58 protein-coding genes and 1 pseudogene (1 of these 59 running past the window's edge) are annotated in these 55,508 nt (G+C 65.5%); 23 read left to right on the top strand and 36 right to left on the bottom strand.

The features are described 5' to 3' along the window. Positions 1-400 carry the 5' portion of a redox-sensitive transcriptional activator SoxR gene (gene soxR / locus GQO94_RS15010; protein ID WP_156842247.1) on the bottom strand. Its footprint begins 44 nt before the window's first position, so only the first 400 of its 444 coding nucleotides appear in the window; it begins with the start codon at positions 398-400; its stop codon lies off the left edge, out of view. A gap of 114 nt (positions 401-514) precedes the next feature. Between soxR and GQO94_RS15005 the strand changes: the two genes are divergently transcribed. Next, entirely contained in the window at positions 515-886 is a 372-nt protein-coding gene (locus GQO94_RS15005; protein ID WP_156842246.1) for a VOC family protein, read from the top strand. Between the two features lie 177 nt (positions 887-1,063). Here the strand turns inward: GQO94_RS15005 and GQO94_RS15000 are convergent, their stop codons facing one another. Continuing rightward, positions 1,064-1,717 carry an SOS response-associated peptidase gene (locus tag GQO94_RS15000; RefSeq protein WP_156842280.1) on the bottom strand — a complete coding sequence of 218 codons (654 nt, stop codon included), beginning with the start codon at positions 1,715-1,717 and terminating at the stop codon, positions 1,064-1,066. Between the two features lie 165 nt (positions 1,718-1,882). Beyond that, a complete protein-coding gene (gene ubiA, locus GQO94_RS14995) occupies positions 1,883-2,800 on the bottom strand; it encodes a 4-hydroxybenzoate octaprenyltransferase (RefSeq protein ID WP_156842245.1) in 918 nt (305 codons plus the stop codon). A 147-nt stretch (positions 2,801-2,947) separates the two neighbouring features. Here ubiA and GQO94_RS14990 point away from each other — a divergent pair, with 147 nt between their 5' ends. From GQO94_RS14990 to GQO94_RS14980, 3 genes are read left to right on the top strand one after another with little or no spacing between them, the layout of a single operon-like run. Beyond that, entirely contained in the window at positions 2,948-4,345 is a 1,398-nt protein-coding gene (locus GQO94_RS14990) for a M20/M25/M40 family metallo-hydrolase (RefSeq protein ID WP_156842244.1), read from the top strand. 16 nt (positions 4,346-4,361) lie between these two features. Continuing rightward, positions 4,362-5,132 carry a 16S rRNA (uracil(1498)-N(3))-methyltransferase gene (locus tag GQO94_RS14985; RefSeq protein WP_156842243.1) on the top strand — a complete coding sequence of 257 codons (771 nt, stop codon included), beginning with the start codon at positions 4,362-4,364 and terminating at the stop codon, positions 5,130-5,132. A 41-nt stretch (positions 5,133-5,173) separates the two neighbouring features. Next, entirely contained in the window at positions 5,174-6,559 is a 1,386-nt protein-coding gene (locus GQO94_RS14980) for a glutamate--cysteine ligase (RefSeq protein ID WP_156842242.1), read from the top strand. A 216-nt stretch (positions 6,560-6,775) separates the two neighbouring features. Here GQO94_RS14980 and GQO94_RS14975 read toward each other — a convergent pair whose 3' ends face one another. The 5 genes from GQO94_RS14975 to GQO94_RS14955 all read right to left on the bottom strand — a co-directional run bounded on the left by GQO94_RS14975 (position 6,776) and on the right by GQO94_RS14955 (position 12,594). Then, complete coding sequence (locus GQO94_RS14975) at positions 6,776-8,131, bottom strand: methyltransferase family protein (RefSeq protein WP_156842279.1); 1,356 nt, start codon at positions 8,129-8,131, stop codon at positions 6,776-6,778. Between the two features lie 113 nt (positions 8,132-8,244). Beyond that, on the bottom strand, positions 8,245-9,606 hold the full coding sequence (locus tag GQO94_RS14970) for an outer membrane protein assembly factor BamB family protein (RefSeq protein WP_198045982.1): 1,362 nt from the start codon (positions 9,604-9,606) through the stop codon (positions 8,245-8,247). A 28-nt stretch (positions 9,607-9,634) separates the two neighbouring features. Then, positions 9,635-10,456 (bottom strand): tetratricopeptide repeat protein, encoded by an 822-nt coding sequence (locus GQO94_RS14965; RefSeq protein ID WP_156842240.1) that lies wholly within the window; start codon positions 10,454-10,456, stop codon positions 9,635-9,637. A 122-nt stretch (positions 10,457-10,578) separates the two neighbouring features. Further along, the gene (locus tag GQO94_RS14960) at positions 10,579-11,706 is read right to left on the bottom strand and encodes a glycosyltransferase (RefSeq protein WP_232332953.1); all 1,128 of its coding nucleotides are present in this window, start codon (positions 11,704-11,706) and stop codon (positions 10,579-10,581) included. A gap of 21 nt (positions 11,707-11,727) precedes the next feature. After that, on the bottom strand, positions 11,728-12,594 hold the full coding sequence (locus GQO94_RS14955) for an alpha/beta fold hydrolase (RefSeq protein ID WP_156842239.1): 867 nt from the start codon (positions 12,592-12,594) through the stop codon (positions 11,728-11,730). Positions 12,595-12,673: 79 nt separating this feature from the next. Here GQO94_RS14955 and GQO94_RS14950 point away from each other — a divergent pair, with 79 nt between their 5' ends. After that, a complete protein-coding gene (locus tag GQO94_RS14950) occupies positions 12,674-14,074 on the top strand; it encodes a protein adenylyltransferase SelO family protein (protein WP_156842238.1) in 1,401 nt (466 codons plus the stop codon). Positions 14,075-14,160: 86 nt separating this feature from the next. After that, the gene (locus GQO94_RS14945; RefSeq protein WP_156842237.1) at positions 14,161-15,633 is read left to right on the top strand and encodes a succinylglutamate-semialdehyde dehydrogenase; all 1,473 of its coding nucleotides are present in this window, start codon (positions 14,161-14,163) and stop codon (positions 15,631-15,633) included. A 216-nt stretch (positions 15,634-15,849) separates the two neighbouring features. Here the strand turns inward: GQO94_RS14945 and GQO94_RS14940 are convergent, their stop codons facing one another. Next, positions 15,850-16,563, bottom strand: a complete 714-nt coding sequence (locus GQO94_RS14940) for a hypothetical protein (RefSeq protein ID WP_156842236.1) — start codon at positions 16,561-16,563, stop codon at positions 15,850-15,852. 335 nt (positions 16,564-16,898) lie between these two features. Continuing rightward, positions 16,899-17,351 carry a glycine zipper 2TM domain-containing protein gene (locus tag GQO94_RS14935; protein ID WP_156842235.1) on the bottom strand — a complete coding sequence of 151 codons (453 nt, stop codon included), beginning with the start codon at positions 17,349-17,351 and terminating at the stop codon, positions 16,899-16,901. 190 nt (positions 17,352-17,541) lie between these two features. On the opposite strand from GQO94_RS14935, the gene rarD reads away from it, so the two are divergent. Next, positions 17,542-18,465, top strand: coding sequence for an EamA family transporter RarD (gene rarD / locus GQO94_RS14930; protein WP_156842234.1), 924 nt, complete (start codon positions 17,542-17,544; stop codon positions 18,463-18,465). 12 nt (positions 18,466-18,477) lie between these two features. Here rarD and GQO94_RS14925 read toward each other — a convergent pair whose 3' ends face one another. Then, positions 18,478-19,797 carry a dihydroorotase gene (locus tag GQO94_RS14925; protein WP_156842233.1) on the bottom strand — a complete coding sequence of 440 codons (1,320 nt, stop codon included), beginning with the start codon at positions 19,795-19,797 and terminating at the stop codon, positions 18,478-18,480. 169 nt (positions 19,798-19,966) lie between these two features. Between GQO94_RS14925 and GQO94_RS14920 the strand changes: the two genes are divergently transcribed. After that, entirely contained in the window at positions 19,967-20,356 is a 390-nt protein-coding gene (locus tag GQO94_RS14920) for a hypothetical protein (protein WP_156842232.1), read from the top strand. 70 nt (positions 20,357-20,426) lie between these two features. Beyond that, on the top strand, positions 20,427-20,753 hold the full coding sequence (locus GQO94_RS14915; protein ID WP_156842231.1) for a hypothetical protein: 327 nt from the start codon (positions 20,427-20,429) through the stop codon (positions 20,751-20,753). A gap of 82 nt (positions 20,754-20,835) precedes the next feature. Here the strand turns inward: GQO94_RS14915 and GQO94_RS14910 are convergent, their stop codons facing one another. Further along, positions 20,836-21,417, bottom strand: coding sequence for a nitroreductase family protein (locus tag GQO94_RS14910; protein WP_156842230.1), 582 nt, complete (start codon positions 21,415-21,417; stop codon positions 20,836-20,838). A gap of 29 nt (positions 21,418-21,446) precedes the next feature. Further along, positions 21,447-22,142, bottom strand: coding sequence for a pirin family protein (locus GQO94_RS14905; RefSeq protein ID WP_156842229.1), 696 nt, complete (start codon positions 22,140-22,142; stop codon positions 21,447-21,449). 112 nt (positions 22,143-22,254) lie between these two features. Between GQO94_RS14905 and GQO94_RS14900 the strand changes: the two genes are divergently transcribed. Next, positions 22,255-23,178 carry a LysR family transcriptional regulator gene (locus GQO94_RS14900; RefSeq protein WP_156842228.1) on the top strand — a complete coding sequence of 308 codons (924 nt, stop codon included), beginning with the start codon at positions 22,255-22,257 and terminating at the stop codon, positions 23,176-23,178. 32 nt (positions 23,179-23,210) lie between these two features. Beyond that, entirely contained in the window at positions 23,211-23,960 is a 750-nt protein-coding gene (ygfZ, locus tag GQO94_RS14895; protein WP_156842227.1) for a CAF17-like 4Fe-4S cluster assembly/insertion protein YgfZ, read from the top strand. A gap of 36 nt (positions 23,961-23,996) precedes the next feature. Here the strand turns inward: ygfZ and GQO94_RS14890 are convergent, their stop codons facing one another. The 4 genes and pseudogenes from GQO94_RS14890 to rplU form a co-directional block, all read right to left on the bottom strand. Continuing rightward, positions 23,997-24,533, bottom strand: coding sequence for a GNAT family N-acetyltransferase (locus GQO94_RS14890; protein WP_156842226.1), 537 nt, complete (start codon positions 24,531-24,533; stop codon positions 23,997-23,999). A 152-nt stretch (positions 24,534-24,685) separates the two neighbouring features. Next, on the bottom strand, positions 24,686-25,120 hold the full coding sequence (locus GQO94_RS14885; protein ID WP_198045981.1) for a GNAT family N-acetyltransferase: 435 nt from the start codon (positions 25,118-25,120) through the stop codon (positions 24,686-24,688). 223 nt (positions 25,121-25,343) lie between these two features. Beyond that, the gene (gene rpmA / locus GQO94_RS14880) at positions 25,344-25,613 is read right to left on the bottom strand and encodes a 50S ribosomal protein L27 (protein WP_156842224.1); all 270 of its coding nucleotides are present in this window, start codon (positions 25,611-25,613) and stop codon (positions 25,344-25,346) included. Between the two features lie 28 nt (positions 25,614-25,641). Continuing rightward, a pseudogene (gene rplU, locus GQO94_RS14875) lies at positions 25,642-25,995 on the bottom strand (50S ribosomal protein L21); the annotation flags it as partial. 312 nt (positions 25,996-26,307) lie between these two features. Between rplU and GQO94_RS14870 the strand changes: the two are divergent. After that, positions 26,308-26,838 (top strand): hypothetical protein, encoded by a 531-nt coding sequence (locus GQO94_RS14870; protein WP_156842222.1) that lies wholly within the window; start codon positions 26,308-26,310, stop codon positions 26,836-26,838. A gap of 36 nt (positions 26,839-26,874) precedes the next feature. Here GQO94_RS14870 and GQO94_RS14865 read toward each other — a convergent pair whose 3' ends face one another. The 7 genes from GQO94_RS14865 to thrC all read right to left on the bottom strand — a co-directional run bounded on the left by GQO94_RS14865 (position 26,875) and on the right by thrC (position 31,738). Next, positions 26,875-27,345 carry a molybdenum cofactor biosynthesis protein MoaE gene (locus GQO94_RS14865; protein WP_156842221.1) on the bottom strand — a complete coding sequence of 157 codons (471 nt, stop codon included), beginning with the start codon at positions 27,343-27,345 and terminating at the stop codon, positions 26,875-26,877. Next, complete coding sequence (locus tag GQO94_RS14860) at positions 27,342-27,590, bottom strand: MoaD/ThiS family protein (protein ID WP_156842220.1); 249 nt, start codon at positions 27,588-27,590, stop codon at positions 27,342-27,344. Before GQO94_RS14860 ends, GQO94_RS14865 begins: the two co-directional genes overlap by 4 nt. A 1-nt stretch (position 27,591) precedes the next feature. Continuing rightward, on the bottom strand, positions 27,592-28,596 hold the full coding sequence (gene moaA, locus GQO94_RS14855) for a GTP 3',8-cyclase MoaA (RefSeq protein ID WP_156842219.1): 1,005 nt from the start codon (positions 28,594-28,596) through the stop codon (positions 27,592-27,594). Further along, positions 28,593-28,937, bottom strand: coding sequence for a Rossmann fold domain-containing protein (locus GQO94_RS14850; RefSeq protein ID WP_156842218.1), 345 nt, complete (start codon positions 28,935-28,937; stop codon positions 28,593-28,595). The genes moaA and GQO94_RS14850 overlap by 4 nt, the downstream gene beginning before the upstream one ends. Next, a complete protein-coding gene (locus GQO94_RS14845) occupies positions 28,937-29,308 on the bottom strand; it encodes a dihydroneopterin aldolase (protein ID WP_156842217.1) in 372 nt (123 codons plus the stop codon). The genes GQO94_RS14850 and GQO94_RS14845 overlap by 1 nt, the downstream gene beginning before the upstream one ends. Positions 29,309-29,454: 146 nt before the next feature. Beyond that, positions 29,455-30,357: a class I SAM-dependent methyltransferase gene (locus GQO94_RS14840; protein WP_408636635.1), complete on the bottom strand. Its 903-nt coding sequence runs from the start codon at positions 30,355-30,357 to the stop codon at positions 29,455-29,457. After that, complete coding sequence (thrC, locus tag GQO94_RS14835) at positions 30,335-31,738, bottom strand: threonine synthase (protein WP_156842216.1); 1,404 nt, start codon at positions 31,736-31,738, stop codon at positions 30,335-30,337. The genes GQO94_RS14840 and thrC overlap by 23 nt, the downstream gene beginning before the upstream one ends. Positions 31,739-32,096: 358 nt before the next feature. On the opposite strand from thrC, the gene GQO94_RS14830 reads away from it, so the two are divergent. Further along, positions 32,097-32,780: a hypothetical protein gene (locus GQO94_RS14830; RefSeq protein ID WP_156842215.1), complete on the top strand. Its 684-nt coding sequence runs from the start codon at positions 32,097-32,099 to the stop codon at positions 32,778-32,780. A gap of 18 nt (positions 32,781-32,798) precedes the next feature. Here the strand turns inward: GQO94_RS14830 and GQO94_RS14825 are convergent, their stop codons facing one another. The 7 genes from GQO94_RS14825 to coxB all read right to left on the bottom strand — a co-directional run bounded on the left by GQO94_RS14825 (position 32,799) and on the right by coxB (position 39,357). Beyond that, a complete protein-coding gene (locus GQO94_RS14825) occupies positions 32,799-33,380 on the bottom strand; it encodes an SURF1 family protein (RefSeq protein WP_232332951.1) in 582 nt (193 codons plus the stop codon). Beyond that, positions 33,377-33,763: a DUF983 domain-containing protein gene (locus tag GQO94_RS14820; RefSeq protein WP_232332950.1), complete on the bottom strand. Its 387-nt coding sequence runs from the start codon at positions 33,761-33,763 to the stop codon at positions 33,377-33,379. Before GQO94_RS14820 ends, GQO94_RS14825 begins: the two co-directional genes overlap by 4 nt. 13 nt (positions 33,764-33,776) lie before the next feature. Further along, the gene (locus tag GQO94_RS14815) at positions 33,777-34,598 is read right to left on the bottom strand and encodes a cytochrome c oxidase subunit 3 (RefSeq protein WP_156842213.1); all 822 of its coding nucleotides are present in this window, start codon (positions 34,596-34,598) and stop codon (positions 33,777-33,779) included. Positions 34,599-34,664: 66 nt separating this feature from the next. Next, complete coding sequence (locus GQO94_RS14810) at positions 34,665-35,249, bottom strand: cytochrome c oxidase assembly protein (RefSeq protein WP_156842212.1); 585 nt, start codon at positions 35,247-35,249, stop codon at positions 34,665-34,667. 130 nt (positions 35,250-35,379) lie between these two features. Continuing rightward, a complete protein-coding gene (locus GQO94_RS14805; protein WP_269748771.1) occupies positions 35,380-36,315 on the bottom strand; it encodes a heme o synthase in 936 nt (311 codons plus the stop codon). A 143-nt stretch (positions 36,316-36,458) separates the two neighbouring features. Beyond that, on the bottom strand, positions 36,459-38,141 hold the full coding sequence (gene ctaD / locus GQO94_RS14800) for a cytochrome c oxidase subunit I (RefSeq protein WP_156842211.1): 1,683 nt from the start codon (positions 38,139-38,141) through the stop codon (positions 36,459-36,461). 34 nt (positions 38,142-38,175) lie between these two features. Further along, positions 38,176-39,357 carry a cytochrome c oxidase subunit II gene (coxB, locus tag GQO94_RS14795; protein ID WP_156842210.1) on the bottom strand — a complete coding sequence of 394 codons (1,182 nt, stop codon included), beginning with the start codon at positions 39,355-39,357 and terminating at the stop codon, positions 38,176-38,178. A 209-nt stretch (positions 39,358-39,566) separates the two neighbouring features. On the opposite strand from coxB, the gene pyrE reads away from it, so the two are divergent. From pyrE to ruvX, 8 genes are all read left to right on the top strand, one after another. Next, positions 39,567-40,151, top strand: coding sequence for an orotate phosphoribosyltransferase (gene pyrE, locus GQO94_RS14790; RefSeq protein WP_156842209.1), 585 nt, complete (start codon positions 39,567-39,569; stop codon positions 40,149-40,151). Beyond that, on the top strand, positions 40,151-41,251 hold the full coding sequence (locus tag GQO94_RS14785; RefSeq protein WP_156842208.1) for a serine hydrolase domain-containing protein: 1,101 nt from the start codon (positions 40,151-40,153) through the stop codon (positions 41,249-41,251). The genes pyrE and GQO94_RS14785 overlap by 1 nt, the downstream gene beginning before the upstream one ends. After that, positions 41,248-41,991: a pyridoxine 5'-phosphate synthase gene (locus tag GQO94_RS14780; RefSeq protein ID WP_156842207.1), complete on the top strand. Its 744-nt coding sequence runs from the start codon at positions 41,248-41,250 to the stop codon at positions 41,989-41,991. The genes GQO94_RS14785 and GQO94_RS14780 overlap by 4 nt, the downstream gene beginning before the upstream one ends. 148 nt (positions 41,992-42,139) lie before the next feature. Further along, the gene (gene acpS / locus GQO94_RS14775; RefSeq protein WP_156842206.1) at positions 42,140-42,559 is read left to right on the top strand and encodes a holo-ACP synthase; all 420 of its coding nucleotides are present in this window, start codon (positions 42,140-42,142) and stop codon (positions 42,557-42,559) included. 17 nt (positions 42,560-42,576) lie between these two features. Continuing rightward, on the top strand, positions 42,577-43,428 hold the full coding sequence (lepB, locus tag GQO94_RS14770) for a signal peptidase I (RefSeq protein ID WP_156842205.1): 852 nt from the start codon (positions 42,577-42,579) through the stop codon (positions 43,426-43,428). After that, positions 43,425-44,522 (top strand): AI-2E family transporter, encoded by a 1,098-nt coding sequence (locus GQO94_RS14765; RefSeq protein ID WP_156842204.1) that lies wholly within the window; start codon positions 43,425-43,427, stop codon positions 44,520-44,522. The genes lepB and GQO94_RS14765 overlap by 4 nt, the downstream gene beginning before the upstream one ends. Positions 44,523-44,525: 3 nt before the next feature. Beyond that, positions 44,526-45,674, top strand: coding sequence for a DUF3089 domain-containing protein (locus tag GQO94_RS14760; RefSeq protein ID WP_156842203.1), 1,149 nt, complete (start codon positions 44,526-44,528; stop codon positions 45,672-45,674). Then, positions 45,647-46,138 (top strand): Holliday junction resolvase RuvX, encoded by a 492-nt coding sequence (gene ruvX, locus GQO94_RS14755; protein ID WP_156842202.1) that lies wholly within the window; start codon positions 45,647-45,649, stop codon positions 46,136-46,138. The genes GQO94_RS14760 and ruvX overlap by 28 nt, the downstream gene beginning before the upstream one ends. Here ruvX and GQO94_RS14750 read toward each other — a convergent pair whose 3' ends face one another. From GQO94_RS14750 to argH, 4 genes are read right to left on the bottom strand one after another with little or no spacing between them, the layout of a single operon-like run. After that, on the bottom strand, positions 46,139-46,933 hold the full coding sequence (locus tag GQO94_RS14750) for a precorrin-2 dehydrogenase/sirohydrochlorin ferrochelatase family protein (protein ID WP_156842201.1): 795 nt from the start codon (positions 46,931-46,933) through the stop codon (positions 46,139-46,141). Positions 46,934-46,945: 12 nt separating this feature from the next. Further along, on the bottom strand, positions 46,946-48,205 hold the full coding sequence (gene lysA, locus GQO94_RS14745; RefSeq protein ID WP_156842200.1) for a diaminopimelate decarboxylase: 1,260 nt from the start codon (positions 48,203-48,205) through the stop codon (positions 46,946-46,948). 9 nt (positions 48,206-48,214) lie between these two features. Next, on the bottom strand, positions 48,215-48,457 hold the full coding sequence (locus GQO94_RS14740; RefSeq protein ID WP_156842199.1) for a hypothetical protein: 243 nt from the start codon (positions 48,455-48,457) through the stop codon (positions 48,215-48,217). A 5-nt stretch (positions 48,458-48,462) separates the two neighbouring features. Further along, on the bottom strand, positions 48,463-49,836 hold the full coding sequence (argH, locus tag GQO94_RS14735; RefSeq protein ID WP_156842198.1) for an argininosuccinate lyase: 1,374 nt from the start codon (positions 49,834-49,836) through the stop codon (positions 48,463-48,465). A gap of 16 nt (positions 49,837-49,852) precedes the next feature. Between argH and GQO94_RS14730 the strand changes: the two genes are divergently transcribed. After that, positions 49,853-50,419 carry a TlpA family protein disulfide reductase gene (locus tag GQO94_RS14730; protein ID WP_232332949.1) on the top strand — a complete coding sequence of 189 codons (567 nt, stop codon included), beginning with the start codon at positions 49,853-49,855 and terminating at the stop codon, positions 50,417-50,419. Between the two features lie 757 nt (positions 50,420-51,176). Here the strand turns inward: GQO94_RS14730 and GQO94_RS14725 are convergent. After that, positions 51,177-54,347: a bifunctional cytochrome P450/NADPH--P450 reductase gene (locus GQO94_RS14725; RefSeq protein WP_156842196.1), complete on the bottom strand. Its 3,171-nt coding sequence runs from the start codon at positions 54,345-54,347 to the stop codon at positions 51,177-51,179. Positions 54,348-54,531: 184 nt separating this feature from the next. Between GQO94_RS14725 and GQO94_RS14720 the strand changes: the two genes are divergently transcribed. Then, entirely contained in the window at positions 54,532-55,137 is a 606-nt protein-coding gene (locus tag GQO94_RS14720; RefSeq protein ID WP_156842195.1) for a TetR/AcrR family transcriptional regulator, read from the top strand. The last annotated feature ends 371 nt before the right edge of the window (positions 55,138-55,508 follow it).

The raw sequence follows: 55,508 nt of genomic DNA, 5'->3' as shown, positions 1-55,508 counted from the left end.
CGCGGTCTTCGCGGTTGTAGAGCTCGCACTTGGTTAGGCTGAGGCAGCCGCAGCCGATGCATTCGTCGAGCTTGCGGCGCGTCAGCGTGAGCAGGTTGATCTTCTCGTCGAGCTGGCGACGCATCGAGCGGCTGATCTTCTGCCAGTCGGCCACGGTGGGCGTCCGGCCTTGCGGCAGTTGCGCGAGCTCCTTCTCGATTTCGACGAGGCCGAGACCCAGCTTCTGCGCGATCAGGATGAAGCTGACGCGGCGGATGTCGGAGCGCAGGAACCGGCGCTGGTTGCCCGACGTCCGCAACGCGGTGAGCAGCCCCTTGTCCTCGTAGAACCGGATCGCGGAGACCGCGACCCCAGTGCGCTTCGAAAGCGCCCCAATCGAAATGAACCGGTCTTCCGGCAAGTTCGCACCTCAATTTTGCTTGACCTCAAGTTAGCTTGAGGTTGCACGATGGGCAAGTCGGCGATTCGGATGGGTGTCCGGAGCGCCATGCAAACCTGAAGGAAAGGACTTGTCATGCCCAAGGGGACGATCGAACACGCCAACCTCACTGTCAGCAATCCGGAGCGCGCATCCCGGCTGCTGCAGGACCTGCTGAGCTGGCACGAGCGCTGGCGCGGCCCGGCAATGAACGGCGGCGAAACCATCCACGTCGGCGACGAGAACCGCTACATCGCGCTCTACACCGATCACCAGCCCCGCGACCGCTTCGCCAAGGGCGCACCGCTCAATCACGTCGGTCTGCTGGTCGACGATCTCGACGGAGCCGAGAAAGTCGTTGTCGATGCCGGTCTCGAACCGTTCAACCACGACGATTACGAACCGGGCCGGCGCTTCTATTTCTTCGACTGGGACGGGATCGAATTCGAGGTCGTGAGCTATGAATGAGGCTTTGCCATAGGCTGCAAGTTCCGCGTGTACTGACCGTCATGCTGAACTTGTTTCAGCATCCATCTCGCCCCGTGAACGGGAGGCGCGAGGGAGAGATGGACCCTGAAACGAGTTCAGGGTGACGAACGTACAATGTTGCGAACGTGGCTTCGTGTATTCCGAGTGAGTCTGGATCTACAAAAGCCGGGGACTGGCCTCTTCGGGCTCCGGCTTCGAAATGGCGGGCTTGGGATCGCCCGCCCAGCGCTCGCTCGTCCGCTCTACGTCCAGCGACAAATCGCATGTTTCGCATAGCGACAGCGCTTCGGTTGCGGTTCCGTCGGTCCATTGGGCCCAGTGCTCGCGCGCCAGGATGACGGGCATGCGATCGTGGACGTCGACCATCTGGGCGCAGGCCTCGGTCATCACCATCGTATAGGCATCGCCCCATTCCTCGGTGGGGCGCCACAGCCCCGCGACGGCGAACGTCTCCTCACCGGCTAGCTGGTACCAAGTGCGGGTCATCTGCCCGCGCTTGCCTTCGGCCTCGGCCCAGGCGGTGACGGGGATCAGGCAGCGGCGCGCCTTGAAGCTCGGCAGCCAGAAGCCGGTGAGCAGCTTGTCTTCGCGCGCGTTGTTGACGGGTTTGGGCTTGAGCGGCTGCCCCTGCTTGCCCTTGAGCACCAGCGGGAAGCCCCAGGTCATCGCCCGCGCCTTGCCTTCGGCGACGACGAGTCCGGGATAGCCGGGGTAAACCTCGTCGCCGAAATTCGCGCCGCGCTCCGGCAGGGCCTCGAAGAGATGGGCGATCTCGTCGACGCCCTTGGTCATACGATAGAGATTACAGATGGTTAGGCCCTCCGGGTGCGGTTTCGACATCCGTCGAAACCTTTGCGGCACCGGCCCACGCCCCCACCCGACCTCCCATCGGCAGTATACTTGAGTGGGAGGTCGGGTGGGGGCGTGAGCCGGTGCCGCAAGCTCGTCACGGATGTGACGAGCGCACCCAACAAACTAAGCATTCCCGACCACCCAGCACCCAAGCGCCATCAGCAGCCCCGCAAAGCGGTTGGAGCGGAAGCGCGCGAGCGGGTTGGCGCCGTCGTCGGGATCGAGCGTGAGGACTTGGCCGGCGAGATGCAGCGCCATCGGAGCCAGCGCCAAGAGCCCCAGCGTGTCCCCGCGCGCCCACCAAAACGCCAGCGCCCAGCAGGCCACTGCCAGCGCGTAGCAAAGCCCCACGCCGGCGCGTACGTGCCGCCCCATGCGCAGCGCGGAGGAGCGGATGCCGACCAGCGCGTCGTCCTCACGGTCCTGCAGCGCGTAAATCGTGTCGTAGCCCACCACCCAGGCGATCGAACCGGCGTAGAGTGCGGCCATCGTGCCCAGGTGATCGCCCCGGATCTCGACCCAGCCGACCAGCGCGCCCCAGCTGAACACGAGGCCCAGCCAGACTTGCGGCCACCAGGTGATCCGCTTCATGAAGGGATAGGCCGCAACCGGCAGGATCGCGCCGAGCGCCACCAGTTGCGCCGGCCAGCGCAATTGCAGCAGCACGACCAGACCCACGGCGCACAAAGCCAGGAGCCAGGCCCACGCGGCCTTCTTGCTCACCGCGCCGCTCGCGACGGGCCGGGCGGCGGTGCGCGCGACTTGCCGGTCGAGATCGGCATCGACGATGTCGTTGTAGACGCAGCCCGCGCCGCGCATCGCGATCGCGCCGGCCAGCATCCATGCGATCAGGCCCCAGCGGTCCTCGCCGCCCGCGAGCAGCACGCTCCAGGCACAAGGCCAGAACAGCAGCCACCAGCCGATCGGCCGATCGAAACGCGCAAGTAGCGCGTAATTGCGCAAGGTGCGCGGCAACCGGCCGACGAGGCCGCGATGCTCGCTGTCGGGAACGATGCCGGGGTCGGAAGCGGAAGCAGTCACGGCTTCCGACTAGCCCAAGGCGCCGCCGCTGTCATGCCTGAGGAAGCACGCGGGGGAGCATGGAGCGGGGAAGCATCATCGAAGCATTGCGCTTCTTGCCGCATCGCGCAACATACGCGCATCGAGACGTTATCCGAGGATCCCTGCATGACCCGCGCTGCCGCCCTGTCGCTTGCCTCCGCCCTTCTCGCGCTGACTGCCGCGCCCGCGCACGCCGAGGGCGAGCCGCAGACGCGCTGCGGCAAGGAAGCGCTGGATATCCTCAAGGAAGCGATCGAAGTGCCGACGGTGGCCGGGCGCGGCAACGTGCCCAAGCTCGCCGAGAAGCTGAAGGCGCGCTTCCTCGCGGGCGGATTTTCCGAAAAGGACATCGCGTTCACGCCGGTGGGAGAGACCGGCTACATGACCGTCCGCTATCCCGGCCGCGACCGCAAGGCCAAGCCGCTGGTGGTGATCGCGCATATGGACGTGGTCGAAGCCAAGCCCGAAGACTGGGAGCGCGATCCGTTCACCGCCGTGATCGAGGACGGCTATATCTTCGGACGCGGCTCGGACGACGACAAGAGCGGCGTGGCGATCGGATCGGCCGCCTTGCTCGAGCTCAAGCGGCAAGGCTGGGTGCCCTCGCACGATATCGTGTTCGGCATTTCGGGCGACGAGGAAACCGCGATGGCGAGCACCAAGGCGATGGCGCAGACGCTGTCGAACGCCGATCTCGTGCTCAACATCGATGCCGGCGGCGGCCTGCTTTCGACCGACAACAAGCCGTTGTTCTTCGGCGTGCAGGCGGGCGAGAAGACCTATGCCGACTATACCCTGACGATGTCGGACGCGGGCGGCCACTCGAGCCGGCCGGGTAGCGTCGACGTCATTGCCGAAATGGGCGCCGCGCTCGACGCGATCTGGAAGCACAAGTTCACCCCCAGGCTCAGCCCGCTGACCAAGGCCTATCTCGAAGGCAGCGCCGCACAAGTCGCCGATCCCAAGATCGCCAAGGCCATGCGCGATTTCATCGCCGATCAGACCGACGCCGAGGCCATCGCCGCGCTTTCGGCCGAGCCCGAATGGATCGGCGTGATCCGCACGACGTGCGTGCCGACGATGATCGAGGGCGGCCATGCCCCCAACGCGCTGCCGCAATCGGTCACCGCCAACGTCAACTGCCGGATCTTCCCCGGCACCTCGCGCGACGAGATCAAGGCCGAGCTCGCCAAGATCGTCGCCAATCCCAAGATCGCCATCGCGTTCAAGGACAACGGCACGCTCGAATCGATCGAATCGCCGCTCGACGACAAAGTCATGGCAGCCGTGACCAAGGCGGTGCACGAGAACGTGCCCGGCCTCGCGGTGATCCCCAACATGAGCGCAGGCGCGACCGATTCGATGCACTTCCGCTCGCAAGGCATCCGCGCTTACGGAGTGACGCCCACATACATGCGCAGCGAAGACAGCTTCGCGCACGGTCTCAACGAGCGACTGCCGCTGGCGACGCTCGATCCGGGCGTGAAGCAGATGGTGTCGATGCTGAAGTCGCTCGCGCAATAGGCACCGGACCGGATTCCTGCCTGCCACGCCCGCCTGGCCGCCGCGCAGCGCGCCGCGTCTGTTCGTGCCCGGGCCGCTGGCCGAGGGCGCGGGCGTATCGTTGCGCGAAAGCCAGGCACACTACCTCGCGCGCGTCATGCGCGTCGCGCCGGGCGATGCGGTGATCGTGTGCGACGACGAGACCGGCGAATGGGCCGCCGAAGTCGTCGCGGCGGGCAAGCGCGCGGTGGAGCTGTCCGTGCGCCAACGCCTGCGCCCGCGCGAACACGTGCCCGACTTGTGGCTGTGCGCGGCGCTGCTCAAGAAGCCGAACTTCGATCTGGTGCTGGAAAAGGCGACCGAGCTCGGCGCGGCACGGATCCAGCCGCTCGTCACGCGCCGCTGCGTCGCCGACAAGCTCAACCCCGATCGCGCGCGCACGATCGTTACCGAAGCCGCCGAGCAATGCGCGCGCACCGCGCTGCCTGCCCTCGCCGAACCGATCTCGCTCGACGCCTTGCTACGCGAATGGCCCGATGACCGCGCGCTGTTCTTCGCCGATGAAACCGGTGGCGCCCCCGCCGCCCCCGCCTTCGCTGCGCACTCCGGCCCTGCCGCGCTGCTGATCGGCCCCGAAGGCGGCTTCGACGACGCAGAGCGCGCCGCCATCCGCGCCTTGCCGCAAGCACGCGCGATCACGCTGGGTCCCCGAATCCTGCGCGCCGAGACGGCCGCGATAGCCGTTCTTTCGGTCTGGATGGCCACGGCAGGGGACTGGAATCAGGACGCGAATTCCGACGCTCAATAAATGACTGGCGGATTAACCGCCCGGCTCCTAATTGGGCGCCCATGAGCACGCGCGAGACGTCGGATCAGCTCGATCCCGAGATCGAATCGGTATCCCAACTGGCAGAGCCGATGGCCCTCGGCGAAAAGCCGCGTGCCGATTGGCGAATCGGCACCGAGCACGAAAAGCTGGTCTACGATCGCGCCGATTTCCATGCTCCGTCCTACGACGAGCCCGGCGGCATCCACGATCTGCTGATGGCGCTCACCGAGTTCGGGTGGGAGCCGATCGAGGAAGGCGGCAAAGTCATCGCGATGCGCGGCGAGGACGGCACCGTCAGCCTCGAGCCTGCCGGACAGCTCGAACTGTCGGGCGCGCCGCTCGAAAACCTGCACCAGACCTGCAACGAGACCGGCCGCCACCTCGAACAAGTCAAGGCGATCGGCGCGCGTACCTGCAAGGGGTTTCTCGGCCTCGGCATGTGGCCCGACAAGACGCGCGAGGCGCTACCGATCATGCCCAAGGGGCGCTACGCGATCATGCTGCGGCACATGCCGCGCGTCGGTTCGATGGGCCTCGACATGATGCTGCGCACTTGCACCATCCAGGTCAATCTCGACTACGGGTCGGAAGCGGACATGGTGCAGAAGTTCCGCGTGTCGCTCGCCCTACAACCGCTCGCGACCGCGCTGTTCGCCAATTCGCCCTTCACCGAAGGCAAGCCCAACGGCTTCCTTTCCTATCGCAGCCACATCTGGTCGGACACCGATCCGCACCGCACCGGCATGCTGCCCTTCGTGTTCGAAGAAGGCTTCGGCTACGAACGCTACGTCGACTACATGCTCGACGTGCCAATGTATTTCGTCTTCCGCGACGGCAAGTACATCGACGCCGCCGGGCTTTCGTTCCGCGACTTCATGGCGGGCAAGCTTTCGGTCCTGCCCGGCGAGCGCCCGCGCATGAGCGACTGGATCGACCACCTCTCCACCGCCTTTCCCGAAGTGCGGCTCAAGACCTTCCTCGAAATGCGCGGCGCCGATGGCGGGCCATGGAACCGGATTTGCGCCCTGCCCGCGCTGTGGGTCGGCCTGCTTTACGACCAGACCGCGCTCGATGCCGCCTGGGATCTGGTCAAGGATTGGGACATGGAAGGCCGCGAGGCGCTGCGCAACGCGGTGCCGAAACTGGGCCTCGATGCGCCCATTCCCCAATCCGTCAACGGGCGCGGCGGCACCTTGCGCGACATCGCCGGCGAAGTGCTCGCAATCGCCCGCTCGGGCCTCGCCGCGCGCGGACGCCTCAACACCATGGGCGATAACGAGACCGGCTTCCTCGAACCGCTCACCGAGATCGTCAAGAGCGGCAAGGTCCCGGCCCAGCGCCTGCTCGACCTCTATCACGGCGAATGGGCCGGCGACGTGACGCGGGCCTACGAGCACAGTTTCTGAGCGCTCGCGGACGCAAGCTCGGCGAGGCTTTCCTACTCTCACTCTGCGCGTCATGATGCCTGCGCCCTCTTTCGGGTCGGCTCTTTGACATCGGGAACGAGAAAAACGGGTGCGTGGAGTGTCACCCTATGAGAACAAGGCTTTTCCTTGCGTGATCAGGGACTTGGCGTTCCTACATCAGACATCGCCTGTGTCACCTTTGTCACCTTCGCCCGCTCATTCCGCCGGATGCATGTCCGGATGCGGACGCGGGCGAAAGCGTTCGGCGAGACGCGTGACGCTGCGCGTGATGAACGCGTTCTCGGCCATCCAGGCGTGGTACGCGCGGTACTTGGGATCCTCGCCCAGCAAGTGCGCTTCCTCGGTCTTGGCGCGCCAGAAGTAGATGCCGCTGACCACGCAAAGCATCACCGAATTGCGCACCGTGTCGGTCAGCGAGTGCGTGGTGACCAGGAACGGCATCGACGAAAGCCACCAGAACAAGTTCTTCGACAGATACGCCGGGTGGCGGGTGAAGCGGTAGGGGCCGTTGGTCAGCACGCCGCGATACGTGAGGTTGGAAAAGCGCAGGCCGAACGCGAACGTCGCCCAGGCATAGATCCCGGTGAGTGCGATCAGCATCCCGGCCCAGAGCCACAGCAGCAGATCGTGGCCTTGCAGCCAGAAGCCCCAGGTCGCGGTGTTGACCTCGTAGGCGAGCACGTCGGCGCGGCCCATCAGGCCCCAGACGAACGGCGGGTAGCACATCAGCGCCGCGACCCAGCCCGCGAGGAACGGGTTGCCGCTGCGGATATGCGCGTCGAGCGGGCGCATCGTCACCAGATAGCCGACGGTGCCGATCTGCACGTCGATGGTGAACAGCAGCGCGATCGTGATCTCGGCGATCGCCACGGGATTTCCGGCCAGGCTCGGCAAGTCGGCTTCGACCACTTGCGCGAAACCGAAGGGCAGGATCGAGACCATGAACGCGCCGAAGAAGCCCTTGATCGCCCAGCCGCGCCAGTGCTTCTTGATCTGCTCGGGCTCCCAGGCCTCGCGGCCGATGAGCATCGCACCGAAATGCCAGGCGCTGTCGCGCGGCTCGATCAGGTAGCGGTCGATCCACAGCACGTAGGGCACCGAGAGCAGGAACAGCAGCGGGGCCGCGCCGACGATCACGTCCATCGCGAACAGGAACTGGCCGTCCCAGTAGAAGCGGCATAGGCAGTAGACGAAGCCGATCATCGCCCAGGTCGCCCACAGCCCGGCGAGCTTGGTGATCGAGACGTCGAGCGTCGAGCGGAGCGAACGACGCAGCGACCAGTCGATCCCGGTCGAGGGCCTGAGGTGCACCTTGTCGACCAGCAACGACCACAGCACCATCGGCACGCCGGTAAACAGGATCGTCGCGACGGCGGCATTCGGTCCGGACATCGGGGCGCGCGGCCCCGGCAGCACAAAGGCATCGGCGATGCCGGCCCAGTTGCGGCAGATCACGATCCAGACGAGCAATCCCGCGAGGCCGACTAGGCCGACCGCGGGGGAAACATCGCTGGCCGGCGGCGAATTCGGGAGTGCAGCAGCACCGCTCATCCCGGGGCGACTGGTCTCGGCGTGACTGGTCTTGGCGTGATTCATGGCGCTACGCCTAGCGCCGAAAGGTTAAATCCAGTGAAACGAAGCCGGCGTCTGCCCGGCGCGCAAGATCAGCGCCAGGCGCTGATCTTGCCGCTGTCGTCGAGGATGTAGAGCGTCTGCCCGGCGACGATGGGCGCCAGCGAGACCGACTCCTTCAGATCGGCGAAGCGCGTGACGCTGCCATCCGAGGGATCCGCCCAGGAGACTTCGCCTTGCGAATTGGCCATCCACAGCTTGCCACCGGCCAGCACCGGGCCGACCCAGAAGATCTTGTCCTTCTTCTTCTTGGGCACGCGGAATTCGTCTAGCTGCGTGAGCCAGCGCACTTTTCCGCTGGTGCGTTGAATCGCGAGCAGCTGGGCATGGTCCGTAAGTGTGAAAACCCATTCGCCGGCGACCGCCGGGGTCGAAATCCCCGCCAGATTTAGCTCCCAGACGCGCTGCCCGGTGACCAGTTCGTAAGCGGCCATGCGCCCGCCCTGGCCCAGCGCATAGACGCGGCCGCGATCGATGATCGGATCGGCATCGACGTCGGTTAGGCTGCCGACTTCGGTCGAGATCGAAGTGCGCGCCAGCGCGTCGGACCACAGCTGGCGGCCGTTCTCGTAGCGGTAGGCCACCAGTTCACCCGAGGCATAACCGGCGATGACGGTGCCCTGCCCCGCCGCGGGCGCCGCGACGCCGAACACGCCCGACTGCGACATCGAGGCCGACTCGGTCCACAACGGCGCACCATCCGCCGCATTGAGCGCGATGATCTGGTTGTCCTGCGTCATCACGTAGACCGAATTGAACGCCACCGTCGGCGATCCGCGCAGCGGCCCCGAAAGCTTGACCTTCCAGATCTCCTTGCCGTCGTCGGCCTGCAGCGCCGCGACTTCGCCCACGCCGTTGGTCACGTAGACGCGGCCGCTATCGTAGCTGGCGCCGCCGCCGAAGACCGAGCTGGCGCCGTCGCCCGAGACGCCGAAGTTCACGGTCCACAACTTGCCGCCGCTGCCGGCATCCAGCGCCGTCACCAGGCCATCGGTGTCCATGACGAACAGCTTGCCGTCGCCCACTACCGGCGAGGCGGCGAGGCGGCGCTTGTTCGAGGACCCAGCGATCGACGCGGTCCAGATGCGGCTCGGCGTGGCCGAGAGCTCCAGCTGGCCGTAGCTCTTGGCGGCATTGCCGCCCGCTTGGGGCCATTGCGGATTGGCCTCGGCCGGCGGCAGGATCACCGACACGCCTTCGAGCGTGGGATCGACGGTGGCGCCCGATTCGATCCGCGACAGGATCGGCACGCGTTCGCCCACGGTAGGGGTCTTGGGACCTTCCTTGCCGCCGAAGATCTTGCAGCCCGGCAAGGCCAGCGCGAGCGCCAGCACGAGGATTGCGGTTGACCGGCGTCGGTGCGACGTCTGTTGGATCGGGTTTGCGGAATGCATGCGCCTGTTGGTCCTCACCACGTCGTTTCTAGTCCGCTGCCGCTTCGGGCACGGGCGCAGGCACCATTTCGGCGCTGGGCGCCGCATCGTCGCGCTGCGACTTGTCTTCGATCACGTCCTCGATCGCATCGACCCCCAGCACGCCCGCGATCTGGCGTGTGCGGCTGCGCAGCGAATCGGGTTGGCTCTCATCGCGCGCAATCTTGGCGAAAAGCGGGCCGGCGAGATTTTCCTTACCCTGCTTGAGATAGGCGAACCCGGTCATCTCGCCGGCAATACCGAAGAATGGATTGCCCGGCTGCGTATAGGGCTTCAGCCGGTCGATCACGTCCTGAGGCTTCATCGTCTCGTACGTGGCCGCGACGGAGCGGACGGTCGCCAGATCACGCAGCGGCTGCGGCACCGAATCGTCGCCCGCCACCTCGCCGTAAAGCGACGCGGCTGCCTTCTGGTCGCCGTTCTGCAGGGCGATGCCCGCGCGCATCAGCTTGGCAGAAGCTGCGCTGCCGTCGTTCGCTTCGGAGGCCAGCACCGCGAGCTTGTCATCCGCGGCCTTGAGGTTCGAAGCCTCCACGTCGTCGAGCGCCTTGATAAACGTTTCGGCGTGCGCCTCGCGCTTGGCTTTTTGATCGCTGTGCCACCACAGCCAGCCGCCGAACGCCGCCAGGCCCAGCACGATCAGCGCGATGACGGGAATGCCATAGCGCTTGAAGAACCCTTCGAACTGGTCCTGGCGCAGCGCGTCGTCGACCTCGCGCAGGAACACCTCGTCCTGCGCGGCTTTGCGCTGCGCGGCCTTTTCGCTGAGGGCGCCTTTGGTTTTGGGCGTTTCGCTGGGAGGGAGGGCCAAGGATAGGGCTTTCAAGTCGGCGGGAAGGCAAATGTGTCGCGCTTCTTAGCGGATGGGGACTGCAATTCAACGGGCAAACCGCTGCCCGGTCCGCGCTGAAGCAGCGATGAACGCCGCCAGTTTCAGGGCAGATCGGCAAGGCCCATGGCGGATGCGTAGAGCTGCCGATAGGTGGCGATCATCCGCGCCTCGTCATAGCGATCGAGCGCGACCTGGCGGTTCGCCGCGCCGATCGCGGTCCGCAGATCGGCGTCGGCAGCCAGCGTCGCCAGCGCTTCGCCGAGCGCGGCTTCATCGTCGGCAGGCGTGATAAAGCGGCGGTTCGGCTCGGCCACCATGTCGGCGACATCGCCCACGTCGGGCGACGCCACCGCCAGCCCGGCGGCCATTGCCTCGACCACCGAGATAGGGAACTGCTCGGATCGCGAAGACAACGCGAACAAATCGAACAGGCCCACCGCGTCCGCCGGTTTCGCGACGAAGCCGGGCAAATGCACCCGATCGGCCACGCCGCAGCGGGTCGCTTCCTCGCGGATCGCGCCGCGCTCAGGTCCCTCGCCGAGGATGACGAGCTGCCATTGCGGCGGCAGACCGGCGAACGCGCGCACCAGCCGCGGCAAGTCCTTGACTGCGCGCAGGCCCGCCAGCGTTCCCAGCCAGAGCTCGCCCTTGTGCTTGACGATCCGGGGCAGCGCATCGGGCGCCGGGCGATCGGCGTATCCGGCGACAGCGATGCCGTTGGGGATCAGGATGACGCGACCGCGCGGTTGCATCCAGGGGCCGAGCGCAATCTCCTCGAGCCGTTTCGACGGCACCACCAGGCCCGAACTTCGGGCCAGAGCAATCAGGCGAAACCAGGAGCGCGACCGCTTGAGCCCGCCGGCCTCGTCTTCGTTGAAGCCGTCCTCGTGGTGGATCAGCGGCGGCAGCGAAAAGGCATCGCGGAACACGGTATGCGCCATGACCGCATCCATTGCGCCCCAGTTGTACGTCAGGACGAGGTCGTAGCCGCGCATCGCCTGCGCCAGCGTACGCAAGCGTCCCGGCGTCGGCCGGCCCTGCAGGCTCGGGAAATCCTCGGGGTAGGTGGTGTCGGTGCCGGGATCGATGGCGGCAGCGGCCCCGTATGCGTCGGGTTTGGCGCTCACCACCGCGTGGCTCACACCTGTGCCGAAAGCGTTCATCAGCCGCGCCGAGCGCAATTCCTTGCCGCCGGCATCGAAGCTGGAATGGAGGTGGAGGAAACGCAAAGGAACTGCCGGTCCGCTTGCCTAGTCGACCGCGGCCAGCAGCCGGTCGATCGCGTCGATGCATTCGGGCTCGGTCAGCAGCGGCGCATGGCCGACATTCGGCAGCGTCAGCCCCTCGGCGCCCCGGATCCGCTCGATCATCTCACGCATCGTCGAGGGCGAGAACAGATCGGACCGGGCGCCTCGCACAACCAGCACCGGCTTTCCCGAGAGCGCCTCGGCGGCAGGCCAGAGGTCGGGCATGGTCTCGGCTTCGAAAGCCATGAACGGCTCGGCGATCTTCATATCGTAGTCGTAGACGATGCGGCCGTTGCCCGACACGGTCATCAATCGCTTGGCCATGCCGATCCAGAAATTGAGATCGCGGCCCGGGTAGGCCTCGCTCTGCACTTCCTCCAGCCCGCGCGCGGCATGGACCCAGGTCGGGCAGTTGCGCCCCTGGCCGACATAGTCCTTGATCCGCTGCAGCCCGGATGTCTCGATCCGCGGGCCGATGTCGTTGATCACGGCCCCGGCAATCCGTTCGGGTGTGGTCGCCGCCAGCGAGAGCGTCATCAGGCCGCCCAACGAGGTGCCGATCGCGACGAAGCGGTCGATGCCTTCCTGATCGAGCAGCACCATCAGATCCTCGACATATTGCTGAGGATTATACGTGGCGATGTCCTTGGTGTATTCGCTGTCGCCCCGCCCGCGCATTTCCGGACACAGCACGCGGCGCTGCGGAGCGATGTGTTCGGCCAGCTCCTCGAAATCGCGGGCATTGCGCGTGAGGCCATGCAGGCACACCACCGGAACGCGGGTCTCCCCCGCCCCTTCGGCCCGATAATCGCGGTAATGCAGCGCGAGCCCGTCGGTGCTCGTCCAGGCCCGGTCTTCGTACGCACTCATTCGGTAATGCTTCCCCGCGACCCTTCGCTGCAAGGCCGCCCGGGTTGATCGCCGGGGGCGCGCACCCCACTATTGCCTGATGCGACCTGAACCGCAAGCGAGCGCCTACCGCCCCGATCCGCAAATCGAGGCGATTGCCGATTGGCTCGCCGATCCGGTCGGCCCCGCGCGGTTTCCGCAGCACGTGCTGCGCTTCCGCAATGACCGCTGGGCGCGCGCGGTCGGGCTCGACCATCTCGACGATCCGCACTGGTGCGAACATTTCGCCGGATTCGCGCCGCTCGAGGGCAATCTGCCGCAGCCTCTGGCTCTGCGCTATCACGGGCACCAGTTCCGCGCCTACAACCCTGACATCGGCGACGGGCGCGGCTTTCTGTTCGCGCAGCTGCGCGACGGCGCGGATCGGCTGCTCGATCTTGGGACCAAGGGCTCGGGCCAGACCCCGTACAGTCGCAACGGCGATGGACGGCTGACCTTGAAGGGCGCGGTGCGCGAGATTCTCGCCACCGAAATGCTCGAGGCGCTCGGCGTCGATACCAGCAAGACCTTCTCGGTGATCGAGACCGGCGAGGAGCTGTGGCGCGGCGACGAACCCTCCCCGACGCGCTCTGCCGTGCTGGTCCGGCTGTCGCACGGTCATATCCGCATCGGCTCGTTCCAGCGGCTCATGGCGCTTCAGGAACGCGACCACATGGCCACGCTCGTCGACTATTGTCTTGCGACGTATCCCGGTGGCGCACCGCCCGAGGATGCGCCGGCACGCGACGAACCCGCCGTGATCCTGATGCACCAGGTGGTCGAACGGCTTGCCGATCTGGCCGCGTCGTACATGGTCGCGGGCTTCGTGCACGGCGTGCTCAACACCGACAACATGAACATCTCGGGCGAGAGCTTCGATTACGGGCCGTGGCGCTGGGCCCCCGCGTGGGATCCCGCCTTCACCGCCGCCTATTTCGACCACAGCGGGCTTTACGCCTTTGGCCGCCAGCCCGAGGCGATCCACTGGAATTGCGCGCAGCTCGCGATTTCGCTGCGCTTGCTGGCCGATAGCGAGCCGCTGATCGCCGCGCTCGATCGGTTCGGCGATCTGTACTCACGCGCCATGACGCGCCGCTTCACCTGGCGACTGGGGGTCGCCTCGCTTGGGCAGGAAGCCGACACCGCGCTGATTTCGGCGAGCGAACGGTTCATGCGCGAAGCCAGCCTGGCGCCCGAAACCTTCTTCTTCCGTCATCGCGGCGGCCGGGCCGTGCCCGATGGAGAGCTGGCGGAGGCGCTGCGCGAGCGCGAACCGATGGGCGACCAGAACGATCCGGTCTGGAACGAAATGGCCGCGCCGGGCATTCTCATAGACGAGGTCGAGCGCCTCTGGACGGCGATCGACCGCAACGACGATTGGGCTCCCCTGGCTTTGAAAGTAGAGGATATTCGTCGGCTCGGGGCCGCTCTGGGATATGCTCCGACCCGGATGGTTAATTAGCTTCGTGTTAGCATCCCGGTAGTATTGGGTATGCGATGACGAGCCGGCTTGACCGGTTGGCACAATGGAATCGGACCAAGGCGTAGATGGACGCGGCAGCAAATCCTTCGACAGCGATCGACTCAGGACCCTTGAGCGACCGACTGGCGTCTTCCCCGCCGGGCCTCGTGTCTTACGAACCCGCGACCGGCGTCGAAGTGTGGCGCGGGCGGATCGGCGACGTCGAGGAAACCGTCAAGCGGGCGCGGCGCGCCTGGGGCGGATGGGCCGCGCAGCCGCTCTCTACCCGCATGGAGCTGGTCCGCCGCTTTGCCAACGAAGTGCGCAAGGATGCCGAGAAGCTCGCGACGACGATCGCCCGCGAAACCGGCAAGCCGATGTGGGAGGCCAACGCCGAAGTCGAGGCGGTGATCGCCAAGGTCGAAACCTCGATTCGCGCCTATGCCGAGCGCACCGCCCAGCGCAAACTCGATTCGGCGATCCAGGGAAGCCTCGCCGTGCGCCACAAGCCGCACGGCGTGATGGCCGTGATCAGCCCCTATAACATGCCCGCGCACTTGCCGAACGCTCACATCGTGCCGGCGCTGATCGCGGGCAACGCGGTGATCTTCAAACCCAGCGAACGCGCACCCGCGACGGGCGAACTGCTGGCGCGCTGCTTCAACCGCGCTGGGATTTCCTCTGCGGTTATGCAACTGCTGGTGGGCGGCCCAGATATCGGACAAGCGCTGGTCGCGCATGACGGCGTCGATGGTGTGCTGTTCACCGGCTCGGCCAACACCGGCATCGCGATCAACCGCAAGCTGGCGACCAGGCCCGACAAAGTCTGCGCGCTCGAAATGGGGGGCAACAATCCGCTGGTGGTCTGGGACACGCCCAAGATCACCGACGCGGCGGCGCTCATCGTCCAGTCGGCCTTCGCCTCGGCGGGGCAGCGTTGCACCGCCGCGCGCCGGCTGATCGTGAAGGATTCGATGTACGACGCGATCGTCGGCGAGACCAAGGCGCTCGCCGACCGCATCATCTTCGGCGCGCCGTTCGACGAGCCCGCACCCTTCATGGGCCCCGTGATCGACAATGCCGCCGCCGACGGGCTGGCCGAGAGCTTCGTTTATCTCATGAGCCACGGCGGCAAGGCGGTGAAGCACCTCGTTCGTCCCCACGATACCCTGCCCTTCGTCTCGCCCGCGATCATCGACACCACGGCGATGAAAGACCGTCCCGACGTCGAACTGTTCGGCCCGATCCTGCAGGTGATTCGCGTGAGCGATCTCGACGAGGCGATCGCCGAGGCGAACAATACGCGGTTCGGCCTGGTCTCCTCGCTGATCGGCGGGAGCCCACAGGAGTACAACCGCTTCTGGGCCAATGTGCGCGCCGGGATCGTCAACTGGAACCGACCGACGATCAGCCCCTCGCACGCCGCACCGATGGGCGGCATCGGCCTGTCGGGCAATCATCGTCCGACCGGCTACTACGCTGCGGATTACTGTGCCTATCCGGTCGCTTCAGGCGAAGTCGAGCAGCCCCGCGCGGTGATCGGTGTCGGACTGAAGTAAGCCGGCTCGGGCGAAGGCAAGCGGCGCGGGTAAACTTCCGACGCCGCGCATTTCCCCGTCATCCTGAACTCGTTTCAGGATCCATCGTGCCACACAGAACCAAAATGGCGCGCTGCGAAATGGATGCTGAAACAAGTTCAGCATGACGGAAAGAGATGGCGGCCAGGTCGGCGCGCTGGCGGACTTTGCAGTCGATGCCGACGTCCGCCGCCAGGGTTACCCGCCGCTGGCGATCAGATCGACTTCGGTCAGGCCGTTCTCGAGCTTGCGCGTGTAGAGAAGATAGTTCGAAGTGCCCTTCTTGCCGCCAAGCACGTGATCGGATCCGTCCATCCGGTATTCAGTGCCGTACCCGCCGTTCGCGGCGCGGGTGTAGTAGAAGTCGATCACATCACCGGGCGTGACCGGAGTGACGAAGTTCACCACTCTGAGCTTGCAGCCGTCGCTGTCGGTGCCGGCCGCTTCCTGCACGGCGCCGCGCGGGTAGACCGGGAAGGCCGACGGCAGCTTGGCCGCCCACGACGTCGAGTACTTGACCTTCTCGGCGCAATCGGTGCTGGAAGCCTTGGCTTCCTGCGCAACTTGCGCAGCGGTCGCGGCGCCTTCGACCAGCGACGAAGTTCCGCCGGAAGCCGGCTGCGGCGCCGATTTCATCGTTCCGCCAACCATCTTCTTGGCCTCGCCGATCGCGGCCTGGATGGCTTCGGGCGAGCGCTGCTCGGGCGGCAGTTCGACTTGTCCATCGTCGGCGCGCACGGCCCCGCCGTCTTGCCCGGCGAGATCGGGGTCGACCATGATCTGATCCCCCAGGGCACCGGTCAGCGCCGGATCCTGATCCGCCGCCTCCTCGCTCTTCTGGGAGTTCTGACAACCGGCCAGCAATAGTACCCCGGCCAGGCTCGCCACTACGAAACGGGCAGGTGACTTCATCGGCTTTTCCCCTAGCGATTGCGGCCGGCGAAGCGATGCACCGCGCCGGAATTGTTCTTAACCTGGCATTAGCCTTGTCCGGCAAAGGTTAACACAATCTTGAAAGAACTGGTTAATCCGATTCGTTGTCGGGAGCGTGCCAAATCGGGAAACCATCGCCGGAAAATCGTTAACGCCGTGCAGCGGACGAGCCAACAAAAGGAGGGCGCCCCCGCGCAGGATGCGGGGACGCCCTCCCGACCGTCCCGCTGGCGCGGTCGGGTCGTATCCCCCGCGTGTCGCCGTACACGCGGGGGACCTCGTGCTCCGGTTGCCCGGAGTATCCAATCCGATGATTAGCGGCAGCGCGATCCGCCGCGGTCGACCTGGCGGCCAAGCAGCGCGCCACCTACCGCACCCAGCACCGTGCCGAGCGTCCGGTCGCGCCCGCCGTCGATCGAACGGCCGAGCAAAGCACCGACGGCACCGCCGATGATCAGGCCCGTGGTTCCGTTCTTCTTGCGGCAGTAATAGCGGCCGTCCCGACCCCGCCAAACGCTGGTCGAACGGTAAACCGGTTCGTCGTACGAGCGGCGATTGCCGCGGCGGTAGTCGTCGCGATAGCCGCGACGATAATTGTCGCGATAATCCCCGCGATAGTCGCGATACTGGTTATAAGCGATCTCTGTTCCCGGCGCGGCGCGCACCGAGGAGGCATCGCCGTACTGGACGGCGGCCGACGCGGGCACTGCGGAAGCGAGGCTGACGGACGCGGCGGCAAGCGCGGATAATTTGAAGATCGTATTCATCGCCATTCTCCTTCGAGCGCGGTCGGGATAATTGATCCGCCTCCTTGAACACGTTCATGTTTAGAGGTTCTATTATGAACAGAGCGCAACTTGTCTGTCAGCATCGAATTTCATCGACGAAACGAGTGCCTGAGTACGACGAGCTGAGTGTTGTTCGCCGGAGGGCCCTCGCGTAAGGGGAGATCCGCAGATGTCTCCCGAACCGCCAGCCTCCGAAAACCGCGCCAGCGGGCTCCCCTATGCGCTCGCCGCCTATGGGATCTGGGGGCTCATCCCGCTCTATTTCCTGTTCGTCAGACAGGTTCCGGCGCTGGAGATGGTGGGATGGCGGATCATCTTTACCATTCCGGTGTGCGTGTTTCTGGTGATCACGCGCAAGCAGGCCGATCAGGTCCTCACCGCCTTGCGCAATCCGCGATTGATCGGCGCGCTCGCGGCCAGTTCGGTGCTGATCGGGGCCAACTGGTTGATCTACGTGATCGCGATTCAGACCGGGCACGTGCTCGCGGCGAGCCTGGGCTATTATATCAACCCGCTGGTCAACGTCTTGCTCGGCACGGTGCTCCTGAAGGAGCGCCTGACCCGCATTCAGTGGCTTGCGGTGGCGCTTGCCGCCATCGGCGTCGGCATCCTCGCCTGGGGCGCGAAGGAGATGCTGTGGATCAGCCTCGTCCTCGCGTTCAGCTTCTCGGGGTACGGTGTCATTCGCAAGCTGGTCCCGGTCGAATCGCTGCCGGGCCTGACGGTCGAATCGTCTATCCTGTTGCTGCCGGCCATCGGGGTCGTGGCTTGGTTCGCGGCGTCACCGGCAGGTTCGAGCCTGGGTCAGTCCCTGTTCCTCGATGGCATGCTCGCGGCAGCCGGCCTCGTCACCGCGATTCCGCTGCTGCTCTTCGCAGTGGCCGCGCGACGGATGAGCTATTCCGCGCTCGGCTTCGTGCAGTTCCTCGCGCCGTCGCTGGTCTTCGTGCTGGGCCTCACGGTCTTCGGAGAGCCGCTGCGCCCGGTTCAGCTGGTGTGCTTCGGCTTCATCTGGAGCGCGATCGCCTTGTTCAGCCTCGATCTGCTGCTGCGGTCGGGGCTTTTGTCCGGCAAGCGCGCCGCCCGAACCTGACCGATTGCAAGGCTAGAGCGCGGAAGCGAACCGCAGCGGCTCACCTTGCGCCGCATTGGCCAGCTGGTTTTCCCACATCACGACATGGCCGCGCACGATCGTTCCGAGAACGCGGCCTTCCAGCTCCATCCCGGTGAACGGCGACCAGCCACAGCGGCTTTCGACCCAATCCTCAGTAATGGTAAAACGGCCCTTGCGATCGATCACGGTGAAATCCGCGTCGTAGCCTACGGCGATGCGGCCCTTGCCCACCAGCCCGAACACGCGCTGAACACCGGCCGAGGTCATGTCGATCAGCCGTTCCAGGGTCATGCGCCCCTTGGCGACGTGATCGAGCATCAGCGGCAGCAATGTCTGCACCCCCGGCATGCCGCTGGGGCTTTCGGGATAGGGCTTGGCCTTTTCCTCGCGGGTGTGCGGCGCATGATCGGACCCGACCACGTCGGGCACGCCCTGATTGAGCCAGTACCACAAGCCCTCGCGATGCGCGGCCGAGCGCACCGGCGGGTTCATCTGCGCGTATGTGCCGATCGCGGGATACGCCTCCTCGGCAGCCAGCGTGAGGTGCTGCGGCGTCACTTCGCAAGTGGCGATGTCACGATGCTGCGCGATCAGTTCGAGCTCGGCCGGGGTCGTGATATGCAAAATGTGGATCGGCCGCTTGGCCTCGCGCGCCAGGCGCAGGATGCGCTGGGTCGCCTTCATCGCGCTCTCGTCGTCGCGCCAGACGGGATGCGAGGAGGGATCGCCCGCCACGCGCTGGTTCTTGCGCTCGTTCATCCGCGCCTCGTCCTCGGCATGGATCGCCACGCGCCGGCTGCCGGATGCGAGCACGCGCGCGAGTTCCTTGTCCTCGGCCACCAGCAGACTGCCGGTCGAGGCCCCCATGAAGATCTTTACCCCCGCCGTGCCGGGAATCCGCTCCAGTTCGGCCAGCTCCTCGGCATTTTCGGCCGTCGCGCCGACGTAGAACGCATGGTCGCAATACATCCGGTGCAGGCCGCGCGAGAGCTTGTCGGCGATGCGCATGGTCGAATCGGTGTTGGGATTGGTGTTGGGCATCTCGAACACCGCGGTCACGCCGCCCATCACCGCCGCGCGGCTGCCGGTTTCGAGGTCTTCCTTATGCTCGAGCCCCGGCTCGCGGAAGTGGACCTGGCTGTCGATCACGCCTGGCAACACGTCGAGCCCGGTGCAATCGATCCGCCGGCCCGCGTCGGGAAAGCTGCCGATGCCGAGGATCTTGCCCGCCCGCACCGCGACATCGACCGTCGCCGGTCCCGATGGCGTGTGGACCGTTCCTCCGGCGAGAACGAGATCGGGACTGGTCATGCGACGGTTTCCTCTGCGTGGTTCGATTCTGCCATGCATCCATCGCAGACCCGCCGCGGCGAGGCCACCCCGCCCCGGCCACTGCATCCGCACGGACTTTCGTTTCGCCGCATGGCCCATTGAGGAATGCCGCGCGCGACCCTAAGTTGCTTGTCGAAAGGAACGTCCCATGCGTGTCGTCATCTATGACGAGGAAAGTCTCGAGCCGATCACTGTCGTCAACCTGCCCGGTCTCAGCGACCGCGCGCTGGAAGAGCGGCAGCACTGGCAAGTCGCCGTCACCCGCAAGGTGCCGCGCCGCGACATCGAGAGCGACGAGCGGGTCTACACCGATCAAGTGAAGATGGTCGATCTGACGTTCGACAAGGTCAGCCGCGTCACGCTGACGTTCGGGGAGCAGTTCGTCTGGCTATGCCTCACGCGCGCGACCGAACTCGCGATGCTGCTCGAACCCGATTGGCTGCCGGGGCAGCGCCCCGCGATCGATACCTTGCGCGAACGCAACGAGCAGCTCGCGACCCTCATGGCAGACACGCTGACCTCGCGCCCCGTAGACTGATTCCGGCGCCGCCACGCGCGCGCCGCATTCTTCGTGTTATCTGGCCCGGCTGTAATCGTGGAAGCCGCCGATGCCAGACGTGCCGCCTGCCATGGATGTCCCCGCATCGGTTGCGAGCGACTTCGAGTCGCCTGCCGGGGAAGTCGATAGCGTCCCCTTCTCGATCCTCCGGCCTCGCTGCGACCTTGGAGCCGAAACCGCCGGAGACGAGATCGTCGTCTGTGCGCAAGATGAGGAACAGTTCCGTCTGCGGCCGCTGCCAGAGCTTGCCGAACCGACGCCCGGATCCGTCGCCATCGGCGATGGGACCGAGGTCGGCGGCCGCGTCGAAGGTGCCGCGATAGGCCCCGGCGTGATCAGCAATCGCATCATGGTCGATCTACGTTTCAAGTTCTGACGCTTTGCCTGCACCCGAAAACCCGGCCCGCCCCTCTGGAGGGACGGACCGGGTCGGGGGGGATTCTGCTTGGCCTGATGGCTCAGGCGAAATTGCCGGCCTTGGCGATTTCGCTCACCGGCTTGCGATCGCTGGGAGCTTCACGCTCACGCAGGCCCTCAGGCAATTGGTCGGCGGGCGCCATCTTGCCGATCGCCACTGCGGCTTCGAGCCGATGGTCGTCCGGAATGCCGAGCGCCTTTTCCGCTTCGCCGAACTTCACGCCGGTCATGCCGTGGGTGTGATACCCCATCGCGCTCGCCTGCAGCGCCAGCATCGCCCAGGCCGCGCCCGCGTCGAACGAATGGCTGTGGTTTTCCGAATTGCCCTTCTCGTTGCGCATCAGCGTGTCCGAAACGATGAACACCAGCGCCGAGGCATCCTTTGCCCACGATTGGTTGAATTCGACCAGCTGGGCCAGGAAGCGATCCCAGTTCTCGTCGCCGCGCCGGGCGTAGAGGAAAGTCCAGGGCTGGACGTTGTATGCGCTGGGCGCCCATCCGGCGGCCTCGAACAGGACCTCGAGATCTTCGACCGGCATTTCGCTTTGATCGAAAGAGCGCGGGCTCCAGCGATGCACGATCAGGTCTTCGACTTTGGGGTGGGCTTTACGATGGGTCGTCATAAGGGATCTCCTTGCGGGTGTCTGGGAAGTCAGGCTGCGTCGACCAGGACGAGTTCGGCGTCCTCGAGCGCGGTGATGGTGATGGTGTCGAGGCCGGTGATCGCGACGCCGTCCCGCGCTTCCGCCTCGACATCGCCGATGCGGATCCGGCCCGTCGCCGGCACCAGATAGGCGTGGCGTCCGGACTGCGTTTGATACGTGATGGTCTCTCCCGCCCGCATCGTCGCTCCGAGAACCCGCGCATCGGCGCGGATCGGCAGAGCATCGTCACCGTCATGGCCCGATGCGAGCGTGACGAATTGTCCGTCGCGCCCTTCCTTCGGAAACGGACGCGTGCCCCAGCCCGGCTCGCCGCCGCGGCTGTCGGGCATGATCCAGATCTGGAAGAGCGTGGTCTCTTCCTCCTCGGCGTTGAATTCGCTGTGCTGAATGCCGGTGCCCGCGCTCATCACCTGGACGTCGCCGGCCTCCGTGCGGCCTTCGTTGCCCAGGCTGTCGCGATGCGAGATCGCGCCGGTGCGCACATACGTGATAATTTCCATGTCGCGATGCGGGTGGGCCGGGAAGCCCGACTTCGCCGCGATCGTATCGTCGTTCCATACCCGCAAACGCCCCCAGTTGGTGCGCGCGGGATCGTGATATCCGCCAAACGAGAAGTGGTGATGCGCATCGAGCCAGCCATGGTTGGCGGCGCCAAGCGTCGCGAAAGGTCGCAGTTCGATCATGTCGTGTCTCCTGAGAGGAACACCGCGGGGTGTTCCTGTTGGCCTCGATTTAGGGCTTGCCACCCATTCGGATAACCCCGATAAAATTGCGCCAAATGTTCGAGAAACCTGAATGGCCGATCTGAGCCCCACCAGCCTCGATCACTTGAAGATCTTCCTCGCCGTGGTCGAGGAAGGCAGCTTCAATCGCGCGGCGCGCAAGCTCGGGCGGGCGCTATCCGTCGTCAGCTACGCGATCGCACAGCTCGAAACGCAGCTCGACGTCGTCTTGTTCGAACGATCCGGATCGCGCCGGCCCGTGTTGACCGACACCGGCCGCGCCCTGATTTCGGAAGCGCGCGAAGTCACCAACGGCGTCGACGGCCTGCTCGCCAAAGTCCGCAGCCTGCGCCAGGGTCTCGAAGCCGAACTGGCGATCGCGGTCGACGTGATGATGCCGGGCGACGCGCTCGCCCGCTTGCTGCGCGACTTTCAGGATATGTACCCGCACGTCGCACTGCGCCTCCATGTCGAGGCACTCGGAGCCGTCGCGGCCCTGGTGCTCGAAGGCCGGGCGACGTTCGGCATTGCCGGCCCCGACATCGCCGATTTGCCGGAGCTCGAGCGCGAAGGGGTCGGCATGGTGCATCTCGTCCCTGTGGCCGCACCTTCGCATCCGCTGGCGACGATGACGCGAATCGCACCCGGCGAAGCACGGCGACACTTGCAGCTCGTCCTGACCGACCGGTCGGCCCTCACCTCGGGCCGCGACTTCTCGGTCCTCTCGCCCCGCACCTGGCGGCTCGCGGACCTCGGAGCCAAGCACATGCTGCTGCGCGAGGGGCTAGGCTGGGGCTCGATGCCGGTGCACGTCGTCCGCGACGATCTTGCGGCAGGCAGGCTGGTCGAACTCGCTCTGCCCGAACGGCAACTCGGCGAGTACACGCTCAATGCGCTGTGGCGGCGCGACGCTCCCCCCGGCCCCGCCGCGCTCTGGGTGCTCGAAGCCGTGCGCGAGCGTCTGGCGCAGTGCCCCCCCGATCCCCCGCGTCCTTGAAAAGCCGGAAGGGAAGACGCACTTCGATTACGATGAACGGCACCAGATTATTCGAACGCGCGGTAATCCGCGTCTCCGCGCACGAGGGTAGCGGCGAAGACGTCGCCGACTTCCTGCAAGGCCTCGTGACCTCAGACGTGAAGGGCCAGCTCCCGGCCTGGACCGGACTGCTGAGCGCACAGGGGAAGGCGCTATTCGATTTCATCGTCTGGCCTTCGGGCGATGACCTGCTGCTCGATTGCGAAGCTGACGCCGCCGACTCGCTGGCGAAACGCCTTTCGCTCTACCGCCTGCGTCGCAAGCTCGACATTGCGCGCGACGACAGCGTCGCAGTGCACTGGCGTCCGCATATGGGTGATGGCGCGGCGTCCGATCCCCGCCTCGCTTCTCTCGGCGAACGCTGGATCGCCCCCGCCACGCCCGAAGACGAGAGCGCCGACGCCGCCTGGCTCGCGCATCGGCTCGAACTCGGCGTGACCGAGGGGCGCGCCGAGCTGGGCGAGGAAGCGACGCTCTGGCTCGAGTGCAATGCCGTGGAGCTGAACGGCGTCAGCTTCAGCAAGGGCTGCTATGTCGGTCAGGAAAATACCGCGCGGATGAACTGGCGACAGAAGGTCAACCGCCGCTTGATCGTGGTTCCTCTGGACAGATCCGACGAATCGCGGCGGCGCACCGCCTACCCCGACCTCGGCCTCGCGGTCGATCACTTGCGAATCGACGCGATACCCTCCGATCTGGTGCCGGAGTGGATCAACCTGCGCCTCGAAAACGCACCGGACTGACCGCTCGCGCCAAAGGCGCTCAGGCCAATGCCCGCTTCAGGCCAATGCCATGCCCTGCGGCATAGTCTCGAGGTTGGCGACCAAAACGCGCGCGGGAGCCTCGGCGGGCCGGCCATCCCGATAGCAACTGCGAAGCGCGCCTGTCTCTCTGAACCCGATGTCCTTCAGCACGGTGGCCGATGCCGCGCTTTCGGCGGACTGAAAGGCGACGATCCGCTTATGACCCAGCGCGCGGGCCTGGCGAAGCACTGCCTGGACGGCCTCGCCCGCATAGCCGTGGCCGCGGTAGGGTCGCGCAATCCAGTAACCGAGTTCGACGTCGTCCCCGTTGCGGCACAAACCGATCGTGCCGACAAGACGGGAACCGGCGTCACTGCGTAGATAGATCGAAAGCGGCGGAAGCAGTGTATCGCGCGCCTGCGAAAGACGGCTCTCCGCGACGTTCGCCTTGTTGAACATCGGAATGGCCGCGACCTTGCGCGCCTCTGCGTCGTCGCTGAACACATCCAGCAGCTCTTTCGCGTCCTCGGGCCAGCATGGCCGAAGAAATAGCCTCTCCGTGCGAATGAACATGTCCTTCTCCGACTATTTTTTTGGCGGGATTCTTAAGTCCACGACAGATGTATGCCATGACCAAGATCGAATTGCACGAATATTGCGCCGGTATGGGGCAATTACAGGACATTCCGGTGTGCCCCCGTTATGGACGGGACTTCGCCGCGCTCTTACGCGGCGAGCGGCCCGATCGACTGCGGATCGCCAGCCTTGTTCGGAGCAAATCCAGTCCGGTCGAGGACGATGCGGGCGACGCGCTTGTCCTGCATGATCGATGCCCGGATTCGGTGATGACCCAGCATGCGAGCAACGCCGGCGAGCGCACTGATGACTTCGGTCTCATAGCCAAGATTGCGCCAGGCCGGCCCAACCCAGATCCGCAGTTCGGCCTCGTCATCCACGCGCACTAGCGCTGCGATGCCGACGATTCCCCGCCCCGGAAGCGTGATGAGAAATCCGACACTGCGCCGGTCATCGGGATCCACGCTGTCGAAAACGACTGCCATCGGGTCCAACTGGCGATCCCTGCCGGTCAGGTTTTCGAGCGCCGGAGCGTCCTCGGGCCAGCGGGGCCGCAGGAACAGCCGTTCGCTGCGAATGAACATCGGTCTTCCTCCATCCGTCCGCCCCGAGCCAGCCTTAGACGGGGGCGATGACATTGCGGTTACGCCCTGGCCGGCGGGACACGATGTCCCGAAGCCGGCGCGAGCATGAGGAAGACATGAAAAAAGGGAGCGGGGCTGGCCCCTCTCCCTCTATGCTGGCCGGATCGACAGATCGTCCGGCAGGGCCATCCCTTTGCAGGATGGCCCGTCATCGACCATCCGGTTATTCGGCGGCTTGCGCCATCTCGTCTACCGAAACGTATTTGCGGCCAAGCTTGCCTTCGTGGAAGCGGACGCGGCCTTCGGCAGTCGCGAACAGCGTGTGGTCCTTGCCCATGCCGACATTGACGCCGGGATAGACCTTGGTGCCACGCTGGCGAATGATGATGTTGCCGCCGATGACCTGTTCGCCACCGAACTTCTTCACGCCGAGGCGGCGGCCTGCCGAATCGCGACCGTTGCGCGACGAGCCGCCTGCTTTCTTATGTGCCATCTCGTACTACTCCGAATTCTTATTCAGCGTCGGCCGCGGGGGCCTCTTCGGCAGCGGCCTGCTTCTTGGGCGCAGCCTTCTTCTCGTCACCGACCGAGACGATGCGCAGCAGCGTCATCTGCTGGCGGTGACCGGCCTTGCGGCGATAGTTGTGGCGACGGCGCTTCTTGAAGACCGTGACCTTCTCGCTCTTGGCCTGCGCGATGATCTCCGCCGAAACGGTGACCTTCGACACGTCCGCGACTTCGCCGTCGGAACCGGCGAGGAGGACGTCGCCCAGCGTGATCGTCTCGCCGGCGTCACCCGCCAGCTTTTCGACCGCGATCTTGTCTCCGGCGGCAACCCGATACTGCTTGCCGCCCGTGCGCACTACTGCGAACATGGTGCCCTTACCTAATCTCAAATGCCCGGTTCACAAACCTGTGCACGGGCCGATGCAACTTTGCCCCGGCCGCTTTCAGTTTGCACTCAAACCAGTTGCGGGCGACGCGACGGGCCCAACGCGAAAGTCGCGAGGGCCGCGAAAGAGTGGTGCCGTTAGTCCAAGCCCCCGATGCTGTCAACCGAGAACGGGCGATCCGCGCCTCTCGCGCGACCGCCAAATCGACGTGCCGTTCTCCGACGTCTACCCGCCGATGGCCGACTCGCCAATGACCCACTCGCCAATGACGGGCGCCGTGCTATGGATCGCGCCATGAAAGCTGCCCCGCGCCCTCTTGCGATCGCCTTGTTGCTTTTCACCCTCGCGGGTTGCGCCAGTTCGGGCGACTACCCCTCGCTCGCGCTGCGCGATGCGGAGCGTGTCGCCGGGTCGGCTTCCGCCGCACCGGCCGAGGCGGAAGCGCCGATCGTGCTGCCGCCGCCCGGCGCGGATACGCTCACGCGCATCGACGGATTGCTCGGCGCGGCGCGCGAAGCCCACGCCCGCTTCCAACGCAAGCAGGAGGCCACGCGCCGCACCGTCGGTTCGGCCCGCGGAGCATCGATTGCCAGCGACAACTGGGTCGCCGCGCAAGTCGCGCTGGCCGATCTGCAGTCCGCTCGCAGCGGGGTTGTGACCGCGCTTGCCGAACTGGACGGGATGTACGTCGACGCGCGTGTCGCGGAGGCTGCGACGGTTTCGCCGACGGCGCAGGCGATCGGATCGGCGCGCGATACGGTCGAATCGTGGGTGGCTCAGGAAAACGCGGCGATCGCTTCCCTGGCAGGCACGCTGCGCAGCTGATTCGGGCGCGGAGGCTGCCAGCGAGCGGCCCCTGGCCTATTGCCAGCGTCGGATATCCTCGAAATCCTCGTGCCGCGGTTCGATCCAGCGCCAGCGGCCGCCGACTTTCTCGCGCTTCCAGAACCAGCTTTCGGATTTGAGGTGGTCCATCGCGAAGTCGACTGCCGCGAAGGCATCGCGGCGATGGCGGGATGCGCCGGCGACCAGCACGATCGGCTCGCCCGGTTGCATCGTGCCGCTGCGATGAATGACGAGCAGCCCCTCGAGATCCCAGCGGCCAAGCACGGTCGCGGCGAGCTTTTCCATCTCAGGCAAGGTCAGCGGACCGTAGTGCCGCAGTTCGAGCGCCTCGACGCCGCCGGCCTGGCTATCTTCGCGAACCTGCCCGGTGAAGCTGACGACTCCACCCGCAGCCGGATGTGCGGCAGTGAATTGCGCGATCTCGCGCGCCGGATCGAATGCCGTCGTCACGAGGCGGACATCGACGCTGTTCGTCACGCCGCTCATACCGCACCGCCGCTCACCGGCGGCAGGAATGCAAGTTCGTCACCGTCGCGCAGCACGGGTGCATCGAGATCGCGCACCAGCACGCCATTGACCGCAAGCTTGACCCGATCGGCCCGCAGCGCGGCGACGAGTTCGGGCTCGAGGCCGGCAAAGACCTCTTCGATCGTCGCGACCAGCGGCACCTTGCGTTCCGCCTCGCCCGCGGCATCCTCGAGCCGCCCCAGAAAAACCAGCTTGAGCGCCATTTCAGCCCCCGGTCATGGACATGTGTCGCGCCAACGCCGGGCTCTGGCCGCGTTCGTCGATGGCGAAGTGATGGCGTTCGGGCTTGATCCGCATCGCGGTATCGAGCGCTTCGGAAAGCCGCCTCTCGGGTTCGTCGGACCGCAGCGCCGCGCGCAGATCGACGCGTTCCTCGCCGCCGAGGCAGGCATAGAGCTGGCCGGTTGCCGTCACGCGGATCCGATTGCAGCCGGCGCAGAAATTGTTGGTCAGCGGCGTGATCAGGCCCAGCCTGCCGCCGGTCTCGGCGACATCGAAATACCGGGCGGGGCCGCCCGACCGATGGTCGCTCGGCACGAGCGTCCAGTCGCGCTCGAGCGTGTCCTGCACGGCGATGAGCGGCAGGTAGTGATCGATCCGATCGCCTTCGACTTCGCCCAATGGCATCACTTCGATCAAGGTGAGATCGAAGCCTTCGCCATGCGCCCAGGCGATCAGGCCCGACAGCTGATCTTCGTTGATGCCCTTGAGCGCCACGGTGTTGATCTTCACCTTGAGCCCCGCGGCCTTAGCCGCCGCCAGCCCTTCGAGCACTTGCGGCAGCGAGTCGCGGCGCGACAGCGTCTCGAACATGCCGCGATCGAGCGTGTCGAGCGACACGTTGATACGCCGCATGCCGGCTGCATAGAGATCGTCCGCGAAATCGGCGAGACGGGTGCCGTTGGTGGTCATCGTCAGCTCTTCGAGCCCATCGCCCAGCTTGCGACCCAGCGCGTGCACCAATTCCAGCATATCGCGCCGGACCAGCGGTTCGCCGCCCGTCAGCCGAAGCTTGGTGATCCCGCGATCGATGAAGCCAAGCGCCATCTGGTGAAGTTCTTCCAGACTCAGCACTTCGCGGCGCGGTAGGAACGTCATCCGCTCGGGCATGCAATAGGTGCAGCGCAAGTCGCAACGATCGGTGACCGACAGCCGTAAGTACGTGATGCGACGCTGAAACTGGTCGACGAGAGGTGTGGGCTTGTTCATTGAAGAGTACATATCACCTCGCCCGCTCCGGTTCCATCGAGCGGCAGGTATTGACCCGTAACTCCGGGTGCCGCCGCGAGATAGCGCAAGGCGGCTTCGATCGGCTCGCAGTCGTCGCACGCGAGCGCGTTGACCCGCAGCGGGGCGAATCGGCGCGCCAGCCCTTGCACTGCGGCCAGGCGCCATTCCCGGTGCGTGTGATCGGCGGCGGGAAAGATCAGCACCAGCGAATCGGCACCGCCATCGGCCAGCGCGATCGCCCGGGGCAACCAGTCGGCGTGGAACATGGCGGCGGCATCCAGCGGTTCGGGCGGCAGGCCGTCGATCCGCAAGACCGCCATCAGCGGCGCTCGCGCGTCAGCGTAATGCCGATCTTCTCGCCGTTCTCGCTGATCGCGAGCTTGATGATCTTGACCGTGATCGCTTCGATCCGCGAATCCTGAAGGAACAGGGTCTCGCAGATGTGATCGGCGACGGCCTCGATCAGCTTGAAGTGAACCCCCGGCGGCAGCGCTTCTGACGCCGCGAACTTCAGGTCCATGTAGTTCTTGCTGGCGGAAAGCGGCGTATCGGGCGCGTAGCTTTCGATCGGCCGCATGCGCGCGGCCATCGAGATTCGCAGCGGCTGCGGCTTGCCGGTTTCCTCCGAATAGATCCCGGTGAGGACATCGACGTCGAAATCGGCGACTTCGAGAAGCAGACTGTCAGGCAAGGGCGCTCACAAATAGCTGAGAATATTCCGCGGCCTTGGCATTTCGACGTGAGCAAGTCCAGTGGGCGGGGCGGCGTCGCCCAAACGCCCCATCGCCTTGCCGACGAGCCCGCTCCGCCCGCCCCTTCATCAGGGCCAATGTCGCCTCAGTCGGCCCGCCAGCGGGCGAAGATCGCGGTGGGCAGCAGGCGCGCGCCCTCGCCTTCCTCGCGAACGGCCAGTTCGCCGTGCTCGACCGTGCCGGGAAGGTCGGCGAAATGCTCGGCCAGCAGTCCGCCGATCGCCAGCGAGGACATGCGCACCGCGTAGACCGTGAGGAACAGGAAGCGGCTCTCGGCATCGAGCAGGCGACGGCAATCGGCGACGAGCGCGGGAAGATTGTCTTCCAGGCGCCAGGTTTCGCCGCCCGGCCCGCGCCCGAACTTGGGCGGATCGAGGATGATGCCGTCGTAGCGGCGCTCACGGCGCACTTCGCGCGCGGCGAACTTGGCGGCATCGTCGACCAGCCAGCGCACCGGTCGCTCGCTCAAGCCGGATAGCGCCGCGTTCTCGCGCGCCTGCGCCACCGACTTCTTGGAGGCATCGACGTGGGCCACCGGTCCGCTGCCAGAAAGCGCCAGGGTGCCGACGCCGGTGTAGCCGAACAAGTTGAGCGTCGTAGCATCCTCGATGCCACCGAGCATCGAGCGCATCCAGGTCCACACCGGGGCCATGTCGGGAAAAAAGCCGAGGTGCCGGAACGGGGTGCACTGCGCGGTGAACGAGACTTCGTTCCAGGCCAGTGGCCAGCCTTCGCGCGGGACGGGCTTGTCGAACTGCCACCTGCCGCCGCCATCCTCGTCCGAGCCGGGCACGAATTCGCCGTGCGCGTCCCAATCCGGCAAACGCGGCGCCCACATCGCTTGCGGTTCGGGCCGAATGAAGCGGTAGGCCCCATAGCGCTCGAGCTTGCGACCATGCCCCGAATCGAGCAGGCCGTAATCGTCCCAGGCCTCGCCCGCCAGGACGACAGGATTGGGCGCCAGTTCAGCCAGAGCGCGGCACCGCATGGCTCGCGATGTAGTCCGCGATCGCGGCGTAATCGCCCGGAAGCTCGGTGCAGCGCTCTTCCCGCTCGAACAGATCGCCGACGCGAGTCGGCAAGCCGGGACGCTGGCCGGTCGCGCGCTCTACCGCATCGCGGAACTTGGCTGGATGCGCCGTCGCGAGCGTGACGATCGGGACGCCCGCGCCGCAGTCGATCGTCTTGGCCGCGTGAATGGCGCAAGCGGTGTGCGGATCGAGCAGTTCGCCGCAGTGCTCCCAGCCCCAGCGGATCGCTTGCGCCATATCATCGGCATCGGCGCGCGAACTGGCGAAAAGCCGGGCCGCGCCTTCCCGCTGCGAATTGCTGAGCTGCATCGCCTTGGTGCCCTCGAACCCGCCCATCTGCGCCGCCATCGCCGCACCGTCGCGCCCGCCGAGGTCGAACAGCAGTCGCTCGAAGTTCGAGGAGACCTGGATGTCCATCGAAGGCGCGGCGGTGGGCGTGACGATGCCTTGCGAATAGTCGCCGCTCGACAGCGCGCGGTGCAGGATATCGTTGACGTTGGTCGCCACCACCAGCTTGGCCACCGGCAGCCCCATTTGCGCCGCGACGTAGCCGGCAAAGACATCGCCGAAATTGCCCGTCGGTACCGAGAAGGCGACCTGGCGATGCGGCGCGCCGAGCTGCACCGCGGCGGCGAAGTAGTAGACCACTTGCGCCATCAGCCGCGCCCAGTTGATCGAGTTGACCGCGCCGATGGCGAAGCGATCGGCCATCGCGCGGTCGTTGAACATCCGCTTCACCATCGCCTGCGCATCGTCGAAGCTGCCTTCGATGGCGATGTTGTGCACGTTGGGCGCGAGCACCGTGGTCATCTGCCGGCGCTGCACGTCGGAAACGCGACCGCGCGGATGCAGCATGAAGATGTTGACCTTGTCGAGCCCCGCCACCGCATCGATCGCCGCCGACCCGGTATCGCCCGAAGTCGCGCCGACGACGGTGAGGTTCTGTCCGCGCCGTTCGAGAAATTCCTCGAACAGGAGGCCAAGCAGCTGCAGCGCGACGTCCTTGAACGCGAGCGTCGGCCCGTGGAACAGCTCGAGCAGCCACTGGGTTTCGTCGAGCTGCTTGAGCGGGGTCACCGCCGCATGGGCAAAGCGCCCGTAAGCTTGCGTGGTCAGCTCGCGCAGGCGTTCGGGCGAGAGGCTGTCGCCCACGAACGGCTGCATGACCCGCGCCGCGATTTCCGCATAAGGCAGGCCCGCCATGGCCGCGATCTCGCTTTCGGCGAAGCGAGGCCATTCGCTCGGCACGTACAGCCCGCCGTCGCTGGCGAGCCCCGCCAGCGTCGCGCCTTCGAAATCGAGCGCTTTCGCGCCACCCCTGGTGCTGAGATAGTCCATCGTGCGGGTGCGGTTAGCGATCCCGCCCGCGCCACGCAATCGCTAGCTTGCAGCGACGCACGGAAGACGACCGGAGCAATCGGACCGTAACGGAGCTGGATTCTCCCCGTAGTGACCGGGATACGCCCTGTGTTTTGCCGGTCACCGGGCAGGTTAAACATTCGTTTTGGAGGTATCGCGCGATGGGCGAGCGCCCGCGGCGCTGCCGGCAAGAAATCACAGCGATTCCGGAGTCTTGAAACGAGCGAGGCCGCGTTCGGACGCAGCTTCGCGCACCACCCCTATGTAACTTGCACGATTACCGGCAGCCGCCCCCCTCAGCATTCTTGCCGAGTTCGATCTCGGGGGGTGCACGAACATGATTCATCGTGTGGTCTTGGCCATCGCCGCAAGCGCAGTCTTCGCCCTGTCCGCCGATCTGCAGGCGCGTGAGTTGGCGCCCGTGCTCTCGAGCGACATCGCGATGCAAGCGATCGTGTTCGAGCTGAAGCCTGGTCCTGCGAAGCACGCCTCCTCAGAAGCAAGCTTTCGCAATTCGCATGCCACTACCCTCGAAGCAAAGGCCGGCGACGAACCGGGTCCCGGCACGGGGCAAATCAGCGCGGTCGATGAGCACGGACACGAAGCTGCCGCAATAGCGGCCGCGCGGACCGTCGCCGAGCCTGGCGACGAAAAGGCGCGTCCCGGCCCCGCCATCTACCAGGAACCCCAGACGGCCCCGGATCGCCATACCCTTGAGAAGACGGGCTGGACACGCGATCTGGTGGCGCTCGAGATTGCATTCCAGATGGCCAACGCGCTCGATGCGATCACGACGCAGCGATGCCTGCGACGGGATCGGTGCAAGGAGGTGAACCCTCTGTTCGGCAAGCACCCGAGCACCGGGATGATTTACGGGACCAAGGCGGCGGCGGGGCTCGCCCACTATTTCGCGATCGACATGCTCTCGGATTCCAGCCCCGCGACGGCGCGCGCTGTGGCCTGGGTCACGACGATCTTTCAGACGGGCGTTGTCGGCATCAACATGTCGCGGACTTTCTGAGCGGGAGCGCCGGACAGGTCAGCCGGCCTTCTCCCGCATCCGCTTGCGCAAGGCCAGAACGTAAATGACCAGCGCGACACCGGCGAACAGAAACCACTGGACCGCGTAGGACAAGTGATTGTTGGGAATCTGCGAAGGATCGGGAATGGCGTTGGCCTCGAGCCCGGCCACAGGCGGGTCCGCGACGAGGCGCGGGCCGGGTGCGATCACTCCCTGCACTTCGCCGCCCTGCCAGCGCGCGCCCGCCGCCGCGAGCGGCTCGCGCGACCAGCCCAGCACCACTCGCCCGACCGCGCCATCGGCGAAGACGCAGTCCGCGACTTGCGCGACCCCGGCTTCGTCCGCGGCATTGCGACCGGCGATGCCGCTGTGGCTGACGACGCGCGCGCAGGTCACGCGCGAGCGATGATAAAGCGCGGCTTCGCTCTCGCCCTCTCGAGGCCACGGGACTTGCGCATTGCTGGCTTGCGCGGCCTCAAACGATTCGAGCAGCGCGCGTTTTTGCTCCCGCCGCTCGAGTTGCCAGAAGCCCAAGGCAATCATTGTCGCGACCGCGGCCAGGACCAGCAGCGTCGCCAAAACGGGAATGCGCCGTGTCACTTGTCCTTCAGCCGCCCCTCGCCAGCCTCTCGCTGATATTCGGCAATCAGCAGCGCAGCCTTGCCAGCCCGCAATCCGGCGATCACGAGCGCGGTCGTCAGCGGAATCCAAAGTACGACATGGACCCAGAACGGGGGCTCGACCGCCAGCTGCAGCCAGATCGCCAGGACCGCGATCAGGGCGCCGATAATCAGGGTGAGAAACGCCGCCGGGCCATCGCCCACGTTGAACTGAGCGAAGTCCAGACCGCAGGCCCGGCAACGCGGCGCGAAGCTGGCGACACCGTCGAACAGCGTGCGGGCCCCGCAGCGCGGACACAGACCGAAAAGGGCAGCCCGAGCGAACCCCGGCTGCCCTTTCGAATTTTGGTCGGTTGAGGTCACCCTCGGGGCCGCATCAGTGCGTCGGGTAGCCCCAGCCACCCCACACATAGACCGCCACGAAGAGGAACAGCCACACGACGTCGACGAAGTGCCAGTACCAGGCCGCGGCTTCGAAGCCGAAGTGCTGGCGCGGAGTGAAGTCGCCGCGGTACGTCCGCACGAGGCACACGATCAGCATGATCGTGCCGACGATCACGTGGAAGCCGTGGAAGCCGGTCGCCATGTAGAAGGCGGAACCGAAGGTGTTCACGCCAAACGGAAACGGCGCGACCGAATACTCGTACGCCTGGATCGAGGTGAACAGCAGGCCGAGCAGGATCGTTGCCCACAGACCCTTCTTGAGGCCGTCGCGATCGCCATGGATCAGCGAGTGGTGCGCCCAGGTCACGGTCGTGCCAGAGCACAGCAGGATCAGCGTGTTGAGCAGCGGCAAGTCGAACGCGTCGATCACTTCCTCGGTCGACACCGGCGGCCACTGGCCGCCAACGCTTTCCGCGAGCGGGCTCGGGAACAGCGAGAAGTCGAAGAAGGCCCAGAACCAGCCGACAAAGAACATCACTTCCGAAGCGATGAACAGGATCATGCCGTAGCGCTGGTGCAGCTGCACCACCGGCGTGTGATCGCCCGCATGCGCTTCGCCGACGATCTTGGCGAACCATGCGAACATGCTCGCCAGCAGCAGCGCCATGCCCAGCCAGGGCACGAAGGCACCGCCCGGCAGATTGTGCATGTACAGCACCATGCCGGTGGTGAAGGTGAACGCCCCGATCGTCGTCGCCAGCGGAACGATGTCCGGCGGCAGAATGTGGTAGTCGTGGTTCTTGGTTCCGGCCATCTGCCTTGGTCCCCGTCTTTCAACAATGCGCGGTTTCAAGGACCGCGAAGATTGCCCGTGCTGCCCTTAAACACCGGATCCGGTACGGTCCAGTGCCTTTGCTCCGCTGGCCGCATCGGGATGGAATGTGTAGCTCAGAGTGATCTGTTGGACGTCTTTCGCCAGATCGTCGTCGAGGATCGCGGGGTCCACGTAGTAGAGGACCGGCATGCGGATTTCCTGCCCGGCTTTCAGCGTCTGCGAGGTGAAGCAGAAGCACTGGATCTTGTTGAAGTACTTGCCGACGTAGGCGGGCTCGACGTTGAAACTGGCGGTGCCGGTGATGTCGTGGTCCGAATCGTTCTTGGCCCAGAAGATCGCCATGTCGCGCGCACCGATCGAGACCGTATCGGTCACTTGCAGCGGCTTGAATTCCCACGGCATGCCGCGTTCGACGTTGGCATCGAAGCGAATCGAGATGGTGTTGTCGTGGACCTTCACGGTCGCGGCTTGCGCCTCGTCGACGCGCTGCGTGGTCCCCTGGAAACCGGTGACCTGACAGAACATGCGATAGAGCGGCACCGCGGCAAATCCCATTCCCAGCATGCCCAGCGCAACCACCGCAGGGATCGCGGCGGTGCGGACGTTGCTGCGGGGCTTACGCTCGGCCATGGCTCAGGTCATCTTCGCGATCGAGATGAAGTAGACCAGCACCACGAACCCGGCGAGAACCAGGCCCAGCACGAGATTGCGCTGGCGGCGGATACGTTTGGGATCCTGCGGCGTGGTCATCAATCAGTCCTCAAGCGACCATGCGGTCAACGACAAGCGCAGCGAACAGGGCGAACAGGTAGATGATCGAATAAGCGAACAGCTGCTTTTCGGGCTTCATCGTGTCGTCCGGCCCGGTGCGTTCGCGCAAGCCGACCCGCGCGGACAGCGCCAGAAACGCCAGCGACAGCAGCGCGGCAGCGATGCCGTAGACCGCGCCCGTGCCGCCGATCCACCAGGGCGCCATGCTGAGCGGCAGAAGCAGTACGGCATAGCCGAGAATCTGGCGCCGCGTCGCCGTCTCGCCCGCGACCACCGGCATCATCGGGATCCCGACTTTGGCGTAGTCGCTCTTCACAAACAGCGCGAGGGCCCAGAAGTGCGGCGGCGTCCAAAAGAAGATGATGGCAAACAGCACCACCGGCATCAGCGTGATATTGCCGGTCGCCGCGACCCAGCCGATCAGCGGCGGAAACGCGCCTGCACCACCGCCGATGACGATGTTCTGCGGCGTGCGCGGCTTGAGCCACATGGTATAGACGACGGCGTAATAGAAGATCGAGACGGCCAGGATCGCAGCCGCGAACCAGCCGATCGCGAACCCCATGATGAAGACCGAAGCGCTCGACAGCGCCATGCCGAAATCGCGTGCGTCAGTGCGGCCGATCCTGCCTTGCGGCACGGGTCGGCCCGCGGTGCGCTTCATGCCCGCGTCGAGATCGGCTTCCCACCACTGGTTGAGCGCGGCGGCTCCGCCGGCGCCGATCGTGATGCACAGGATCGCGGTAAAGGCGAGCACCGGGTGGATCCGCTCGGGCGCCGCGATCAGTCCGCAGATCGCGGTGAAGACCACAAGGGTCATGACTCGCGGCTTGGTGAGCGCGAGGAAATCCTGCCAACCGGCGGGCATCGTCGACCGGCCGACTGCGGGTTCTTCGAACACGGAGGCTGCGAGTGACGGGCTCATCGCGGGAGACAGGGTTTGAGTCATAACATCGGATACCATTGATTATTCATGCATGCGAGGGGCAGAGCTTGGCGCCCGCCCCCCGTCAGCAATTGCGTGCGGTGTCGAACCCGACCGGCCCGGAGGCGGGGCAGGTCGTGCACTCAGTGGTGATGCGTGGCTTCGATCACCGGCAGCGTCTCGTACTGGTGGAACGGCGGCGGGCTCGTCAGCGTCCACTCGAGCGTCGTCGCACCTTCGCCCCAGTAGTTGCCTTCAGCCTTCTTGCCGGCAGTGAAAGCGTAGATGATGTTGGCGAACCAGATGACGAGCGAGGCGGCCATGATCATGTAGCCATCGGTCGCGACCTGGTTCCACTGGGTGTAGGCCTCCGCGTAATCCGGATAACGACGCGGCATGCCCTGCAGGCCGAGGAAGTGCATCGGGAAGAAGATCAGGTTCACGCCCACGAAGAACACCCAGAAGTGGATGTGCGCGAGCAGTTCGGAGTGCATCCGGCCGCTCATCTTCGGGAACCAGTAGTAGAAGCCCGCGAACAATCCGGTCACCGCGCCCAGCGAGAGCACGTAGTGGAAGTGCGCGACCACATAGTACGTATCGTGAAGGACGTCGTCGATGCCGCCGTTCGCCAGCACGACGCCGGTGACGCCGCCGACGGTGAACAGGAAGATGAAGCCCAGCGCCCAGACCATCGGCGATTTGAACTCGACCGAACCGCCCCACATGGTGGCGATCCACGAGAAGATCTTCACGCCCGTCGGCACCGCGATGACCATGGTGGCGGCGGTGAAGTACATCTTCGTGTTCACCGAAAGACCGGTGGTGTACATGTGGTGAGCCCACACGATGAAGCCGACCACGCCGATCGCGACCATGGCGTAGGCCATGCCGAGATAGCCGAACACCGGCTTCTTCGAGAAGGTCGAGACGATCTGCGAGATGATGCCGAAGGCCGGCAGGATCATGATGTAGACTTCCGGGTGCCCGAAGAACCAGAACAAGTGCTGGTAAAGCACCGGATCGCCGCCGCCCGCCGGATCGAAGAAGGTCGTGCCGAAGTTACGGTCGGTCAACAGCATGGTGATCGCCGCGGCCAGCACCGGCAGCGCGAGCAGCAGCAGGAAGGCGGTGACCAGCACCGACCATACGAACAGCGGCATCTTGTGCATGGTCATGCCGGGGGCACGCATGTTGAAGATGGTCGTGATGAAGTTGATCGCACCCATGATCGAGCCAGCACCGGCAAGGTGCAGCGCAAAGATGCCGAAGTCGACGGCGGGACCGGTCGAACCATAAGTGGAAAGCGGGGCGTAGACCGTCCAGCCCGTTCCCGCTCCGTTGCCCATGCCGCCAGGCACGAAGGCCGAACACAGCAGCGAACAGAAGCCGGCGACCGTGAGCCAGAACGAAATGTTGTTCATGCGCGGGAACGCCATGTCCGGCGCGCCGATCATCAGCGGAACGAACCAGTTGCCGAAACCACCGATGATCGCCGGCATGACCATGAAGAAGACCATGATCAGCCCGTGGGCGGTGATCAGCACGTTCCAGGTGTGCAGCGTCGAGTTGAAATCGGGGTTGGTCGCCCCGAACCAGCGCGCGAAAGTATCGAGATACTGAATGCCGGGCTCGGCGAGTTCGACCCGCATCATGCCCGAAAAGGCACCACCGACGATCCCCGCGATGATCGCGAAGATAAGGTACATCGTGCCGATGTCCTTGTGGTTCGTCGACATGAACCAGCGCGCGAAGAACGGCGGCTTGTGGTCCGCGCCGTGATGATGATCCTCGGCGTGGGCCTGGAACTGGTCTGCAGTGGTGGCCATGATCTATATGAACCTTACCTTGGAATGTCTTTGCTTAGGCGGCGGGGGCGGCGGTCATGTCCGCCTCGGGCGCGGCCCCGGTTGCGTCGGCGCCAGGAGCGGCGCCTTCGGCTGCGGTCGGTTGCTCACCCGGCAGGTAATCGGTGCCGTCGGCCGCCTTCTTCTGGGTATCAAGAACGCCACCGGCATGCGTGAGGACCCAGGCGTTGTATTGCGCGCGCGGCAGCGCCTCGACCGCGATCGGCATGTAACCGTGCTTCGCGCCGCACAGCTCAGAGCACTGTCCGTAATAGACCCCCGGCTTCTCGACGAAGAGAGTCTTCTCGTTGATCCGTCCGGGCACCGCATCGAGCTTGAACCACAGCGACGGCACCGCGAACGAGTGAATCACGTCGGCCGCGGTGATCTGCAAGCGGATCGGTTCACCCACGGGTACGACCATGCGGTTGTCGACTTCGAGGTGCGAAGGACCGTCCCAGGGCTCGGACCCGACTTCGCGGATGCCGTTGTTGATCACGGGCGAACCGGGAATGTTGAGCATGTTCGAAACGACTTCGAATTCGCCGTTGTCCGGGTAACCGTAGGTCCAGTACCACTGGTTGCCCGTCACCTTGATGGTGAGCGCTTCCTTGGGCGCCGGCTTGAACTGCTTGGCGAGCAAGTCGATCGAGGGCACCGCGATACCGATCAGGATCAGCACCGGGACCAGCGTCCAGACCACTTCCAGCACGGTGTTGTGGCTGGTCTTGGATGCGACCGGATTGCTGCGGCGATTGAAGCGGACAACGATGACGATCAGCAGCAACAGCACGAACAGGCTGATGATGGTGATGAGCGGCATCAGGACCGCGTTGTGAATCCAGTGACCGTATTCGCCGAGTTCGGAATACTGATCCTGCAAGCCGATCGCGCCTGCTACCGGCATGCCGACGCCCGCCGTCGGCTTCATCGGGGTGTAGGCACCGCCTGTGGCAGCGGCATCGCCCGTAGGAACGTCGGGGACGATCGGGTTGCCGGCGGCGGCAGCGGCTTCGGCACCCTTGTCGGGCGCCTTCATCTGTTCCGCACCAGTCTGAGCCACGACCGAGGCCGACGGCGCCTGCGCCGCCGGAACCGTGGATGCCTGGGCCAGGCCCGGCGTAACGAGCAGCGCCAGCGCGAGCCCTGCAGCCTTGGCCGAACGTGAGACCGCACGGGCATTCCCAATGACGTTCATCGTTATCTTGCTTCCATTTTCTCTTGGCGCACCAGGCGAAATCCAGCCCCGGCAACGCACCCCCGACATGGAGACTGAGCCCCTTGCGCCGCGCCTATACGCGCGCTTGCGGCCTGTCTCAAGCGCCTCTAGGGGAAAATTTGCCCCGGGCACAAACCGAAAATGCATCGACGCGCGAACGGACGCGCACAGACCGAAAGCGCAACACCATGCAAGAAGAAGACGTCCTCGCCGAGTTCCGCGCCAGCAAGGCGCTGCTCGAGGGGCACTTCCTGCTCTCGTCAGGCCGGCACAGCGCGCATTACCTGCAGTGCGCCCGAGTGTTGATGAATCCCATGCGCGCGGGGCGCCTCGCGGTCGCGCTGGCGGCGAAACTGCCGCACGAGGTTCGCCGCAACGTCACCAAGGTCGTTTCGCCGGCGATGGGCGGAATCATGATCGGTCACGAAATGGGCCGCGCGCTCGATGTCGACGCGATGTTTCTCGAACGGCCCGAAGGCACGTTCGAACTGCGCCGCGGCTTCGCGCTCGAGCCGGGCGACAAGGTCCTGATGGTCGAGGACGTGGTCACCACCGGCAAGTCCTCGAAGGAGGCGATCGCCGCGATCGAAGCGGCGGGCGGCACGGTGATCGGCGCGGCCTCGCTGGTCGATCGGTCGGCGGGCGAGGTCGATCTCGGCGTGCCGTTCACGCCGCTGATCGCGCTGACCTTCCCGACTTACGCGCCGGACGAGCTGCCGGACGAACTCGCCGGCACGCCCGCGATCAAGCCGGGTAGCCGGGCCAGCGCCTGATGTCCGCACGCACCGCCCTGCGTAGCGCGGTTTCCCGTGTGCTTCTGGCCGCAGGCGCGCTGATCGCGGTTGCCGCTTCGCCCGCGCCGGTCGAGCCGGAAATCGCGAAAGTGACCACGCTTGCCCGCAACGCGGGCTTCGACGGCACGATCCTGATCGGCCGCAGCGATGGATCCAGCCTGACGGTACCCGTCGGCGTCGATCCGGTGCCGGTCGATGCGGTATGGCGCTGGGCCTCGATCACCAAGCAATTGACCGCGGTCATGGCCATGCAGGAAGTGGCGCGCGGGACGCTGGATCTCGATGCTCCGGTATCGCGCTACTGGCCGGAGTGGCCGGCGCGCTATGCCGACCAGATCCGCATCCGCGACTTGCTGCTCCACGAAAGCGGTCTTGCGAACCCGGACGATTCGCCCCCGGACGGACAAGGCGTGCCGGGCTTCTATCGCGGGGCCGTGGTACCGCCGGAACAGTCGGCAAGCGGCTATTGCGCTTCAGCGCCGGGTAAAGCGCCGCGCGGCGCGTTCGCCTACAACAATTGCGATGCCATCGTGCTGGGCGAAGTGCTGCGCCGAATTACCGGCAAGACCGTGCCCGAACTCTTCGCAGACCGCATCGGCCGCCCGCTCGGTATGACGGACTTCGGGCTCTACGAGGTCGGCGAATCGCGACCTGAGTCCCATGTTCGGCCCATCGGCGAAGGACGCGACAACGATCCCCTCATCGACCTTGGCGCTTATGGCGCGGCGGGAAGCGCCTATGGCACGATCGCCGATCTCTGGCGCTTCGATCATGCCTTGATCGCTGGCAAGTTGCTCGATCCTAGCCAGCGCGACGAAATGTGGTCGAGCGCGGCCGAGGATGGCTGGCGCGCGCTGTTCCAGTGGAGCTATCCGGCCCGCATCGCGGGATGCGCTAAGCCGGTCCGCGTGATCGAGCGGCAAGGCCTGATCGAGGGCATCGAATTGCGCAATTACCTCCTTCCGGAGCGCGGCGAGGCCGTGATCCTGTTCGGCCGCAAGCGTCCGCTTGCCTTCGGCCAGCCCTGGGAAGGCAAGGGCCTCGCCCACGATCTCATCGCACAGGTGGCTTGCTCATGACCGACCGACTGCGCCTCGGCGTCAACATCGATCACGTCGCCACGATCCGCAATGCGCGCGGCGGCGACCATCCCGATCCGGCGCGCGCTGCCGAGATCGTCGCCCGCGCGGGCGGCGACGGCATTACCGTGCACTTGCGCGAGGATCGCCGCCATATCCGCGACGACGACTTGCGCCGCGTGCAGGATGCGACCGGGCTGCCGCTCAACCTGGAAATGGCCGCGACCGAGGAGATGCTCGAAATCGCCCTGCGCCACGCGCCGCACGCAGCCTGCATCGTCCCGGAAAAGCGCGAGGAGCGCACCACCGAGGGCGGGCTGGATGCGGCGGGCCTGCACAATCAGCTCGCGCCGATCGTCTCGCGACTCGGCGATGCGGGCATCCGGGTGAGCCTGTTCATCGCGCCCGAACCGCGCCAGGTCGAAGCCGCGATCCGCCTCGGCGCCCCCGTGGTGGAGTTCCACACCGGCGAATATGCGCACGCTTTCGACGATCCAGACGCTTCCGACTCGCTCGCGCGCGAACTGAAGCGCATCGCCGACATGGCCGCGCTCGCCGCCAAGAACGGCATCGAGCCGCACGCCGGGCACGGCCTTACTTACGAAAACGTCCAGCCGATCGCCGCCATCCCGCAACTCGCTGAGCTCAACATCGGCCACTACCTTATCGGCGAGGCCATCTTCAACGGACTGGAAGCAAGCGTGCAGAAGATGCGGCAACTGATGGACGAAGCGCGGTGAAGGACGTTCATTTGAAAATGCGGCACCGGCCCACGCCCCCACCCGACCTCCCAACGAAAGTATATTGCCATGGGAGGCCGGGTGGGGGCGTGGGCCGGTGCCGCCAGCCAGGCCGCGGATGCGGCGTGGCCTCAACCGGAAAAACGTCATGATCATCGGCCTCGGCTCTGACTTGTGCAATATCGAGCGGATCGCGAATTCGCTCGAGCGCTTCGGCGAGCGCTTCGAGAACCGCGTCTTTACAGAGGTCGAGCGCGGCAAGGCGCGGCGGCGACCGTTCACCATCGCGGGCACCTATGCCAAGCGGTTCGCAGCCAAGGAGGCGTTCTCCAAAGCTGTCGGCACGGGATTCAAAGCGGGCGTGTTCATGAAGGACATCGGCGTGGTCAACGCGCCGTCGGGCGCGCCGACGCTCAAGCTCGAAGGCGGCGCCGCGGCGCGGCTCGCGGCGCTCACGCCCGAGGGGCACGAGGCAGTGATTCATCTCACGCTCACCGACGACCATCCATGGGCGCAGGCCTTCGTCATCATCGAAGCCCGGCCCTTGCCCGGGGCGGCCCGGAGCTAGTCTTGAAGGAAACCAGCATGTCCCGCGCGCCGGAGGAGGCGAAGCCCGAAGCCGGGACCAACTGGCTGGCCGAATTGCGCGGTCTCGCGATCATGCTGCTGGCAGTGCTCGCGTTCCATTCGTTCATCGCCAAGCCGTTCTTCATCCCCTCGATCTCGATGATGCCCAACCTGCTGGTCGGCGATCGCTTGGTCGTGAGCAAATATCCCTATGGCTGGAACTGGTCGTCGCTGAGCTTCCACTTGCTGCCGCGCGGCACCTGGCGGATTGCGGGCAGCACGCCCGAGTATGGCGACATCGTCATCGTCGTGCCGCGCAACCGCCGCGAGGACCTGATCAAGCGCGTCGTCGCGCTGCCGGGCGATCGGATCGCGGTGGTGAACGGCCAGATCGTGTTGAACGACAAGCCGGTGCCCCAAGAAGTCGAACCCGCGCTCGAATTGCCCGTCGATCCGAACCAGCCTTGCGCGGAATACAACTTCCCCGGCCTCCAGCGCCGCACGCCGACGGGCAAGCAAGTCTGCGAATTGCCACTGCTGCGCGAAACATTGCCCAACGGCGCGAGTTATCTCGTCATCGATCACATGGACCAGACGCTCGACCACATGGCCGAGATCGAGGTCCCAGCGGGGCATGTGTTCCTTATGGGCGACAATCGCGATCATTCCGCCGACGGCCGCGAGCCACTTGCACTCAACGGTCTTGGCGGTCCGGTGCCGCTGACCGACATTGGCGGCCGCGCTGAATTCGTGACCTTCTCGCTCGACGGCACGCAAAGCTGGAACCCGCTGACGTGGTGGCCGGCGCTGCGTGACGGCCGCTCGTGGACAAGCCTGCGTCCCCCGCTCGATCCCTCGGCCCAGCCATGAGCGAGGCCAAGAATCCGCAGATCGGCCCGCCCCGGGAGGCGGGACCGACCGACATTCACGATCCGCTCATTCGCCGCGAAGCGCGCAAGGCCTTCGTGTGGCTTGGCGTCGCGGCGCTGTTCGCGCTGGCGGTGGTGCTATCGGGATCGCTGATGGTGATTTTCGGCGGCGTGGTTTTCGCTGCCCTGATCGACGGCGGCGCGCGCCTTTTGGGCCGCGTCCTGCCGATACCGCGTGGCTGGCGGGTGGCCATCGTCCTGGTCCTGGCCGCACTGTTCCTGCTGTGGACCGCGCAGTTCGCTGGCAGTCAGATCGCATCTCAGGCCGCCGCCCTGCCCGAAACTGTCGAAACCCAGTTCTACCGCGCGCTGCAATGGCTTCAGGCTCACGGCTTCGATATCAAGGTCGACGATGTTCAGCGCCTGGCGCGCGACGCGATGGGCGGCATCGGCCAATTGACCCGTGCCGTCGGTGGCATCATCGGCGCTTTCACTACGCTGTTTCTGATCCTCGTGCTCGGCATCTACTTCGCGCTCGAGCCCAATCTCTACCGACGCGGCGTCTCGTGGATGCTGCCGGCCGAAGAACGCAATTATTTCCGAGACACCACGAGCGAAATGGCCAGCGCACTGCGCCGTCTGCTCGCGGGACGCTTGCTCGGCATGGCGGTGGAAGGTGTCGCGACTTGGCTGCTGCTGCAGATCTACGGCGTGCCGATGGCCGTCCTGCTCGGTCTCATCACCGGATTGCTGGCCTTCCTGCCCAATATCGGCGCCCCTATCTCGGGTGCGCTGATGGTAATGGTCGGCTTCTCGGGCGGGGTCGAAATGGGCATTTTCACGATCATCGTCTACGTCGTCGTTCAGACCGTGGACGGCTACGTGATCGTGCCGATGATCGCGCGCAAGACGGTCGATCTCGCGCCCGCCTTGGTGCTCGCGGCGCAGCTCATCATGGGCGTGCTGTTCGGCCTGCTCGGGCTGATCTTCGCCGATCCGCTGGTGGCGATGATCAAGGTCTGGCTGGAACGCTCCGCCGCGCGGCACCAGAGCGAAGACGCGGAAGACACCGAAGCGCAGGCCACGTCCACCTGAACCATGGCGCGCAAGTTCCTGTACGTCATTGCCGGGATCACCGTTCTCGTCATCGCCGGACTGTTCCTGCTGCGGATCTTCGCCGATGATCTGACCGAACTCGCCTTCGTGCCCAGTGCCGAATTCGCGTCGCCCACTGCTGCGAGCCGCCCGGATTATGCGCAGCCGAAGTACTGGATCTCGCGACCGGGGCTCAAGACCGAACCGGCCAGGTGGTATCCCGAGGATGCCGATCCGCCGGAGCCCGAGCCACAGCCTGCGCCGCAATCCGGCGTCGTGTTCTTCGTGCATCCCACCAGCTACATCTCGCGCGATTCGTGGAACGGGCCGATCGACGATCCCACCGCCCGGTCCCGCGCCGAACTGTTCGTGCGCGGAATGGCGAGCCCCTTCCACGCGGCCTCGCAGATCTGGGTTCCGCGCTATCGACAAGCGACGATCGGCGCGTTCCTGACCAACGATGTCCGCGCGATGATGGCGCTCGATCTCGCCTATGCCGACGTGCTCGCGGCCTTCGACACGTTCGTGAAGGAAGCCCCGGCGGACGAGCCCATCGTGCTGGCCGGGCACAGCCAGGGCTCCTTCATCCTGCGCCGCCTGATTCGCGACCGGATTGCCGGCAAGCCGATCGCCAAGCGGATCCTCGTCGCCTACCTCGCGGGATGGCCGGTCTCGATCGAACACGACTTGCCGCTGATGGGTCTGCCCGCCTGCGAAGGCGCCGAGGACACCGGGTGCATCACCAGCTGGCTCACTTTTGCGGACCCTTCCGATACGGCCATGCTGCGCGAGGCCTATGCCAGCAAGCCCGGCCTCGATGGCGAGCCGGTGGGCAGCAGCCCCTTCCTGTGCGTCAATCCGCTGACGGGAACGCGCGATGGTGTCGCCCCACCCGCAGACAATCTCGGCACTCTGGTGCCCGATCTCACGAGCACGCCGATGCAAGCCAAACTGGTCAAGGGGCAGATCGGGGCGCGGTGCGAGGACGACAACCTGCTGCACATCGGCGATCCCCCCGATTTCGGGCTCGGGCCTTACGTGCTGCCCGGCAACAACTATCACCTTTACGATATCACGCTGTTCTGGGCTAACCTGCAGGCGGATTATCGGCGGAGACTTGAGGCATGGCAGGCGACCCGCAGCCCCCGCTGATCACCACCGGCGCGCTGGCGTTCCGCGACGCGCTGCCCGATGGCGGCGCGCTGCTGGCGCTCGACCTCGGTACCCAGACGATCGGAACGGCGTTCTGCGATGCGGGCTGGCATTTCGCGACACCGGGCAAGACGCTGAAGCGCGGCAAGTTCGGTGCGGACCGCGCGGTGCTGCAGGCGCTCGCGACCGAGCGGAGCGTGCGCGGCGTCGTCATCGGCTTGCCGCTGAACATGGACGGGTCCGAAGGGCCGCGGGCGCAGGCCAGCAAGGCCTATGCCCGCAACCTTGGCGTGCTGGGCCTGCCGATCCTGCTGTGGGACGAGCGCTGGTCGACCACGAGCGCCGAGCGCGATCTGATCGGACTCGACATGAGCCGCGCGAAACGCGCCCAGCGCATCGATTCGGCAGCGGCCGCGGTAATTCTCCAGGCCGCGATCGACGCGCTTACCGGCGGCTTCGCCTGATCAGTCTTTGCCGGGCTGGCGCAGCACGATGATGAGGCCCTGCTCGTCGTCCGGCGCCTTCTCGCTGGTCAGAGTGCGTCGCATGGCATCCGCCCTGGCCCGGTCGATGACGGCAGGTGCCACTCCCGGTTCGCACCAGATCACGTCGGCGCTTCCCAGCAAGCGCGCTTCGCGCAGCGTCAGGTCTTCGGGATCGTCGCTGCGCAGCACGATCTCGATCCGCTCTGTGGCGCTGTCCTCAGCCCCGTCGAGCCAGCGGTCGAGTGCGGCATCGGCGCCGTCCACCAACGGATCGAGCACGCCCCCCTCCCCCAGCGCGGCATCGAGAGCGCGGCGGCGATCGCCCGCATCGCTCCAGCGTGACCGCATGCGGGGGCGCGCCTGGTAGAGCGCGTCGGCAAGCCGTCCGAGGCGGGCCGGCAGCAGCGTTTCGAGCCGCAACCGCAGCGCCTTCGCAAGCCCCGCCGAAGCCCCGCCGGTCCCGATCGCCAGTAGCACCGGATTGCGATCGAGGATCGAAGGCACGACGAAGTCGCACAGCTCGGGCCGGTCGGCGGCGTTGACTAGCAGGCCCGCACACCGCGCGCGCACGGCATCGGCTTGCGCGCTTTTCTCGTCATCGTGGGCGATGAACGCGAGCCGCGCGCCCTTGTCGATGCCTTCCTGCAGATCCTCGATCACGAGGCCGCCCGCGCGCTCGACCAGCCGCCGCTTTGCCTCCGCCGCATCGCCCGAGCCCAGCACGATCACCGGCTGACCGGCAATGCGATGGAACAGCGGGAGCGTGTCGATCATCCTGCGAGTCGCCTACCCAAGCCAATCGGGCACGCGCTCTGCAGCGAGGATCGTCGCCGGCTCGATCCGGTCGGCCACGACCGCCCACTTGTCGCCGTCCACCAGCACTTCGGGCACCAGCGGGCGCGAGTTGTAGGTGTTCGCCATCGTCGCGCCATAAGCGCCGGCTGTCCGGAACACGGCAAGATCGCCCGGCTTCACCGTATCGATGTCGCGGCCCATGGCGAAAGTGTCCGAGCTTTCGCAGATCGGGCCGACGACATTGGCGGCCATTCGCTGCCCGGTGGGCACGACAGCGGCGAAATCGTGCCAGGCATCGTACATCGCTGGGCGCGCGAGGTCGTTCATCGCCGCGTCGACCACCACGAAGGGATTGATCGCGCCGGGCTTCACGCGGATCACCTGCGTCACCAGCACGCCCGAATTGCCGGTGATGATCCGACCCGGTTCGAACATCACGGTGACGTCCCAGTCCTTGGTCGCTTCGGCCACCATTGCGCCATATTCCCCCGGTCCGGGCAGTGCATCTTCCGCCTTGTACGGCACGCCCAGCCCTCCGCCGAGATCCATGTGCGTGACTGTGAGGCCCTGCCCGCGCAGTTCCTGCATCAGCTTGCCCATCTTGGCGAAAGCGAGCCGCGAGGGCTCGAGATCGCCGATCTGGCTGCCGATGTGCACCGCGAGGCCGCGCAAGTTCAGCCCCTCGAGCGCCGAGAGCCGCGCGTAGATGCCGGGCGCCGCATCGTAGGCAACGCCGAACTTGTTCTCCGCCTTGCCGGTCGAGATCTTGGCGTGGGTGCGCGCATCGACATCGGGATTGACTCGCAGCGTCGCGGTCGCGACTTGCCCGCGCGACGCGGCGATCGCGGCGAGTTCGACGCCCTCTTCCTCGCTTTCGAGGTTGAATTGCCCCAACCCGGCGTCGAGCGCCTCGATCATCTCGCGCGCGGTCTTGCCGACACCCGAAAAAACGATGTCCTCGCCCGCCATGCCCGCCGCCAGCGCGCGGTGCATCTCGCCTGCCGAGACCACGTCCGCACCGTAGCCCTCACGCTGCAGCACGCGCAGCACCGCGAGATTGGGGTTCGACTTCACTGCGAAAGCGAGGTGGATGCGGGGGATCGCGGACAGCGCCTCGCGAAAAACGCGGGCGTGGCGCTGAAGCGTGGCCCGCGAATAGACGTAGACGGGCGTGCCCACCGCATCGGCGATCGCGGTCAGCGGCACGTCCTCGGCGTGGAGCACGCCGTCCTTGAGGTGAAAATGGTCCATGAGTCTCGGTTATTCGGGGGGCGGCAAGTCGTAGGGATCGTCTTCGCGCTCCTCCGACCGGGTTCTGAGTTCCACGCTGCGCTCGGGAATCGCGAGCGTCGGCGTTTCGAGCAGCTCGTTCGCAGTCAGCCGCGCCTCCCGACCGTACGGGGCCGGCGGCAGTTCCTGGCCGGGCCGCAGACCCAGCGACGATTTGGTGCCGCACGCCGCCAGCAACGGGATCAGCACCAGCGAAACGACGATCTTGCGCAACTGCGTCACTCCATTCCCAGCGCGGTCCGCGCCTCGGCGACGCGTTCGCGAACCTGATCGGGCGCGGTGCCGCCGTGGGACTTGCGCGCCGCCACCGATGCCTCGACCGAGAGCGCGGAGAATACGCGTTCGTCGATGCGGCTGTCGATGGCTTTCAAGTCCTCGAGCGGCAATTGGTCGAGCGCCATGCCCCGGCTCTCCGCCAGCTTCACCGCGGCGCCGGTGATGTGATGCGCCTCGCGGAAGGGAATGTCGCCCTCGCGCACGAGCCAGTCGGCCAGATCGGTAGCGGTGGCATAGCCCAGTTCGGCAGCCTGGCGCATGCGCTCGGGGCGGAAATGGGTGTCCGCGACCATGCCTGTCATCGCCGCGATCGAGAGCGCAAGCAGCCCGGCCGCTTCGAACACCGGCGGCTTATCGTCCTGCATGTCCTTCGAATAGGCGAGCGGCAGGCCTTTCATCGTCATCATCAGCGAGACGAGGCAGCCGGTGATCCGCCCCGCATGACCGCGCACCAGTTCGGCGGCATCGGGGTTCTTCTTCTGCGGCATGATCGAGCTGCCGGTCGAAAGCGCATCGGGCAGCGCGGCGAAGCCGAAGGGCTGGCTGGCCCAGATGATGAACTCCTCGGCGAGGCGCGAGAGATGCAGCGCGCACTGGCTGGCGGCCATCAGGAAATCGAGCGCGAAGTCGCGGTCGGAGACCGAATCGAGGCTGTTCGCGGTCGGCCCGTCGAAGCCCAGCGCTTGCGCGGTCATCTCGCGGTCGATCGGAAAGCCGGTGCCCGCGAGCGCCGCCGAACCCAACGGACAGCGATTGAGCCGCACGCGCGCATCGGCAAAGCGCGAGCGATCGCGCGAGACCATCTCGTAATAGGCCATGAGGTGATGGCCGAGCGTGACCGGCTGCGCGGTCTGCAAGTGGGTGAAGCCGGGCATGATGGAGCCCGCATGCTCGCCCGCGCGGCGCACCAGCGCCTGTTGCAGCGCTTCGAGCCCCGCATCGGCCTGATCGATCGCATCGCGCACCCACAAGCGGAAATCGGTCGCCACCTGATCATTGCGCGAGCGGGCTGTGTGGAGCCGTCCCGCCACCGGCCCGATCAGTTCGGCGAGACGGGACTCGGTGGTCATGTGGATGTCCTCGAGGTCCCAGTCCTCGGGCACTCCACTGGCTTCGTATTCGCCGGCGACGGTATCCAGACCCTGCGCGATCGTGACGGCATCGTCCGACGAAACGATCCCCATCGCGCCCAGCATCGCGACATGCGCCTTGCTCGCAGCGATGTCCTGCTGCCACAACGCCTTGTCGAACGGGATCGAGGCATTTATCTCGCGCATGATCGCGGACGGCCCTTCCGCGAACCTGCCCCCCCACATTTGGTTGGAACCTGAAATGCTATCCCGTTCGCTCAAGCTCGCCGTCCTTGGTTGTACCGTCCTGATCGGCGGCTGCGATAGGGGAGCCGAACCCGCGGCGCAACCGAAGCAAGCGACCGCCAAACCGGCTTCCGCCGCGCCGGTCAGCGACAAACTCGATCGCAGCCATGCGGGCGAGCCCCTGCCCAGCCTGACGGTCAAGAATGCGAGCGACGAAAGCTTGTCGCTGGCTTCGCTCAAGGGCGAACCGGTGCTGATCAACTTGTGGGCGACCTGGTGCGCGCCGTGCATCGCCGAACTGCCGACGCTCAATACCATCGCCGGCGCCGGCAAGCTGCGCGTCGTCACCGTTTCGCAGGACATGGGCAAGCCCGAGGAAGTCGCCCCGTTCCTGAAGGACAAGGGCGGCGCGAACCTTCCGGCCTGGCTCGACCCGGAAAACGACCTCGCTTTCGCTTATGGCGGCGGCGTGCTCCCGACGACGATCCTCTACGACGCGCAAGGCCAGGAAGTGTGGCGCTACGTCGGCGGCAACGAGTGGGACAGCAAGGAAGCCGCCGCGCTGCTGAACGAGGCCGGCTGACCGGCTGCCCGATCCCTTCGGAACTTCACGAAGTTCGCCCACCTGGCGCGTAACGAGTTTTCGCTAGGGCGCAGATTCGCGCGCGGCGGTGCTGCTGGCTGACGACGATGGGAAAGAGCGGATTTGCTGCACGAGCGTGGCAGATCCTGCCCTTGTAGGACAGCCGAACGGGTGACCCGATGTCAGAACTCACCCGAGGTGCGATCGTCTGAAGAGGTGATCGGACGGAACCGGTCGTCGATTGGCGGGCGCGTAGCGGCGATACCGCTAGCCCCCTGAGCGATCCGCTCGGACCTGGCGGCGCTGGAGCGGGTAGCGGGAAGCGGGAAGCAGGAAGCAGGAAGCAGGAAGCAGGAAGCCAATTGGTCAATTTATGATCGCTAATTGAATGCTTTGCTTGGGCCCACCTCAAACTTGACCCCCCAACTTTGTCCCGGCAATCTGCGGATGGCATTGGATTGCCGCGGACTGGGAAACGCGCGGTGATTCGCTGCTGGAAAGATACGTCGTCGTAGCAGCCAAGGTAGCTTTTCGAGGCAGCTCTTGGGTGCATGCCATGATTTGGCAGGTGAGCGCGCTGAAGCCATCGACCGAGTCTGGGACTTTTCCGCCGTTCACTGCGCTGACGGCGAATAGCTGCTTCTGGCGAAAGCGGACTTTTAGCTTCGTGCGGTCCCGCATCACGGACTAGTGACGGCGCCGATTTCAGTACAGACGGTTTACCGCTCGCTTCTGGGGCAACACCAATTCAGCTGATTCAGGCGAACACGTCCGAGACGTAGCGCGCATGATCACGCTCCATCTGATCCGCCCAAGCCGCCGCCGCATCCTCGCTCGCGCCAGTCACATCGCGGTAGATGCGCAGGAAGGTTTCGCGCACTGCCGGGGCCATATGACGCCCGTCGCCGCAGACGAAGACCGTTGCGCCCTGCAGGAACAGTTCGGCGACGCGCGTCCGCTCCTGCCACAGACGGTGCTGGACATAGGCGATGTCGCCTTCGGGTGCCGCGGAAAAGGCCGTCAGCACCTCGACCACGCCCTGCTTCTGCCACTGGGCTAGCTCGTCGCGGTAGAGGAAATCGACCTCAGGGTGATCGATACCGAAGAAGAGCAGCGCCGGTCCCACGGACTGGCCTGCTGCCTTCTGGATGGCGCGCTCCTGGATGAAGCCACGAAACGGCGCGATGCCAGTCCCAGCGCAGACGAGAATGATTGGGGTCTGCGGATCCTCCGGCGGATGAAAGGCGACATGCGAGGGGCGCACAACGACCGAGAGCCGCGCGCCGGCTTCCAGCTCGGCGAGGTACGTCGAGGCGACGCCCTGAAAACGGCCGATGCCCGATTGGGCCGGCTGGTCGAGCACGGCGACTGTCAGGGTCAGATGATCCTCGCGCCAGAGCGGACTCGACGAGATCGAATATTGTCGCGCCCGCAGTGGCGGCAGCATGGACAGATAGACGGCAAGCGAGAGATCGCAGGATTGAAAGCGATCGAGCAGGTCGATAACGCTGACCCGCCGGCCAAGAACCTCCGCTTCATACTCGTCACCGGCCAGCCGCTCCAGCGGCGCCTTTTCCGGCGGACAGCGGGTCGCTGCCGCAAGCGCTGTCACTTGGGCGCGGGTGGCCGGCTGGCCGAGTTCGACATAGTTTGCGAGCAAATCGACGGCCGCAACCGGTCGGCCGAGCGGCAGGGCTCCAGCCTGGTTCGCTCCCGCGCGCTCCAGCATCAGCTGGGCATCGGCGGGCAAGCCGAAGCGGCGCAGCACCCGGTCGATTTGCGCGTCCGGATTGCGCGCCAGCACTGCTAGATAGTCGCCCGCTCGGTAGGTCATCCCCGACGGTAGGGCGATTTCGATATGGCGTTTGGATCGCGCGCCTGGAGCGTCGATCGCGACCAATTCGCGATTTTCGACCACGGTCGCCTGATCCATCTCGGTAAGCCGCAACGCCTCGGTGCGAGCATTACGCAGGACTTCCACTGTCAGGGGATTGTTGGTGATCTCCGTTGAGGGCTCTTGTCCGAAGGCGGCGCCAAGGTCCTCCCAAAGCTTGGGCAGCCAGGCGTCGAACGCGCCGAACAAGTCGCTATCGGCATCGCCTTCGCCCCGCTTGATGACCCGCGCCGCCCCCGCCTTCTCCAGTGCCGCATCGACGCGCTGGGGAACGGCCTGATAGGTCCGCGACCATTGGCGGTTGCCGCAACCGAATACTGCGAAGCGAAGGCCGCCCAGCGCGTCGGCGCCGAGTTCCTCAACCCATGCCACGAACTGACCGGCATTGTCGGGCGGCTGCCCCTCATAGGATGCGGTGACCAGGACCAGAGCGCCCTTGTCGGGAAGCTTGCCGGCATAATCGTCGAGCGGTGCGAGGACTGGCGCAAAACCATATCCCAATGCCTCGTTCGCGACTCGATTTGCAAAGGCCTCGGCCGTTCCGGTGTTGCTCCCGAACAGGACGAGCAACGGCGTTGCACCCGGCGCCGGTTCGGGTTTCGCCTGCGTGAGCGGACGGGGCGGTATGGTCGGCGTGACACTGCGCTGATGCGGCGCTACGATGCCACGGCTTCGGGCGCGAACAGTCAGTCCGTGCGGCTTGAGGGTCAGCGTCTCGACCACCTCGAGCCGGTAGCCTGGATCGACCAGCGACAAATCAAAGCGTTGCAGCATCATGGTGAGGACCAGCTTCGCTTCCTGAAGGGCGAAAGCGCGGCCGATGCACGCCCGCTTGCCGTTGCCGAACGGTTTCCACGCATTGGCCGGCCGCGCCGCCACCGCGTCGGGCGCGAAACGCTCAGGCCGGAATGCCTCGACATCCGTTCCCCACACGGCAGGATCGCGGTGAAGAATGGGCTCGAGCACGAGCACCAGATCACCTGGCTCAAGTGGGTATTGGCCACCGATCATGGTTGTGGCGGTCGGCGTTACCGCGAAGGCAGGCGCCGTCGGCCAGATCCGCAAGGTCTCCATCAGGATTTGATCGATGTAACGTAGCTTATCGAGGTCCTCGACCCGCGGTGTTTCGGAGCCGAGCACCTCGCCGATAACGCGACGAGCTTCCTGTAAGACACCAGGGTTTTCCAACAACAGGTGCGTGGCGAAAGACAGCAGGCCGCTGGTCGTCTCGTGTCCTGCGACCAGGAAGGTAATCATCTGATGGATGATGTTCTGGTCGCTCAGCTTTTCGCCGGTAACCGGGTCGGCGCCTTCAAGCATGATGCCGAGCAGGTCCTGTTGGCTGCCGCGCTCGGGATTGCGCCGTCGCTCCTCGACCAGCTGGCGCGCTACCCCTTCCAGCACAGCCTGGTCGGCAGCAAGGCGATGCTTGGAGGCGACCATCAGATTTTTCATCAGGTCGGGCCGCTGTGCGCGCTGGCCGGAGTCCTCAAGCGCACGAACCATCGCCGCCACGAAGGGGTGCATTTCGTTCTGATAGAAGCTGTTGAAGCGGTAGTCGAATGCACAAAGCGCGATCGTATCGAGCGTCAGCCGGGTCATGTTGTCGGCCACATCGATGACCGCGTCCGGGCCGAAACGCTCCCAACGGACGAACATCTGTTCGGCGATGTCGAGCATGCGGTCGAACATGCCGCGCACTCCGACAGGGCCGAACGCGGGCATCAGGAGGCGATGCGCCTTTTCCCAATTTGGCTCTTCGGTATAGGCGGTAAACAACGCGTCGCCAGCCAGCGCTCGCAGTTCCTTGAGCGGCGGATGCAGTGCTTTCTGGAACCGGCTTTCATCGCACAGTTCGTCGACCAGTGCCTGTGAACCCGCAATGTAGATCTCCCTGTCGAAGAACGTCATCCGGAAGAACGGCCCGTGAATTCGCGCAAGGCGCATCAAGCTTTGTATGGGCGCGTTGCGATCGATGTCGGCGATGTTGCCGATCAGGGGAAGACCGCGGGGCTGAGGTATCGACACTGACATATTCCTTCCTTCCTCCGTGTGCCCGCAGGCGCCGCGCTCAACCGCGGCCCCTCGCTCGGCAGCGAGGATGGACAGGGATGCCGCCAGACGGCATTTCCACGTCCAGCCCGCACAACGCCGTGGAAACCAGTTGGTTTCCACGGATGTGGTATGAGATCGCGGCGCTGCAAGGAGATGACAGCCTGTGGAACCGCTCGATGAGGTGAGGAGCCTGGAGAAGCTGAGGCGGGCGGCGATCGACGAGTTCGCGGCGCGAGGCTTTGAGGGCGCCAATATCGGCCGGATCGCACGCGCGGCGGGCATGTCGAAAAAGACCGTCTATCGGTTCGTGGCGTCGAAGGAGGATCTGTTCCTGTCGACCGCCGAGGAACGGGTCGGCGCCACCGTTTATACAGCCCAAGCCGCCGCCTCGCCCGGCACGCCATGTGCGGAGCGGCTCAGACTCTTCCTGCTTGGGTTCGGCGCGCTAGCCTTCTCCGATGATGGCATCGCCTTCTACCGCGTGATGATGCGGGACGGCATTCGCTTCCCGCAAATCGCCAACGGTTATGCGGATGCAATGGCGCGAGGCGTGATCGCGCCGCTGGAAGCGATCTTGCGCGACGGATGCGCTGCCGGTGAGATCGTCATGGCTGACCTGAACCGCGCAGCGCGTACGCTATTGACGATGGTCTTCTCTGAGGCGATGCACGACGCCGCGCTCGGCGTCGATGTGGCGCGAGAAATCCATGACATCGAGGATCGGATTGGATTTGCGCTGCAGATTTTTATGAACGGCTGCGCAGCATAAGCGTCGCTGGTTCATTATTGAAAGGCAACTTTTGGTACACGCTAAACCTTGCCCGGACGGACGACGTTGGCCGCGTTGCCGACGATCCGCTTAGGAACGCATCATCGACAGCTTCTGCCAGAAGCGCACTACTCGGATGGCCGAACTGAACGACGCATTCTGGTCGCCTGCTGCCGGCCATGAGGACACTCAATCCACCGCCCGAAGCCGCCGACAAATCGGCCATTCAGAAGCCCGATGACGTTACCTGTGAGATGGTGCCGGTTTTCTGGACAGGGTGTTAAGCTACTCCCGACCTGATGGATTGGTACGGGAATGAAGACGACGAGGAAGCGCTACAGCGCCGATTTTAAGGCCAAGGTCGCACTGGA

It is taken from the genome of Novosphingobium aquimarinum (assembly GCF_009746585.1).
GTDB lineage: Bacteria > Pseudomonadota > Alphaproteobacteria > Sphingomonadales > Sphingomonadaceae > Novosphingobium > Novosphingobium aquimarinum.
This window is presented reverse-complemented; position numbering and strand designations above follow the sequence as displayed.

Coding starts and splice junctions, on each gene's coding strand:
- pyrE (WP_156842209.1), top strand. CDS start 39,567: ATGCAAGAAGAAGACGTCCTCGCCGAGTTCCGCGCCAGCAAGGCGCTG.
- GQO94_RS14950 (WP_156842238.1), top strand. CDS start 12,674: ATGCGACCTGAACCGCAAGCGAGCGCCTACCGCCCCGATCCGCAAATC.
- lepB (WP_156842205.1), top strand. CDS start 42,577: ATGTCCCGCGCGCCGGAGGAGGCGAAGCCCGAAGCCGGGACCAACTGG.
- GQO94_RS14990 (WP_156842244.1), top strand. CDS start 2,948: ATGACCCGCGCTGCCGCCCTGTCGCTTGCCTCCGCCCTTCTCGCGCTG.
- GQO94_RS14750 (WP_156842201.1), bottom strand. CDS start 46,933: ATGATCGACACGCTCCCGCTGTTCCATCGCATTGCCGGTCAGCCGGTG.
- GQO94_RS14860 (WP_156842220.1), bottom strand. CDS start 27,590: ATGGCGCTCAAGCTGGTTTTTCTGGGGCGGCTCGAGGATGCCGCGGGC.
- GQO94_RS14915 (WP_156842231.1), top strand. CDS start 20,427: ATGCCAGACGTGCCGCCTGCCATGGATGTCCCCGCATCGGTTGCGAGC.
- GQO94_RS14805 (WP_269748771.1), bottom strand. CDS start 36,315: ATGAGCCCGTCACTCGCAGCCTCCGTGTTCGAAGAACCCGCAGTCGGC.
- GQO94_RS14780 (WP_156842207.1), top strand. CDS start 41,248: ATGACCGACCGACTGCGCCTCGGCGTCAACATCGATCACGTCGCCACG.
- GQO94_RS14870 (WP_156842222.1), top strand. CDS start 26,308: ATGAAAGCTGCCCCGCGCCCTCTTGCGATCGCCTTGTTGCTTTTCACC.
- GQO94_RS14890 (WP_156842226.1), bottom strand. CDS start 24,533: ATGTTCATTCGCACGGAGAGGCTATTTCTTCGGCCATGCTGGCCCGAG.
- GQO94_RS15005 (WP_156842246.1), top strand. CDS start 515: ATGCCCAAGGGGACGATCGAACACGCCAACCTCACTGTCAGCAATCCG.
- GQO94_RS14935 (WP_156842235.1), bottom strand. CDS start 17,351: ATGAATACGATCTTCAAATTATCCGCGCTTGCCGCCGCGTCCGTCAGC.
- lysA (WP_156842200.1), bottom strand. CDS start 48,205: ATGGACCATTTTCACCTCAAGGACGGCGTGCTCCACGCCGAGGACGTG.
- GQO94_RS14975 (WP_156842279.1), bottom strand. CDS start 8,131: ATGAGCGGTGCTGCTGCACTCCCGAATTCGCCGCCGGCCAGCGATGTT.
- GQO94_RS14785 (WP_156842208.1), top strand. CDS start 40,151: ATGTCCGCACGCACCGCCCTGCGTAGCGCGGTTTCCCGTGTGCTTCTG.
- GQO94_RS14980 (WP_156842242.1), top strand. CDS start 5,174: ATGAGCACGCGCGAGACGTCGGATCAGCTCGATCCCGAGATCGAATCG.
- GQO94_RS14765 (WP_156842204.1), top strand. CDS start 43,425: ATGAGCGAGGCCAAGAATCCGCAGATCGGCCCGCCCCGGGAGGCGGGA.
- ruvX (WP_156842202.1), top strand. CDS start 45,647: ATGGCAGGCGACCCGCAGCCCCCGCTGATCACCACCGGCGCGCTGGCG.
- GQO94_RS14900 (WP_156842228.1), top strand. CDS start 22,255: ATGGCCGATCTGAGCCCCACCAGCCTCGATCACTTGAAGATCTTCCTC.
- GQO94_RS14955 (WP_156842239.1), bottom strand. CDS start 12,594: ATGAGTGCGTACGAAGACCGGGCCTGGACGAGCACCGACGGGCTCGCG.
- coxB (WP_156842210.1), bottom strand. CDS start 39,357: ATGAACGTCATTGGGAATGCCCGTGCGGTCTCACGTTCGGCCAAGGCT.
- GQO94_RS14885 (WP_198045981.1), bottom strand. CDS start 25,120: ATGTTCATTCGCAGCGAACGGCTGTTCCTGCGGCCCCGCTGGCCCGAG.
- GQO94_RS14910 (WP_156842230.1), bottom strand. CDS start 21,417: ATGACGACCCATCGTAAAGCCCACCCCAAAGTCGAAGACCTGATCGTG.
- GQO94_RS14970 (WP_198045982.1), bottom strand. CDS start 9,606: ATGCATTCCGCAAACCCGATCCAACAGACGTCGCACCGACGCCGGTCA.
- GQO94_RS14925 (WP_156842233.1), bottom strand. CDS start 19,797: ATGACCAGTCCCGATCTCGTTCTCGCCGGAGGAACGGTCCACACGCCA.
- acpS (WP_156842206.1), top strand. CDS start 42,140: ATGATCATCGGCCTCGGCTCTGACTTGTGCAATATCGAGCGGATCGCG.
- rarD (WP_156842234.1), top strand. CDS start 17,542: ATGTCTCCCGAACCGCCAGCCTCCGAAAACCGCGCCAGCGGGCTCCCC.
- argH (WP_156842198.1), bottom strand. CDS start 49,836: ATGTGGGGGGGCAGGTTCGCGGAAGGGCCGTCCGCGATCATGCGCGAG.
- GQO94_RS14760 (WP_156842203.1), top strand. CDS start 44,526: ATGGCGCGCAAGTTCCTGTACGTCATTGCCGGGATCACCGTTCTCGTC.
- GQO94_RS14850 (WP_156842218.1), bottom strand. CDS start 28,937: ATGGCGGTCTTGCGGATCGACGGCCTGCCGCCCGAACCGCTGGATGCC.
- thrC (WP_156842216.1), bottom strand. CDS start 31,738: ATGGACTATCTCAGCACCAGGGGTGGCGCGAAAGCGCTCGATTTCGAA.
- moaA (WP_156842219.1), bottom strand. CDS start 28,596: ATGAACAAGCCCACACCTCTCGTCGACCAGTTTCAGCGTCGCATCACG.
- rpmA (WP_156842224.1), bottom strand. CDS start 25,613: ATGGCACATAAGAAAGCAGGCGGCTCGTCGCGCAACGGTCGCGATTCG.
- GQO94_RS14830 (WP_156842215.1), top strand. CDS start 32,097: ATGATTCATCGTGTGGTCTTGGCCATCGCCGCAAGCGCAGTCTTCGCC.
- GQO94_RS14810 (WP_156842212.1), bottom strand. CDS start 35,249: ATGGCCGAGCGTAAGCCCCGCAGCAACGTCCGCACCGCCGCGATCCCT.
- GQO94_RS14730 (WP_232332949.1), top strand. CDS start 49,853: ATGCTATCCCGTTCGCTCAAGCTCGCCGTCCTTGGTTGTACCGTCCTG.
- GQO94_RS14920 (WP_156842232.1), top strand. CDS start 19,967: ATGCGTGTCGTCATCTATGACGAGGAAAGTCTCGAGCCGATCACTGTC.
- GQO94_RS14945 (WP_156842237.1), top strand. CDS start 14,161: ATGGACGCGGCAGCAAATCCTTCGACAGCGATCGACTCAGGACCCTTG.
- GQO94_RS14940 (WP_156842236.1), bottom strand. CDS start 16,563: ATGAAGTCACCTGCCCGTTTCGTAGTGGCGAGCCTGGCCGGGGTACTA.
- GQO94_RS14725 (WP_156842196.1), bottom strand. CDS start 54,347: ATGTCAGTGTCGATACCTCAGCCCCGCGGTCTTCCCCTGATCGGCAAC.
- ygfZ (WP_156842227.1), top strand. CDS start 23,211: ATGAACGGCACCAGATTATTCGAACGCGCGGTAATCCGCGTCTCCGCG.
- GQO94_RS14905 (WP_156842229.1), bottom strand. CDS start 22,142: ATGATCGAACTGCGACCTTTCGCGACGCTTGGCGCCGCCAACCATGGC.
- GQO94_RS14815 (WP_156842213.1), bottom strand. CDS start 34,598: ATGGCCGGAACCAAGAACCACGACTACCACATTCTGCCGCCGGACATC.
- GQO94_RS14865 (WP_156842221.1), bottom strand. CDS start 27,345: ATGAGCGGCGTGACGAACAGCGTCGATGTCCGCCTCGTGACGACGGCA.
- ctaD (WP_156842211.1), bottom strand. CDS start 38,141: ATGGCCACCACTGCAGACCAGTTCCAGGCCCACGCCGAGGATCATCAT.
- GQO94_RS14840 (WP_408636635.1), bottom strand. CDS start 30,357: ATGCGGTGCCGCGCTCTGGCTGAACTGGCGCCCAATCCTGTCGTCCTG.